This window comes from Chitinophaga sp. NPDC101104, assembly GCF_050277495.1.
Classification (GTDB): Bacteria; Bacteroidota; Bacteroidia; order Chitinophagales; family Chitinophagaceae; genus Chitinophaga.
The window spans coordinates 1,419,605-1,477,275 of record NZ_JBNNSF010000001.1 but is presented as its reverse complement, the minus strand read 5'-3'; the positions used below and the strand labels follow the sequence as shown (position 1 = coordinate 1,477,275).

Below are 57,671 nucleotides of genomic sequence, written 5' to 3'. Positions count from 1 at the left end.
GGGTTCGACATCGAACCGGGAAGCCTGCTCTTCGTCAATGATTATTCCGGCGAGGGAACGGGACCACTGCTTGCCGAAAAAGCCGTTTTCCTTCACCACGAATCGTTCAAAAGCCCCATGGCCGGAAACTTCCCCGCTTTCGCGGACGAAGCCGCGGCCACCGCGCTCAAAGACAGCCTCGGGCTCGATTTCCTCACCTGGGAAAAATTGCCATGACCATTTTCCGTACCATATTGATTTTTCTCCTCCTCCCGATGGGGCTTTCCGCCACGGTGATCCGCACCGGGCCTGACAGCCTTCTCCAGCACGCGCTCGACAGGACCCGGCCGGGCGATACGGTGATCGTGGCGCCGGGGCATTACCTGCAGCACGAGATCGTTATCCGTACACCCATCACCCTCATCGGGGAAAACTTCCCCGTGTTCGACGGTGAAAACAAATACCAGCTTTTCGTAATTGCCGCCAGCGGCGTCAGCATGCAGGGCATTACCGTGCAGAACACCGGCCGCAGCAGCATGGTAGACATGGCCGGCATCCGCCTCCAGAACGCGGCGCGCGTGAGGGTCAGTAATTGCAAAGTCCTCAACACCACCTACGGCATTTACCTCCAGAACAGTAAATACTGCGTCATCGAAAACAACGAGATCCGCTCTTCCGCTACCGACGAGCTGCAGGCCGGCAACGGCGTGCACGCCTGGAAGTCGGATTCCCTCCTCATCCGTGACAACAACATCTCCGGTCACCGCGACGGTATTTACTTCGAATTCGTCACCGGCTCCGCCATCATCGGCAACGTTTCCACCAACAACGTGCGCTACGGCCTGCATTTCATGTTTTCGCACAACGACGGTTACAGCCGCAATACTTTCCGCCACAACGGCGCGGGCGTTGCGGTCATGTATTCGAAAAAAGTGATCATGACGGGCAATACCTTCAGCGAACATTGGGGAGACGCGTCGTACGGCATACTCCTGAAAGATATTTCAGACAGCAGGATAGAACATAACACCTTCGAACGGAACACGATGGGCGTGTACATGGAAGGGAGCAGCCGCATCCACATCGCGCGGAACACTTTTTCCGCCAACGGCTGGGCCATGCGCGTGCAGGCCAGTTGCGAAGGGAACACCATCGAAACGAACAATTTCCTCGACAACTCCTTCGATGTGGCCACCAACGGCACGCTCATGCTCAACGCCTGGCGGAACAATTACTGGGACAAATACGAAGGGTACGACCTCAACCGCGATGGCACCGGCGATGTGCCCTACCATCCCGTGAGCGTCTATTCCATCCTTTCGGAAAGGATCCCTTCCACCATGATCCTTTACAGGAGCTTTCTTACCAACATCGTGGACCAGGCGGAAAAAATCATGCCGTCCATCATCCCCGACCAGCTGCGGGACGATTCACCTCAAACGAAAAAATGGAAGCTATGATCCGGATAGAAAAACTGACGAAGTCTTTCGGCAAATTCAAAGCCCTCGACGGGATCGACCTTTCCCTGGAAAAAGGACAGGCCGTTTCGCTGCTCGGGCCCAACGGTTCCGGTAAAACGACCCTCATCAAATCCATCCTGGGCCTCGTCATCCCCGAAAAAGGGAACATCATCATCAACGGCCAGCCCATTCGCAACAATCCCGCCTACCGCGCCCACATCGGCTACATGCCGCAAATCGGGCGGTATCCGGACAATATGACCATCGAACAGGTGCTGCATATGATCAAGGATATCCGGAATGGCCAATCGGTGCTGGACGAAGAACTGTACGATAGTTTCGGGCTGGACAAGATCAAACATAAAAAGATGCGCACGCTTTCCGGCGGAACGCGCCAGAAAGTGAGCGCATGCATCGCCTTCCTCTTCTCGCCCGATGTTTACATCCTCGACGAGCCTACCGCCGGGCTCGACCCCGTGGCCAACGAGATCCTGAAAGACAAGATCGCCGCCGAATGCGCGCGGGGAAAGCTCGTGCTCATCACGTCGCACGTCCTCAGCGATCTCGACGGCCTCACGAGCCACATCATTTACCTGCAAGACGGAAAGCTGATGTTCCACCGGTCCATCGAACAACTGCAGGAACAAACCGGCGAAACGAAACTCAATACAATCATCGCAAAAATTCTCACGCATGCGGACCGTAAGCAAATATGTATTCCTTGACCTGCTGAAGAACCGGTCGATCCTCGTATACACCGCCGTGCTGGCCGTTCTGAGCTTCACCTTGCTGGGGCTCGACGGCGGCAGCGCCAAAGGGTTGCTGAGCCTGCTGAACATCACCTTGCTTTTTGTGCCGGTGATCACCACCCTCTTTTCCGCGATCTATTTTTTCAATTCACTGGAATTCATCGAGTTGTTGCTATCCCAACCCGTGAAGCGGACAAGGATCCTGTTGTCCGAATACGGCGGGATGGCGCTGTCGCTTTCCGCGGCGTTCGTAGTGGGCGTGGGTTTCCCGCTGACGGTGCTGTTGCCGGTTACGGCATCTTTCGTGCTGATCATGACGGGGGTATTGCTCACGTTCATTTTTACATCGCTGGGGCTGTTGATTTTCGTGCTCTCGCGCGACAAGACCCGCGGCATCGGGGCGGCCATTATCGTATCGCTGTTTTTTACGTTGCTGTTCGACGGGTTGATGATGGCTTTCATTTTCACCTTCAGCGATTACCCGATAGACAGGGCCGTGGTGGCGATGGTGGGGCTGAACCCGGTAGACCTGGCGCGGATCCTCATGTTGTTGCAGCTGGACGTGGCGGTGCTGATGGGCTATTCGGGCGCCCTGTTCAAGGAGTTCCTCGGTTCGTCTACCGGCAGTTTGTACGCGGTAGGCTGCCTGGGGCTGTGGACGGTGGTGCCGTTGTGGCTGGCGTTGCGGATATTCCGGAAAAAAGATCTTTGATCAGGCTTTCTTTTTGGGCGGCCGGTTGTTGATGACGATTTTGCCTTTGGCGGATTCTTCGGCCAGCGCCTGGATGGTGGTTTTTTCGAACATCTGTCGGAGTTGCGCCTTGATGGCGCGGTATTGGTCGTGCATGGGGCAAGGGCGGGATTCGGAGCATTCCTTGAGGCCGAGCACGCATTTGGTGATGATGCCATCTTCCCCTACGGCTTCGAGCACGGCGCGCACGGGGAGCTTGCGGGCGGCATCGGTGAGGTAGAAGCCGCCGTTGGGCCCGCGGACGGAGCTGACGACGCGGTTGTTTTTGGTCAGCAGCTGGAGGATCTTGGCGGTGAAATATTGCGGAGAATCGATCGCCTTGGCGATTTCGTCTATTCCGAGCTTATTGTCTTCCGAGCCTTTCAACGCGATGTAGATAGTGGCCCGGAGCGCATATTCCGCAGATTTGGACAGCATAGTGGCGTTCGATTTGCCTGCAAAATAATCATAAAACCCATTCCGCAAACGAATCCGCTGTTTCGTAGAGGCGAAGGGAAGACAGGGTGACGCCTTTGGGGAGATACGGGCGGATGGAATTGCGGATGAAAAGGAGGAGGTTCTCGGCTGATGGCTCGGCGTCTATCACCAGGAGGTTTTCTTCCGCGGAAATGTCGGGATTGGCGCGGAGGTAGGCGGTTGATACTACCAGCGCATGATCTAAGCGGTCTACGGCTTTTTCGTTGACCGTGCGCTTGAGGTCCTTGAAATCGATGAGGATCCCCGGCGCGGGGAAGTATCCTTCCGGCTCTTCGGCCCTCACCGTAACGTGCAGCTGGTACGAATGGCCGTGCACATGCCGGCAGGCGCCGTTGTAACCATGTAATGCGTGGGCCGTCTCGAACCGGAAAATTTTAGTTACCTGGATCATCCATTTTTATTTCCCGCAAAGATACTAATAAAAGATATTTTCATCCTTATTTTAAATACCTTTACACCGCCAACCGAAGGCAATCATTTTGCAGCAGCATCCGCCCTATCACGGCGCCCGCTGTTCTACCTACATCAATCCGAATTTATGGTGCATGAATTTCACATCCCCGTCATGGGGCTGGCTTACACGATCGACAGTCCGGTTAAAGTGGCCCGCTTCGGCATCAGTTCCGTTATTTCCATCATTGAAGACCGCCTGATCGAGATGATGCGCAAACATTACTACACGGAGCGCCACGAGCCTTACCTCCCGATCTCCTCCAAAGAAGTAGATTACCGCGCCCGGCGCATCACCGATTACCTTAACCTCGTGAACCGGATGGTCCAGGAGCAGGTCGAAAAACTGCGGACGGCCGCGTTCGAGACCGGGTCGGACATTGTCAAATATTTCGAGATGCTGCCGGAGAAGAGCCCTGTCAAACAATTGTACCTCCAGTTCAGATCGGCCACCAGCGCAGCATCGAGGACAGCCATGGAAGCGAAGCTGCGCTCCCTCATCGTCCCTGGCGCCATCGACGTCAACATCATGACCAAAACCGACAAGAACAATTACGGGAAAGACGGACAGCCGATCGAAGACGGGTCGGACGCCGTGGCGGCGCTTCGCGGCTATGCCAACAGCGAACTGCGCGGCTCCTCCATCGTGTTTTCCGCCGGCATGAACCCCAGGCTCTATGGCTACCTTGAAAAATGCCGGCAGTTCGATGCGGACGAGGACGGCGTCATGCATAAAAAAGTGGTGGTGAAGGTGAGCGATTACCGCTCCGCCCTCATCCAGGGGAAATTTTTGGCGAAGAAAGGCATCTGGGTGAGCGAGTTCCGCATCGAATCCGGACTGAACTGCGGCGGCCACGCTTTCGCGACAGACGGCATGCTCATGGGCCCCATCCTCGAAGATTTCCGCACCGGCAAAACCGAGCTCTGCAACACTCTTTTCCAGCTCTACACCGACGCGCTCCGCAAACGCGAAGCGCACGTTCCCCCTGCACCACCGCCCATGGTCATCACGGCGCAGGGCGGCATCGGGAGCCACGCCGAGCACAACATGCTCCGCGAATATTACCAACTTGGCACTACCGGCTGGGGAACCCCGTTCCTCCTCGTGCCCGAAGCCACTACCGTAGATGCCCACACCCGCCTCCAGCTCGGCAAGGCGAAATCGGAAGACGTGGTCTTAAGCCACCACTCCCCCATGGGCGTGCGCTTCCATTACCTCAAAGGCCTGAGCGGGGAAGCCGAGCGCCTGAGCCGCATCCGTGACGGAAAACCCGGAAGCCCCTGCACGGAAAAACACCTGTCGTTCAACACCGAATTCACCGAAAGGCCCATCTGCACCGCATCCATCCAATATCAACGCCTGAAAATCGACCAGTTGCAAAAAGCCCGGCTCCCGGAAAAGGAATACCAGGCGCAACTCGCGGAAGTCCTCGGCAAGGAATGCCTCTGCACCGGCCTCAGCAACTCCGCCGCGGCAACGTACAACACCACGCTCGTAAAGAACCAGGAAAGCATTACCATCTGCCCGGGCCCCAACATCGCATTTTTCAACCGCGAAGCGTCGTTGCAGGAAATGTGCGATCATATTTACGGCCGCGCGGATATTCTGCAAGGGGTGGACCGGCCTCATATGTTCATCAATGAGCTTCGCCTTTACATCGCTTACCTGCAGGAGCAATTACAGCAATGTACCGGCGACAAAATGGCGAAACAGCTCGATGCTTTCCGGGAGAACCTGCTGAAAGGGATCGCCTATTACCGCCAGCTCCATCATTCGGAAGTAATCACCGGCGAAGCGTTCGGGCGAATGCTGGACGAAGCCGAAACACAAATCGGAGAGATAAGACACACAGCCTGCGTTACTACCCTGTGACTACCGTCCTATGATCCCATACCCGAAGCAAAAGACCTTGCCGCATCTGCAGCAAGGTCTTTGATCTTAAATGAACGGCTTCGGCGACTGAAAATGATGCTTCGGGCCCGCACGCCGGCGTTCGTGCGGGATTTTTCGGTAATTTGGAAATGGTTTTCCGTACAAATCGCATCAACCCCGAATTCCTGCTATGACGAATTCCGAAAACATAACCATAAGGACCGCCCTTCCCGGTGAAGCCCCTGCTGCCGGACAACTAATGGTACAAGTGTATTCCTCGCTGGAGGGATTCCCTGGAGTAGCAGAGCAACCTGCCTATTACGCCCTGTTGGCCAACGTCGGCGAACTGGCATCGAAGCCGGGTGCAGGACTGATCGTAGCGGCGGGCGCGGACGGCCGCATTGCCGGGGCGGTGGTTTATTTTGGGGATATGCAGTATTATGGCTCCGGCGGCATCGCCACGCAGGAAAAAGACGCGGCAGGCTTCCGGCTGCTGGCGGTGGACCCGGCATTCAGGGGCGCGGGTATCGGAAAAAAACTGGTGAACGCCTGCATAACGCGCGCCGGGAAAGCCGGCGTAAAACAAATGATCATCCACTCCACCCATTCCATGCAGACGGCCCGGGAAATGTACCTGCGAATGGGCTTCTTCCGGGCCCCCGAGCTCGATTTCCTCCAGGGCGAACTGCAGGTGTTCGGGTTCAGGTACCTCCTGTAATCTCCCAAAAAATCCCGCCCCCCCCTGCAACACGGCCGCATTGCGGCACACGTGCCACAGCCTGTGGCGCCTAATGTGGAGGTTCGCACCAAAGCTGTTCGTTTCAGCCGTTCCCAATATTGGTACAGGAATTGCAAATGGAGTATCAGAACAATCTTTATTGACTAAAACCGATGTTTATGAAACTCATGTTGAAGAGCATTGCTGTATTGCTGTTGGCTGCATTTGCATTTACTTCCTGCAGCAAAGACACCGACCCCGCAGACGTTGACGTATTTGCCGGCACTTTTAGAGGAAGTATCTCATACAAAGACAGTGAAAAAGATATCAAACAAGCCAATGGTAGCGTTTTCGTTACGAAAGTCGGCACCCGGTACGATTTCCGGTTCTCCGACGGCATACCCGACCTCACCGGCGTCCAGTTCGAAAAGAAAGACGCCAATACGATGGTCAGCGTCGGCAGCGACGGTACCGGCATTATCACCATCACCAAAGACAGGCTGAACATAGGTTTTACCCGTGCCGGCCGCGCCTGGACCGCAGATTGCGGACGATAGCGATATTGTAAGGATAAGAATAGATCCACAAAGCCCGCGCGATACGCGCGGGCTTTGTGGTGTTGAGAGCCTCCCTCATTTCAAAAACTCCCGCATCAGCGGCAGCACTTCATCGAAATGCGTTTCGAGGAGCATGTGGCTGCCGTCGAGGATATGCACTTCCGCGCCCGGGATGTCGCGCCGGTAGCAGTGGGCTTCTTCCACGTTGAAATACGGATCGTACCGGCCCCAGATGATCAGCGCCGGCGGCTGGAACGTACGGAAATACAGCTGGAAGATGGGGAACATCAGCATATTGTCGAGATAATCGCAATTGAGGATATATTGCATTTCCAGGTTGCCGGGGCGCTGCATCAGCTGCCAATCGAGCATCCAGGTTTCGGGCGCGACCCGCGGCAGAAGATTGTCCGGCAAACCAGCGGCATATTGCGCTTTTGTGCCTTCTTCACTCAAAAAGGCATACACCTTCGCCTTCTTTTCCGGCGTGGGATTTTTCCAGTAATCCAGCATTTCGTCCCACTGCGGCCCGGCTCCTTCTTCGTACGCATTGCCGTTCATGACGATCAGGCGCCCGATCTTTTCAGGATGTTCGACGCAAATCCGCAGTCCGATGGGGCAACCATAATCATTCAAAAAAATCGTGAACCGCTCCAGGCCGATCGCTTCGGTGAAAGCATGCATACACGCCGCGATGTTCCGGAACGAGTATTCGAATTCGTCTTTGGAAGGGAATCCGCTGAATCCGAACCCCGGATAATCGGGCGCCACAAGGTAAAAATCGTCGGACAGGACGGTCATGAGCGTTTTGAACATGACCGACGATGTAGGGAAGCCATGCAACAACAGTACAGCGGGCTTGCGCCGGTCTCCCGCTTCGCGGTAGAAAATTTCCACCCCGTTTACTTTTATTTTCCTGTTGAAGAGTTGTGCCATGACTTCGGGTTTTATGGTCCCAGCGGGCCTTTGCTCACTTCGCGCCCTGCTTTGAAGACCCGGCAAATGCTTTGTGTGCCTTCGATGTGGAGCGCCGGATTTTCGTTCAGCACCAGCAGGTCCGCCTTTTTACCCACTTCGATGGTGCCATAATCCGCGTCTACCCGCAGGGCTTTTGCTGCATTTTTAGTGCCAACCGTGATCGCTTCCAGTGGCGTGAGACCCGCCTCCACCAGCAATACCAGTTCCAGATGTTCCGAAAAACCCTGTGCACGCGCCGGACTGGCGCCCGAATCGGTCCCCAATGCCACGAGCACGCCTGCTTGGTGGAGTTTATACGCATTTTTCAAGGCTGTTTCCAGCGCGCGGATTTTTTCGGCGTAATTGGGGTTGTTGCGGATATTGTTTTTGTATTGGGGAGATGTGATGAATGCGAAGGCACCTGGCTCGAGGGATTTCCGGAAAAACGGATCGTTGCTCCAGGCGGTCGTATCGCCGTACGCTATCGCAAATTTATCCAGTGCAAGCGTCGGGATGTATACGACTCCCTTTTCCTTCATTTCCGCCGCCAATGTATCGTCCACTTCGCGGTCGCGGATGCTGTGCGCGACGATGTCGATCCCATCTTTGACGAGTTGCTTCGCGTCCGCGAAGTAATACAGATGGGCGGCGGCTTTCATCCCGTTTTTATGTGCCGCGCCGATCAACGCATGATAAACGGAAGGATCCATTTTCGGTTTCCCCGGTCCCGCGTTATCCACCCACATTTTGATCGTTTTGACCGGAAGCCGGGCCATTGCAGCCACTTGCTCTGCCGCTTCGGCCGGTGTGGCGGGCCGCTGAACGAGGTCCATCCCGAAAGCTGCGGGAGGCGCGCCTCCCGAAACGCCGAAACCATATCCGGCGGAGTGCAGCCTGGCACCTGGTGTGAGCCCCTTCAACGAGGAATCCGCCAGTCCGCTTTCGAAAAGCAGCTGCCTGTCTGTCCCCATCACGAGCACCTGCAGCACCCCGAAATCCTCGTACTTTTTGAGATGCCGGAGCACATTTTCGCGGGTATAAAACCGGCCGTCGTTCGCTGAATCCTTCAGCGTGCCCACGTGCACATGCGCACTGATAAGGGCCGGCATCACCGTTTTCCCGGATAGCCGCAACACGGAAACCCCGTTCGTATCGAGGCCGGTGCCGATCCGGGCGATATTTCCATCCTGTATCAGCAGATCGATATGCTCCCGTGGCGCACCACCGTTTCCGTCTATAAGCGTAACATCCCGGAGCAGCAGCGGTTGCGATTGAGCGGAGGTGACCTCCCCGCAGGCGGCCAATATCGCCATGCCTGCGATCCAGGCATATTTTCGGATAGTCTTCATCGTGAATCGGATTTGAAGGGAAAAAGCGGCGGTCTTTAAAGATAACGAAAACGGGCCGCACATCGGCGGCCCGTTGGATGAATAATCAGTTCTTTCAATCAGTTCAGCACTTTCCCGGCCACTTTACCCACGCTCAAACCCTGCACCATGATAGAAAACACTACCACGAAGTAAGTCATCTCCAGCAGGATTTCCTTATAAGGCCCGCTGGCCAGCGAAAGCACCAGCGCAATGGAAACGCCGCCCCGCAGGCCGCCCCACACCAAAATGGTCAGCGAGCCCCGCGACAGTGGCGGATTGAACGGCACCACGAGCGATGGGAGATAGATCGACAGGAACCGGGCAAACAGCACCACGAGGATCGTGACCGTGGAAATGAGCCAATAACTTTCGAGGTCTTTGATCATGAGCAGCTCGAACCCGATGAAAAGGAACAGGATCGCGTTGAGGATCTCGTCGATCAGCTCCCAGAACTTGGCGAGGTAATCGCGCGTCTGGTTCGACATGGCAACCCTCCGGCCGAAGTTCCCGATGATCAATCCGGCGGCCACCATGGTCAGCGGACCGGAAATATGCATCGTATGCGCGATCATGTAGCCGCCCATTACGACAGACATGGTGATGAGCGCGGAAATGATGTAATCGTCGATGGATTTGATGGCTTTGGACGCGGAGAAACCGAGGATGGCGCCGAGTGCCAGTCCACCAAGGGCTTCCTTCGCCAGCAGCCAGCTGACATGTGCGAGGGAAACGTCCATGGTGGCGGATTCCGCAAGCTGGAGGATCACGGCGAAGAGCACAACGGCCACGCCGTCATTGAACAGCGATTCTCCGGCGATCTTGGTTTCGAGGGATTTGGGAACGTCCGCTTTCTTGAGGATGCCCAGTACGGCGATAGGGTCTGTCGGCGAGATGAGCGCACCAAACAGCAGGCAGTAAATAAAAGGCAGTTCGATCCCGAACCAGGGAACAATGAAATGCAGCACGAAGCCGATAACGAAGGTGGAAAGGATCACGCTGAGCGTGGAAAACGTCAGCACCGGGAGGCGCTGTTTTCTCAGATCGGCAAAATTGACATGGATGGCACCAGCGAACAGCAGGAAGTTCAACATGGCGCCCATCAATACTTCCGTGAAGTCGAACTCACTCAACAATTTCATCAGCTTCCCTGTCATACCCGGGAAAATCGAGTTTCCCGCGAAGCGGATCCCGATCGAAACCAGTATCGCCATCAGCATAATTCCGATGGTGGAAGGCAGTTTCATGAACCGGTGATTGATGTACGCGAACAACGACGCCAAACAGATAAGGATCGAAAACGAATAGTATAACTCCATCCCGCAATATAGGTTTTTTAGAAAGAACGGGTTTGGACGCACGACTTAAAATCCGATTAAAACCGCTGCTGTAGCGGCAAACATCGTTTTTCTCCACAACGCCGGACGGCAACAGGGAATGCGGTTGGCATGTAGATGGAAAGCCAAATCTTATATTTCAAATCTGCGATGGCACTATCGCCCGGCGGGGCTATCTTTGTGAAAATGAGCCGATATGGACCACTATTACGAAACGCTTTTCCGGTATATTCAACAATTCATTGAAATGCCCGGATCGGATAAGGATAGTTGCCGGAACACCTTCAAGGTTTTGCAGGTGAAAAAAGATACGATGCTGGAAACCGCGGGAAAAATCCCCCAGCATCACAATTTCATCGTTTCGGGGTTCATGCGTAAGTTTTACGTGAACGACAACGGTGAAGAAGTGACGGTCGACCTGAACAACGGCCCGCGTTTCTTCACCTCCTGGTTCCATTTCGCCAATCAAACGCCATCCGGCGAAAACCTGCATTGCATCACCGACTGCGAGCTGTTGCGGATTTCGAAACAGGATGCGGACCGGACGGTGAAAACCAGTATCACGCAGAAGGATTTCACGATAAAATTGTTTAACCAGGTGATGGACGAAGACAAGCAAAGGATGAACGACCTGGCTACGCTGACCGCTGAACAGCGATATTTAAAATTCATGAAGAGCAGTCCGGAAATTATCAAGAACGTGCCATTGAAATTTATCGCTTCCTATCTGGGGATCAAGCCGGAAAGTTTGAGCCGGATCAGGCGGGAGATCATTTCCTAACAATTGTTAAGTGCCGGTCATGATATAGCCGTTATTTTCATATCATGAACAAAAAAGCGGCTCATCCCTTACATTATGCGGTCCGGCTATGGTTTATCGTTATCTGCCTGGGCCAATCCATCTTTGCCTATTACATCCTTATGCAGTATTACCGGAACACGGCGCTGGGGCAAATGGAAAAGTGGAATAACGTCAATCCTCATTTTTACGACAAAAGCGACCTTACGGGCAACCTCATTTTCGGCCTGCATGTGGCGCTGGCGGCTATCATCACGATTTTAGGGCCTTTGCAGCTCGTGCCACAGCTGCGCGCACGGGTGCCGCGGTTCCACCGTATCAGCGGGCGGATTTATATCGCCTCCGCGTTCCTGGTGAGCATGGCGGGGATTTACCTTACCTGGGTGCGGGGGGCGGTGGGAGGCCCGGTGATGCAGGTGATGATTACCGCCAATGCCGCGATCATACTCATTTGCGCATATTTCGCGATCAGGAGCGCCATGGAGCGGAGGATCAAGGCGCATCAGCAATGGGCGGTGCATCTTTTCCTGGGAATGAGCGGGGTTTGGATGTTCCGGGTTTTCCTCATGCTTTGGCTGCTGATCCACCGCGCGCCCGTGGGCTTTGACCCTAAAACTTTCACGGGGCCCTTTCTGACGGTGCTGGCGGTGGCAGTATATATTATGCCCCAGGCGATAGCAGCGTGGTACTTTGGCGTGAGGGGCTCCGGTCCCGCTTACCAGCGGACGGTTTTCGCCACCTTCCTGACGTTGGTTTCGCTTGGGATGGCGGCTGGGTCGTTTGCGGCAACGATGGGGATGTGGATGCCGAGGGTGATGGAGTAAGGAGAGCCCCTGGCTACTGGCTGGCATAGCCATATTCCATTTTTTTTAGGATTTTGTTGTTATGGTCACGCACCGATACCAATCTCCCGAAGGAATCATATTCGTAGAAAGTAGTAAAATTGTTGGCATCCGTCTGGCTGGTCATGCCTATTAATGGCGCATAAGTATAGGTCGATACATTTACCTGGCCGTTACTCGCAAACCAGGTGCGGATTTTATTCAGCTCAGCCCTGATCTGCACATCCGTATATGCACCCGCATTATCCAACATACTTTGATTGATAAGGCCCGATACTGTTGCATAATCACTTCCTACTACTTTAGCGACGGGGTAAGTACCGTTGTATCCCCATAAGTATACTTCCTTGACATCGTTTGCCTTTTGCTTTTCCGTCGGGTTCCCGTATGCGTCATAGTTATTAAACAATTCGCGGGCCTTGTAGCGGGCATCTGCTGCAAATTGGGTAGCATTCATGGATGCAGGCAATTGTCCGGCGGGTGCATTGGAGAACTTGAATAATGGCCCTGGTATAGCCTGATTCGTTTCCAATTTACTTATAGATTGGACTTTCCCCCATCCCGTGGGATAATAATTCGTAAGGCTACCTCCGGTAATCGAAAGGGTACCCAATGGCTGCTCTTTTAGTTTCACCGTTTCTATCGGCACCGACACGATATTCTTCCTGATCAAATTATCAATGGCAGCATTCCCGGGTGCATATTCCTTTGGGTAGGTGTAATATTCCTTTGACAGGGAGCCATCGCTTTGGACAATGGATTTACAGACAGGCAGAAAACTCTTGCCACTATTTTCTATCGTAGTGGTTGTTGTAAACACTCCGTTTTCCTGATAAAGCGTTTCTGCTGTTTTCTCAAGCAATATCGTTCCGGAGTGATGGCTATAGTATGTAAACAAAAGGGAATGCCGGCCATTCACGAGATCCCGGCTGTTTATATTCACTTGTAAACCCTTGCTGACCGGCTCCAGCGTCTTTTTATAAATATTTTCAATTTTACGGACTGGACTATAGGATTGATTCACCGTATCATATTTATAGTCCACCTGCTGCGTCAAATATCCGCGCAACCAGTCCCGGCGATCTGCAGGAGGATTGGGAGCATCGTAATAAGTAAATCCTGCTGCGCTGGTATTACCTTTATACAATACGTCCGGCGATTCCAAAGGCCCCATGAACGAGTACCCTGTTTTCCCTAAAGGGATTCCGGCTTCTGACACCGCTTTCTCTTCAACATACCGGTATCCTACGAAGGAATTGTGTGTTGTGCTTAACGGGTTCACGGCATTGTAAGAGATGCCCAGGTATCTGCAAGGACCACCATTTTTATCATATACATCAAATGAAAACTGATACAGCGGTGTAGCCAGTAATTGCCCCGAACTTCCGTCTTGCTCGTACTTATATTCCTTATATAACGATTGCCGGGTCACCGGATCGTACTGTTTACACTTTCTTACCCTTATCCCTCCTACTTTTGGCGGCTGTCCTTGCGAGCCCTGCTCGCTCGTTATCGTATACAATCCTGATATCACGGCGCTATGTAGCTTTTGATGGTCAGGATTTTGGGGGTTATTTAACAATGCATAGGAAGGGCAATGGTAAAGGCGGTAGGCCCCGGGTTCAAGGTAAACACTGAAATTCCCGTCGTGATTCCCACTCCAGATAACCCTGCCGGTCGAAACATTCATAATGTAGAACCTCAAACCACCGGCGGGATAATAAGGAACATCAGTTAGCAGTACCTGTGCCCTGCCCGTACTTCCATTTAATATTTTAAACTCAACATAGTAATTCCTGACCATATTGCCATTGCCGTCTGGCCGAATCTCATAATTCAAACCTTCGTACCAGCCATCCACGTTATACCTATAGTGGCTAAGGGAGATAGAATACACCTCGGCTTTTTTGGTAACTTTTGGAGGTATGTAAGGACTTGGGGCTGCATCATTTGATTCGAATTCGTACTCCGTAAAGCCGCCTGCGGCATGGTGTATTCTGTACAAGCTTCCCTGTTTGGCATATTGAACATCGGGGCTTTTCCCGCCTACATATACCGTAGGGGTAGGACTACCGGCTTGCAGCGGGTCTATCAATATATACGGAACCTCCGCAAGGGGATTATCTGCCTTATTCGCGAATCCCCAGTGATCGGTCAATGGAGAAGCCCTATGCGGCAACCCGTATTCCGTATGGTAATCAAAGCGCTGGCCATTATTCAGCGGAACCCCGTTCGCATCCTGTTCCGTCCATTTCATTAACATTAATCGCCGGCCAAAAGACGCAGGAGGCGTAATCGTCGAAGAAACGAAGAAATTGCTGCTGCCTGCAGGATCGATACTGGCATAATCTACCAGGCTGTTCCCGACCAAATATTTATAATCCAGCTTAAATTGTCTTATAATTTGGCCCAGTTTGTCTTCGACAATGATCCTATCCAGTGCATGGTCGCCCACAAGGTCCGCCCGCCCCAGTGTCGCAGGAATGAACCTGATTTTCCCGCCCGGGAATTCAATCGAAGACAATCTTTTGGTATTCACATACTGTCTGGGTACGGAGGTGGCAGACGGATAATTTTCGCATTGGCCGTTTAACTTCACATGACTTGTCTTTGTGGGTGCAAGGTCATATGCCAGATTAACGGTTAGGTAATTGAACTTTATCTTTTCTCCGGAGGGAGACTCCATTTCCGTTAAATACCAGCTGTTAATGCATCGTCCGGTGGTAGTGAACCCGCTTCCGGGGAGCTCATTGTTCCTGGAAGCTGAAAGCGTTTTTTCATAATCCCTGAAGCGGTAAATAATTCCTTTATCATCAATAATCTGCCATTCCGAAATGCATGAAGCAGTACCGTCTGAAAACTGGAAGATGGAAATATTCCCCTTTGTAATCTTGCAATTACTTTTGGGAATCAGCCGGGGCGTTCCGGATGTATCAAAGACGAATCTGCCAGCACCACCTGGAAGGCTATAGAAAAATAAATCCTGCTGAGCATCGATCGTGCCCTCTGCCATTCCCAGAAAGGCTGAACTATAAGGTGTTTGCAGAGGTAGGGTATAATCAATATAGCCAAAGGTCGGTGTTTCATCCGGCAACCCCAATACCGACCTCGTGATAACTCCGCCTGCATTGAGATTCCATCCCAGTCCGCACCACGAGGCCATGTCGGCAACCTTGACGCCGCCGGAAGTATAACTCAGCGAGACAGGGAGTTGCAAAACGCCGGCATTCACTGTCCAGACAGGAATATTTATCTGTGGTGTACCTGTATACAGCCCCATCTGCGTTTCGGTATTAAATACCAGGTTGGCCGCATTTGGAGCGGGAGGAATAATTACCTTTTCCTGGGCAAACGAAAGCTTCGCCCATGTGATTACCAAACAAATAAGTGCGTGTCTTAACATAGCGCTAAACATTGACAATTGTAATTTTTACGTCTTGTACTGTTTAAACGGGGGAGGGCGAGCTTGAACTTTGAGGATGTGCGTCAGTTCGTTAAGGGAGTAATGTAAACATGCTGTTCACGTCAGCGCTGGTTACAAAAAAAGGGATAACAACCTGCGAAAATATAGTCACGCCAATGATTGGATGCGCGACTTATGTGAAAGTAAAGATACGGGACAAGATGACAAAATATTTTTTTGTAGTATCGGCGTTTGTTTTATGAAATGCCTGCATGTAGATGTGAAGGAAAACTCGCGCAGTATGCGGGGCCCTGAAAAATCATGCGGGCCATGAGGGCCGTTACCGGTACTTAAAATGATAGAGTGACTGTAAAGGACGATCCTCGAATGCTACTTTCACAGGCTCCTTAAACTTTCCTAGAAACGATTTTATGTAACCTTTCCTTTTTTAGCCGTATCTAATACTAATAAAATAGCGAGCATGCCAATTACATTAACTATTCTTTTAATAAGCCTGGGGATATTCGTTTTTTTCACCTGGTACTTTTCGCATAAAGCCAGGCATACGGAACGGCTTAGATTGATCGAGAAGGGAATAGATCCGGATACGACGAAAAATAATGATAATTCGGGTGTCTGGAAGAATCTTGGCGTAGTGGCTATTGGCCTGGGAGTGGGACTGCTCGTCATTTCGATACTGGCGCTCGTCAACCCGCAACTAATAAACGTGAATTCAATGCCCCTGGGCATACTGGTCCTCTGCTGCGGAATTTCTTTGGTGATCGCCAACAAATATAGCAAGTGACAGAGGAATCGATTGACTTTGAATATATTACTAAAGTACGTGAAGGTGATACGGCATCTTTCAGATTCTTCATTGTCAAATACAAAGACGTGCTGTTTACCTACGCAATCACCATTCTTGCAGATAGGGGACTGGCTGAAGAAGCAGTGCAGGACGCATTTGTGAACGCTTTCAGATATCTGCATACATTTCGAAAAAAATCGAGTGTCAAAACCTGGCTCATCAGGATCGTCATCAATGAGGCCAACAAGAAAAAAAGGCAAATCGATCCCAATGTGGTGTTGTCGGGAGCGTTCAGCGACAACCTTACCTGTATGGAACCGTTACAGGAAGCTGATGATAAGATTCAACTGGTCAGGTATGCATTAACCAGACTGGATACGGATTGGAGCCTGGCATTGAGATTATTTTATCTCGAAGAATATTCCATCCGGGAAATAGCGAGCATCATGAACTGGGGCGAATCCAAAACGAAAGTTACCTTACACCGCGCCAGGAAAGCGTTGCAGAAAATAGTAAACAATTTACAACCTCCCAAAGGCAAGTAATATGGAGCCGATAGACAATGATATACGACAACTTATCTCGTCTTCCAGAATCGGAATGAACAATCCCGCATTCGAAGATCAATGCATGCAGGCCATTCTGGAGCAACACGCAGCAGACAAAGCCGGTCTCGCTTTCAGAAGGAAATCGTTCCGGTTTGGCATGATGGCCATCGTTATTTGTCTTGCCCTCATCATCTTCAGTATTGTAGCCTGCCGGGACGATAGCATGTTTGCCATCATTCTACAGGCATTTTCCGTCGGTATTGCCACTTTTATTATTGCATACATGAAAAGAAAACCGGCCATTTCTCTATAACCTTAAATCAAAAAAACATTTTTAAAATGAAAAAGACATTTTTCATAACGGCATGCTATTGCCTGTTGAGTTTTACTTTTGCCATTGCCCAGCAATTTCATTTTTCGGGCAAGATCAGCAGCCAGGACTCCCTGGTGATATTATTCGGAACAGAGCGTAAGATCGATACGCTCATCAGCCCGAATGGCGAATTACGGTTTTCCCGGGAGTTGGAGCATCCTGAGCTCCTGGTAATTGCAGCATGCGATGTCAAAAGCTATAGCACGATCGGCCTTTGCAGATTTTTCGCGGCGCCGGGAACCGGAAGCCTCCAGACTACGGTCGAGCGCCTGGGTACCAGCGAAGTTCAATTGTCTGATCCGACCAGTAATATAATTTACAATGATTTCAGGAGCCGGTTCAATCCACTCGTGAGCATCGCCAGAAAAATCATCGACACGTCCTATTCAAAGCAACTGACAACCGAGGGCACAGGGCTTTGCAATAAATTATACGAATACGTAAATTCCATAGAAGATCAGGTGATCGAGGCGTTTATCAGGAATAATTCAAACAACTTCGTAGGTGCCTACATCCTGGGGACGTATTTCAAAAAAGAGAAAGACATCCAAAAGACCAGCATTTTATACAACGCCTTCCCTGCATCCATACAGGCATCTGCTTATCTGAAAGGTATTCCGGCGATATTGGAAAATGCAGAAAAAAACGCCGTCGGATCGCATGCTCCTTTCGCAAAGGCAACTTCCATAAACGGCGAAGCAGTCAGTTTTGGGCCGGCGTTGCATAAATATACCGTAATCGATTTTTGGGGCAGTTGGTGCGGCCCATGTATACGAGGGATCGGAAAAATGAAAACATACTATGAAAAGTATAAGAACGACGTGGTTTTCGTAGGGATAGCCTATAATGATAACAAAAGTGCCGTTCAAAAAGTGATAACTGAAAACGGAATCCCATGGACGCAGATCATCAATGAAGATCAGCAAACTAACTGGGTAAAGCAATTCAATATTTATGCAGCTCCCACTAAAATCGTCATCGGCCGAGACGGGACGATACTGCGGTATTTTGTCGGGGAAAGCGAGGAGTTTTATTCCTATCTGGACGGACTTGGTTTGAAATAGATCGATGCAGGTACTTTATGGACGCTGGTTTTGAAGCGCTGTATCAACCTTCTTTTATATTATTAGGTACTGGAATAAATGAGCCACTTTCTACATTCATGTAATCGTCCCTTAACTAATTAACGAACTGAGCAAAACATTTACGGCGGTTTCATTATATTTAATTATGCGATTTACGACTACCCCGAAAAATATTGTAAAAACATTGATTTTCATCTGCCTTTCCGCATGTAACTGTGTTCAAGCGCAAGTTATAATATCAGGCAAACTAACGGGATTCGAAAAAAATGAAATTGTCCAGCTATTTGATATCGAAAACGACCGATTGATAAATTCATCCCAATTTGTGGATAACGTCTTCAAAATGGAGCTACCGAAACTTGTCGCTAAAAAATACTTATTGACATTTAAAAAAGCGCAAATAGGAAAAATTATCTGGCTCGAAAATGGTAAAACGAGCATTTATGGAGGAAAAGAAAATGTTGTAAATGACCCTTTGAAGGATTCTAAATTATTCCTTCATGGAATAAGGTTTTCAGGTGCCCCAACCCAGCTGGAAGAAGACAACTTTTACCAGCGTATCTCGACGGACCTTCATAGGTTAGACACCCTACAACATCCATTTGAGTATATATATTCAATACAACCAAAATTTACTGATTTTGAGTCGATTCCGCGGAAAACAGATAGTCTTCGTGACATAATAAAACAAAAGAAAATAGCATATGTAAAAACGCACCCACGATCTACATTCGCAACGTATTTATTTCTTGAGTTGCTGAAGGATAATGTTTTAAGTGGATCTGAAGCTTCGGCAATGTATTCCAAAGTTAAGCCAGCCTCATTTTATGGAAATATTCTTCAGGATATTTTTAAGCATGAATATTATCCGCTGGTTAATGGTTCACGATGTGCGGACTTCTCCTTACCTGATGAATCAAATGTCCCTACACGATTTTCTGCTCATTTGAATAATGTAACATTGCTCACATTTTGGGCAACAAGCTGCCCCGCAGCAGTAGAGGAACTAAAAGTACTGCGTTCAATTTACCAGGAATATAACAAGCAAGGACTATCAGTTTTTGCAGTTTCTATTGATGGCAACAAAGATAAGTGGAAACAAAAAATTCGAGATGAAGGTCATCCCTGGATCAACACGAATGCCCGCAATGATTTCCTATCAACTGTTTCTCTCAGATATGGCGTAAAGTCTTTGCCGAGAACCTTTCTGATCGACAAAAAAGGTAATATTATAGACGCAGATGTTAAATTAGATTTTCCTGAAACAATTGAGAAGATCAAAGCTTTATTATCGGAGGCCGCTGAATAACCTTCTCCAATTGATGGTATAGAACGATATCACTGCAGCCATTCCTCATTCTCAATTAAGGAAGAGAAGCTGTAAAAACCCATCTTCCCGACCGGAATTTTCTACGACCGCAAAAAACCGGGTTTATCGAACCGAAAACATCAATCCATTATTCGTCCGGATCGCCCAACTACAGCGGGATTTGACTAAAAACGAAAAAGGGGACAATCATTTTTTACATGATTTGTCCCCTTCTGCGGGCTGGGAGGGACGATTATCGAACTTTCACTTAAAGTTTCCCTGATTAGTTGCCGTGCCAATGCCTAAATCTAATGTACCGACATTCGGAAGCGCAATTTCTTCTTAGGCAACAATGTTACAAATCGCTCCTCAATTATCCTTAACCAGTGTAATAAACTCGAATCCAGCATTATCATACTGTTTATCTGCCAGAAACTTAATGAACTGATCATAAAAAGCGAATTGTCGGCGGATGGATGAAATAGCTTTCCCCGGTTCAAGTATTTCATTTGCATCACCAAGCCATTTATCTTGTTCAACAATTGCGATAGTGCGGTATCCGCCAGTCCAGCTCTGCTTGACTGGTTTCTTAATTTCAGCATAACCACTACCTATTGCAAAATCGATCAATTGTTCATGAATATATTTCTGGATAACATTGACATCCATTTTGGAATTATCTCCATTTGTTTCTTCAGAATGAACAGCTATTTTATAACATAGTTTTCCTTGTTCAATTTGCATATAAATTGGAAATGCATGCCAATATCCCCAATTAAGGCACATGTTCCAGAATCCACCACTGGGATTATTTACGAAGTGCCACATATTGATTTCAATTTGAGACTCAACATATAGGTAAAAACCGACCCATGCATTATCATCCCATTTACCAATTGGGAGGGTTAAATACCTTTGGTGCAGATCCTCAATATGTTGCAAGAAAGATCTGTAGTCATTAAAGATTTGATTGGCTGTTGCAGGAAGCACATTTAAGCCCGCTAGCATCATATTTCTGTCTATAACCCTAAATCCTTTCTGCTGAATACTTTTGGTTATTTTTCCTGCCTGGCTTCCTATTTTCACATAAACACATTCAAGTCGAAAACCGTTTTCTTTCGCATATAATTCTGCCAATTCCTTATAGCGCTCCAACTGATTGTTATGTTCATTTGCGAAAACCTTATTTTCGATGATGAGCAAAATCTTTGAATTATCCTCGAGGATAATTTCTGTCCATATATCAATTCTGCTTCGTTGGCGGCTTGCTGTAACTTCTATAATCTTTTCTGTTAAAAGATGTGGAATGAATGTTTTCAGCAGCGAGAGACCACATTGATGTAGTTCATGATCTTCATTCTTATAGGTCGGATTGGCCCACTGTAATAACCAGGTTATCACAGCGTCATGTGAAAGTTCTTTAGTGGCAATTGCAAAGAGATTGGGAGTCATGGGCTTAGGGTACTATAATGTTATAGATTTCAATAATTCGCATTTGGGCGAACCATACGTCGACTAAATACTCGACTAAAAAAGAAAACCCGCGCCTAGCGCGGGTCTCTGAGATGATTTGCGGGCTGGGAGGGACAATTATCGAACTTACTTATTACCTGAAAACAATATGGATACCCAATCCAGTTAATTTTTACAAAATTACGTCACGCGTTAATTAGCCCTTTTTGGGAAATAACCTATCTTAATTTAAGCAATTGCGCTAAACTACATCTTATACAATATCAATATATGATAGAAGTGAACGAACAATTCGGCTTTTCTTCAAATCAAGAGCTAACTGCAACCGTATCAAAATTAGCTTTTGAAAAGTATTCCAAAGAATTTGAACAAGCCCTTAAGCTAGGGGGAAATCTCCCAATATTTCTAGACACTAGTATTCTTTTAGGTTATTATGGCATGTCGCAAGTAGAAAAGGGTAAATTGATTAATGCATTAAAAGGCCTTAAGGAGAGAATAAAGATCACAAAACAGATAGAAAGGGAATATCTAAAAAACAGGGTTTCGGTAATAAAAAAAGACTTTTTTGAACCGTTAACAAAAGTTAAAGCTGATTATGAAGCGTTCAAATCAGATGTCATTAAACAATTAAGAAAGTACAAAGAAGAAAAGAAGAGAATACTCTCAAACGATTATAATTCGCTGTGGGTCAAATTGGGGGAAATAGAAGCCACTATATCAAAAACGCTAAATGACGAAGTCATTTCTTCAGAAATGAATGAAAGTATAGCATCATTCAATCAAAAGAACAAAGGAATACTACTACAAGATGAAATGTTAAATATTATTTCGAGTTTTGAAACTATTTCTAATTTGAATCAAGTAGAATTATCCTTTGTGGAATCAGAATTTGACAAATTGTTACTTACTTATCATGATGCAAAAGAAAATAGCAAATGGAAATTCACATTTCCTGGGTGTGGCGAGAAAAAAGAATACCCTTATGGCGATTTCATAATCTATCACGAGATACTAAAGTTCATGAAGGAAAATGACACTTCAGCTATTTTTCTTACAAACGATGTGTCCAAGGGGGACTGGTTACAAAAAGATAAGAGTATTCATATCCATTACCTTGAAAATGCGTTCTTGCACACAAGAAATGTCCTTTTTATTGTAGATGGAGAGAGGACATTACCATCTATATCATTTGAGAATATTCATGAGGGGCCATTAGAAATTCTCCATGCAACATACGGAACTTCGGAAACAGATAAGCAAATTGATGTAACCTCTAAACTTAAGGACTTAATCTCAAATAATAAACTCACTATTAAATCAAGTAATGAAATTGCTGGTGACCCTCATTATGGTGTATTAAAGGATTTATCTATTACTTATCGAATAGGTGATCAAGAATTCCATATTTCGATACCGGAGGGGGCAACCGAAACTATACCACTCTAATTATTATTTTACCAATTAAAGCACATTCACTAGATATCAACAAATATCAAAAGTTATAACCCACACGAAACTTCACCGGATCAGTTCGCGGCACTTGCGCATTATGAAGAAAATCATACAGCAATGTCATATTCCCTTTAAGCTTGTTGTTGATCTTGTACTTTTTTGCGATCCCAAGTAAAGCACTTCGCGTCCAAGCTTGGGCATTGGCCAACTGTCCCGGATTTGAAAATGCAGCGTTATAGTTGTATTCAAATCCGCCATTCACAAAAAAAAGTGCCTTTGAGCTTGTAGTCGCCAAACGACCGAATCCCCATACCCTGGTGTGAAAAGCGGATGTTCGAAAATCCACTTCCAAGACCAAGTTTATATGATGCGCCTACTCCAATTATCCCATTCTTACTGAATTTGTATCCAATTTGTCCTGCGAAATACCGGTGGACGGGAAAAACTGGTTCGAACGTTGGAATTGAACATTACAACCAAATTCCAACCGTTGCATAAAGCTTTTCGTCTTCATTTCATTCGGCTGAAAATCTGGCATTTCTGCGGCATTGTCGAGGTCCGGAAAGCGATTCCTTAGCTCATTCATCTGTGAACGCGCAGCATCCATCTGCTGACGGATGGCTTGTGAGGCGTTTGGCCCGCCGCTACTAAGTTGTTGTTGTATTAATTGCTCTACCTGAACGCGGGTCTGTAGTCCCTCTAATAGTTGTTCCGGATTAACGCCGCCATTTCCTCTCAGCTGGCTAAAAAGTCGTGCAATTTGGGAATTTCGGGAAATAAAATCTTTATAGGCAGGTACTTTCTGGAGCAGCTCCATCGCTTTGGCCTCCGCTTTCTTCCTGTCGCTAAAAACATACTTGTACTCCTGGAGCTGTTGATTGTAATAATAATCTCCTTGTTGATCTTTTGCAAGTCTTTGCTCATATTACCATATTGCCCCAATTGTGATTGAAGTAGCTCGCGACGAGAACGGATGAATTTAACAACGTCTCCCGCCTGTTGCAATTTGCCTTGCAATTCCTTCACCTGTGCAAGCGGCTTCCCTACTTTTGCGTGCAGGTGTTTTACATTGCCAGACAAGTCCTTTACGTCTTTCAGAAAACCGAGTGTATTCGCTAAAGTATCGAGATAGCTATTGGAATCTGCTAGTTTTTCTGCCTCCGCCATTGTTTTAGCCGAAATTCCCTTTTTAAGGGTAATCATCTTGTCCAGGGAATTTTCAAAAATGCTTTTAGCAGCTACGGAATTGACTTTCACCAGCTTAGCCTGAAGCTTCCGCTCCTGCCGCATCATCCGGTTCAGTGCTTTTTGGGTACGCTTCTCTATATGGCGCTCGTATTGAAAGCTTTTCTTTGTGACCTGTTGAAAATATTTAGCGGGAATGGTCTGTACTTTTACTGACAGACTATCCTGCGCAATCACAGATGCTGGTAGCATCAATAAACTAACAACAAATTTCCAACACATAGGAATTCCCATTTTATACCTTCTCAATTCTGCTGAGTCAAAACAGCTGGATAATTCACCTTACTGCCCGGCATAGCGATATTCAAATTTCTTGAGAATCTTATTGTTTTGGTCTCGCACCAATATCAATCTTCCAAAGCTATCATATTCGTAGAAAGTGGTAACATTATTGGCATCTGTCTGGCTTGTCATCCCTATTAATGGCGCGTAAGTATAGGTCGATACACTTACGAGGTTGTTACTGGCAAACGCGGTACGAATCTTGTTTAACTCGGTCCTGATCTGCGCATCCGTATAAGTATGTGCATTATCTAACATTGTTTGATTGATCAGAGCTGATACCGTGGCATAATCACTTCCTACGACTTTTGCAACCGGGTAGGCGCCGTTATATCCCCATAGGTATACTTCCTTAACATCGTTCACCTTTTGTTGTTCTGTCGGATTCCCATCGGGGTCGTAGCTATTAAATAACACGCGGGTTTTGTATCGGGTATCTGCGGCAAATACGGCAGCATTCAGCGCTGTAGGCACTTGTCCAGCGGGCGCATTAGAAAACTTGAATGCTGAAACCGGAATAGGCAGGTTGGTTTCCAAAACACTAACGGATTGAACTTTTCCCCATCCGGTAGGGTAATAATTTGTAAGGCTCCCTCCGGTAATTGAAAAGGTCCCTGTTGGGTATTCCTTAACTTTCACCGTCTCAATTGGCACCGATACGATATTCTTGCTTATCAGATTGTCGATAGCGGCATTTCCTGTCAGATATTCCTTGGGATATGTATAATACTCCTTGGAAACGGAACCATCGCTTTGAGCAATAGTTTTACTGACCGGCAAAAAACTCTTGCCGCTATTGTCTATCGTAGTGGTAGTTTTTTGCTCTCCATTTCCTTGATAAAGCGTCTCTTCGGTTTTCTCAAGGAAAATAGTTCCGGAATGATGGCTATAATATGTAAACGAAACCAAATGCTGGCCATTCACGAGATTCCGGTTGGTTATATTCACTTGCAAACCATTGCTGACTGGTTCGAGGGTCTTTTTGTAAGTATTATCAACTTTACGAACCTGGCTATATATCTGAGTGGCGGAGTCATACTTGTATTCTACTTGCTGCGTTAATAAACCCCGCAACCAGTCTCTGCGATCGGCCGGCGGATTCGGGGCATCGTAGTAAATAAATCCATCTGCGCTGGCATTACCTTTATACAACAAGTCCGGCGATTCCAATGGGCCCAAATACGAGTATGATGTTTTCCCAAGCGGCGCCCCGGTTGCAGAAACAATCTTTTCTTCGACATACCGGTATCCTACAAATGAGTTGTGTGTTGTACTTAATGGATTGACGGAGTTATATGAAATGCCTATATGCCTACATGGCCCCCCATTATTATCATTCACTTCAAATGAAAACTGATATAATGGTGCGGCCAGCAATTGACCCGAGCTCCCATCTTGTTCATACTTATATTCCTTGTATAATGTTTTTTGCGAAACTGAATCATACTGTTTACTTTTCCTTACCCTTATTCCCCCAACTTTGGGAGGTTGGCCTTGTGAACCTTGCTCGCTCGTTACAGTATATAATCCTGATATCACGGCGCTATGTAATTTTTGATGATCAGGATTTTGAGGACTATTTAGTAATGCATAGGAAGGGCAATGGTAAAGGCGGTAAGTCCCTGGTTGAAGATTAACATTGAAATTCCCGTCATGATTCTCACTCCAGATTGTACTGCCGGTCGCAACATTCATGATGTAGAACCTCAAACCACCGGCAGGATAGTAAGGAACATCAGTTAGCAGTACCTGTGCCGTACCCGTGCTTCCATTAAATACATTAAACTCAACATAATAGTTTCTGAGCATATTACCATTGCCGTCTGGCCGTATTTCGTAACTTAATCCTTCATACCACCCATCCACGTTATACTTATAGTGAGCAACGGAGATCGAATACATTTCATTGATTTTGGTAACTTTAGGCGGTATAAAAGGACTTGGGCCTGCATCATTTGATTCAAACTCGTACTCCGTATTGCCTCCGGCGGCATGGTTTATTTTGTACAAGCTTCCTTGTTTGGCATACTGAACATCTGGGCTTTTACCTCCTACATATACCGTCGGGGTAGGGCTACCTGATGTAACAGGGTCTATCAATACATAAGGAATCTCTGCCGAGGGAATGTCCGCTTTATTGGCATACCCCCAATGGTCTGTTAGCGGTGAAGCCCTATGCGGCAACCCAATATCGGTGTGATATTCGAATCGCTGGCCATTATTTAACGCAACACCGGTGGCATCATGTTCTGTCCATTTCATCAACATTAACCGCCGGCTAAAAGATACGGTGGGAGTTATAGTTGAAGAAACGAAAAAATTATTCGTCCCGGCAGGGTTGAGGCTTGTGTAATCTACCAGGCTGTTCCCGACTAGATATTTATAATCCAGCTTAAATTGCCTTTTTATATTGCCCAGTTTGTCTTCGACAATAATTTTATCGAGCGCATTGTCGCCCACAAGATCCGCCCGTCCCAGTGTTGTTGGTATAAACCTGATCTTCCCTTCCGGAAAGTCGATTGAGGACAATCTTTTTGTATTAACATACTGTCTCGGAACGGATGTAGAAGACGGATAACTATTACATTGGCCATTTAGTTGCAAATTACTTGTCTTTGTTGGCGCAAGATCATAAGCCAGATCGACTGATGTATAATTAAACACGATTTTTTCTCCGGTGGGCGATTCCATTTCGGTCAAATACCAACTATTAATGCTGCGACCATTAGTAGCGAACCCGCTCCCGGGAAGCTCGTTATTCCTGGAAGCTGATAACGTTTTTTCATAATCCTTAAAGCGATAGATGATACCTTTATCATCAATGATCTGCCAATCCGAAATACAAGAAGCATTGCCGTCTGAAAACTGAAAAATGGCAATATTCCCCTTTGTAATCTTATAGTTGCTTTTGGGTATTAACCGGGGTATTCCGGCTGTATCAAAAACAAATCTGCCTGAGCCACCGGGAAGGCTATAGAAAAATAAATCCTGCTGAGAATCAATGGTCCCTTCCGCCATGCTAATAAAGGCTGGATTATAGGGAGTTGAGGGAGGTATGGTGTAATCTATATAACCAAATGTCGGTGTTTCATCCGGCATCCCCACTACCGACCGCGTTATAACTCCGCCGGCATTGAGATTCCATCCCAATCCACACCACGATGCCATATCGGCTACCTTGACCCCACCGGAGGTATAACTAAGTGTAATGGGAACTTGCATTACACCAGCATTCACTGTCCAAATAGGAACAGATATTTGTGGCGTTCCTGTATACAAACCCATCTGCGTTTCGGTATTAAATACCAGGTTAGCAGCATTAGGCGCTGGAGGAATAATTGTCTTTTCCTGGGCTAACGAAAGATTCGCCCAAATGATTGGCAAACAAGTAAGTACTTTTCTAAACATGGCGTTAACTATTATCATTGTTCATTTTTAGGGCTGGTGCTATCAAAGCGGTCGGGTGTACTTCGTCTTTGAAATCTTGCGTCATTCATTAAAGAAGTTGCGTAGATCGTGTTTGAAGTTCCGGTGGTAAGACTGCTGGGTTATTGCTCTTCTGGAGGAAGCTCATTCCAATTGGATAGGGCGATATCATTAATTGTAACTCGTGAACTATTGTAACCAAATCTCTCGGAAATGCAACTGTAGCACTGGTTACAAACAGGAGTGGGTAACAACATATGAAGAAAATTACTTCTATTCATAAGGTAGGGGGTTTACGTGAAAGTAAAGATATGGGTGTAAGTTCTAAACACCCGATTTGTTAAATTAATGTTAATTTCAAATTAACGCAAATGGTTGTTTGCCAGTAATAAGAAATTACTTATTTTAATATGGAAATTAGAATCGTTGTTTAATCGATTACCCCGTTTGCAGTGAACCGCCTCAAGTTTTTGCCCCTTTCCTGCTGACTGTAATCCCGTTCAAAATTAATACCCTAACCGCATTTTGATGAAACGAATTCTCGTACTCGCATCCATTTTTGCCGCCCTCGCTTATACCGGCGCTTCCTTTGCCCAACAACCGGATAATAGTGTTCCCGCCACCAAAACAGCACGAGCCATACCTACCGCCATGCCTGCCGGAACAAAGGTGAACTATGTTCGGACCTGGTCGCCCAATCAACCGCTAACAGACCCTGCCGCCATAACGGCCGCAACTGACGCGGGAAACGCTCCCATGTCCACCGCATATTTCGATGGATTGGGACGTCCGTTACAAACCGTCGTAAAAGGCGCTTCCCCTGTAACGAAAAAAGATCTCGTAACACCCGTTGAATACGACGCCTATGGCCGCACTCCTTTTAATTACCTGCCTTACGTCAGCACAAGCGGGGATGGTATATTAAAGCTTGCCCCTTTTGCCGAACAAAAAGCGTTCTATGATGGCCAGCTTACTACAGCCAACAATACCAAAGAAGAAATCTATTACGCCGAAACGCAATTCGAATCCTCCCCGCTCAACCGGGTACTGAAATCCATGCCGGCCGGCAATAACTGGACGGGATCGGCTAGAGGCACTTCCCAGCAGTACCTCGTAAACGCAACTACGGATGAAGTGCGCAAATGGCAGGTGGGTACCTTAATGACCGGCAACGTCCCCTACTCAGTGGTTGCCTCCAATGGCGCCTATGCCGCCGGCGAGCTGCTCAAAAATGTTACGACGGACGAAGCCGGCAGGCAACTGGTGGCATATGTGGATAAGGAAGGTCATACCATTCTTAAAAAAGTACAAATTGCGGCAACTCCCGGGGCCAACCATACCGGGTGGCTTTGCACTTATTACATATATGACCTGATGGGCAACCTCCGTTTCGTGTTGCCCCCAAAAGTGGTAGAAGGCCTCCCCGCGGCCGGCTGGGTACTTAGCGCTGCCGCCAGCAAATCGCTTTGTTTCCGGTATGAATACGATGTCCGTAACCGAATGGTAATTAAAAAAGTACCGGGCGCGGATTCCGTTGAAATGGTCTATGATCAGCGGGACCGGCTCGTACTCACCAGGGACGGCAATCTGCGTGCCGTTGGCGGCAAATGGCTGGCCACGTTATACGACAACCTCAACCGGCCGACAATGACCGGTATCTATACCAGCACCCGAACGCACAGCGAACTGATCGGCGACCAAAGTACGTCACCCGGAGCCAATACCATCCTTCCCGCCAGCCTCGACCCGTTGACGTATACGTACTACGACAACTATACTTACGCCGGTGCCAAGGCAGCCCAATCTGCTTATTATACCAGTCCACAGGCCGGCAGTAACCCATGGCCAGAAACCATTGCCGCGAGTACACAAACCCGTGGCCTGGTCACCGGAACGAAAATCAGGGTACTGGAAACAGCTCAATACCTTACTACCACCACATATTACGATGCTAAAAACCGTCCAATCCAGATATTAAGCGACAATATCAATGCGGGCGTAGATGTAACCACCAACCTGTATGATTTTGCAGGAAAGTTGCTCAGCACCTATGAATATTACAACAACCCGGCCGCCGGCGCGGCAGGTGTTACGCGATTACTGACGAATTTCAGCTATGATCATGCGGGTCGCGTGCTGAAAGTCACCAAGAAGCTCAACGACAATACCGCATATGCCCGCGACATTGCCACCAACACTTATGATCAGTTAGGGCAATTACAGAAAAAAGAATTCAAGAATGCTGCCGGCACCGTGATAGAAAGCATGACGTACACCTATAACATCCGGGGCTGGCTGAAAGGTATTAACCGCAACTATGTGAAGGGAACGGAAACCCGGTATTTCGGGCAGGAGCTGCATTACGATGCAGGGTTCACCAACAAGGAATACAACGGGAACATTGCCGGTGTTACCTGGAAAGGCACCAAAACAACGACGCCCAATGCTTACGGCTATGTGTACGACGCCGCCAACAGGTTGCTGAAAGCCAACTTCACCCAATCCACTGGCGCCACCACCTGGGGAGAAACCGCCGTAAACTATGACTCCTGGATGGGAGACGGCATCAACTACACGTCTGCCTACGATGCCAACGGGAATATTCTCCGCATGCAGCAATGGGGCGCAAAAGGTGCTTCCACCAATGCCAAAATCGACAGCCTTGCCTATACCTATTACGACTCCACGGGCCTTTTCGCTTCCAACAAACTTTATAAGGTTGTAGATGGAGCAAATGATCCTGCAACGACGTTGGGGGATTTTTCCGACCAAAATGCGGTATCGACTTTCGACTATGCGTACGATAGAAACGGAAATCTCACCAAAGACGAGAACAAGAAAATAACATCCATTCAGTATAACCTGCTGAATTTGCCCAAAAGCATCACCCTGACGGGGAAAGGCACCATCAGTTATGTTTACGATGCAACCGGGCGCAAATTGACAAAAACGGTGCTGGATCAGACTGTGACCCCGAATAAAACCACGCGTACCGACTACCTTGGCCCTACGATTTATGAAAACAACGTACTGCAAATGATTACCCATGAAGAAGGTCGTATCCGCCCAATCGCTGGAGGCAGTTTCACGTTCGATTACTTCATGAAAGATCATCTCGGCAATGTCCGGATCGTACTTGCCGAAACCAACCCGCCCCAGCAACTCTACATGGCCAGCATGGAGCCGGAACAAGCCGCGGCGGAAAATGCGCTTTTCAGCAACATCGATGCATCACGGACGGAAAAGCCCGTAGGATACCCGGACGACCCTCAAACGAATCAAAACACTTCCGTAGCCAAGCTCAACGGCAACGACCCCGACCGGCGCATAGGCCCCAGCCTTGTGTTAAAGGTAAAAACCGGGGATACGGTGCGCCTTGGCGCCAGGGCCTTCTATAAAACGCAGGCCTTCCAAAAACAGCAAAATCCCGGCGCGCCTGCCACCGATATGGCCGCCGCATTGATCCGGGCATTCGGCAATCCGGGAAGCGGCGCCAGGGAGCTGCACGGCGCGGATGAAAACGCCAATGGCACACCGTTCGGCAACAATTTCATAAATGATGGCTGGCAACGCCTGGTGAACAGGGAATCCAAAGATCAGAGCAATCCGGAGAGACCCAAAGCATACTTGAATTTTGTCCTATTCGACGAACAATTTAACTTAGTAGAAGGTTCCAGCGGCGTAAAACAAGTTGCCGCCCAGCCCGATGAGCTGCAGACCCTTGCTGCAGATAATGTGGTAATGGAGCAATCAGGCTTCCTGTATGTTTATACCAGTAACGAAACACAGCAGGACGTGTTCTTTGACAATGTAACAGTGGTATTGGCGGGGACGCCAGTGCTGGAGGAGACGCATTATTATCCGTTTGGACTTGTAATGAATGGTTTGAGTGACAAGCAGGCAATAGGCGCCGAAAATCGCATGAAGTACAATGGTAAAGAACTTCAAACTAAAGAATTCACCACTGGTACAGGATTGGAATGGTACGATTATGGAGCAAGGATGTATGATCAACAGTTAGGCAGGTGGCATGTAATAGATGCATTAAGCGAAGAATACAAATCTTGGTCACCGTATAATTACACGCTCAATAATCCATTGAAATTCATCGACCCAGATGGAAATGGTGTTTATGGCGATTATTACAAAAAAGACGGCACTTATCTCGGAAATGATGGAAAGAATGATAACAAAGTGTACGTTGTCGAAAATGATGGGGTTATTAGCTCTACTACAAAAAAAGGCCTCACTACCCGTCTAATCGCTAAAAGTAAAATAACTGACATTACAACAGCCGAAGGTATTAACCACGAGCAATTTGTTCAGTTCGCTGCTAACGTGTTTAACGAAGCTTCTGGGATGGAGCAGGATGAAAAGAATAAAGTTGCTAGCGCAATGCTAAATCGAAAAAGTAACGTTAGGTACGAAGATAAGGACTGGACTTACATGCTGGATCGCATTATGTTTAACAACGATACGCACGCTAAGAAAATGGAAGAAACAGACCGAAAACCAGGAAATAAAACCAAATATGGAAAAAATGACTTCACAAATCAGGATGTATCTGCAGAGAAATATCGTGAATATTATAGCACTTCCAAATTCTCACGCAGTACGAACACCTTAATGAAAGAGGCTACAAGTGCAACAGCAACTCTTCTTGCAGCCCCATCTGATTTGGTTAACGGTGCGAATAGTTGGAGAGGCAATGGTAAAACTCACAAATTCTTTACGGTAAAAAAATTGTAATAGTGAAAACAATTATTCTGTCAATCATTGTTTTTTGTACGGCATGCGGTATAAGTTCCCAAAAACATACAAAGGAAATACCGATAGAAAGGAACCCGGTACTTGACTCGCTATACAAAGATGCTAAATTATATGGCGTCGAATTTATTTCAACTTTTAACTGTACAAACGAATTCAAAAAAGCAACAAATCAAATCACAACGAATTGCGTTAGTACTATTCGCGGCAATACATTCGGGTATTCTATCAAAATGACGGATACGACCAACAATTTTGATACTGCCGATTACACGCCTACTGATCAGTTTAAGTTTGATAGTGCCTATATCCACTTTAATTCAAAAGTTGCTAATATTACACTTCTGCCATATTTTAATTCTGAGGAACAATCTGCTCCAGTCATCGTATGGTATGAACCTTCATTTGGTCCCTGTGCACAATATTATCAATTATCCGACAGAAAAGTATTGCTCGTCCGAGGGCTAAATTTCTATTGTAATGGATCTAATTGTACTAACTTCAAAATCATTTTGATTCAAGAAACAAAAGGAATGGAAACCTCGGCTGCAATTCTGGATTTCCCTGGAATATACCCATTTGATTTCGAGAACATTCGTCTTTTTAGCCATAAATCAAACGAATCGCCGTCAATATACATTGTAAAAAGTGGAATGAACGGTACTCAAACAAGCGATTTTGAAATTATAAAACTTGATGATTTATTTGCCAATTCGAGAAAAACCTTGAAACTATACGAGTAAGTTAATGTTAAAATACCTAGCAACCCGTAATTAGGACTGGCAAGGAGAGTGCTGTCGGAAGTTATTATTAAATCTTTATTGCTCACATGTCTATTTACTGTCACGACCTGTACACAATCTACTCATGATCTAATTATCCAAAGTGAAAGTCGATTGTAGATACATATGGAATAGGCTATTAAAGCTATTCAACCCATAAACTAACGAAATTTTCCTGCGAACCATTGTCGGTAAATCATTCATTTCTCAAAGGTCTGGTTGTACCAATGGACATTTTATTACTTAATTAGATTGCTTGCCCTTATTTATGATTGCATCAATCCGGCCAAAAATGGCACGCTCATAATTATCAAATTTTCTTCTGATTGTTGCACTTCTACCATTTTCGTAGTAATCGACGACCTTTGAAGGCACACCGTAATCACTCGCTATCCGGCCTTCATCAGTTAGCGCGTTATACTCCAATTTAGTTAAAAGCCTATCGATACCTGTAACTTCTTCAAAATCTTCGAGTTGGTCTAAGCTTATAAAATATTTATACATAATGTTAAATACGCCTAGATATTTCACTACTTGGTATTTCAACAGATTATATACAAAATCTGCAGTCGTTCTTATTGCCTCATCAACTGATATGCCCTGTTCCATCCGATAGTGAAACGCTCTTGTAAAACCACCAGCTAGGTAAAAATGAATTAAATGAGTGAGAATAGAATATTTTCCGTTTTTATCCTTCCTATCAATCAAAGCTTTCAGATTCTCATTCTTAATTACAGGGTAAATAACTTTTAATACTGCCTCGAAGCCATCATTGTCTATATTCATAACACCATTAATCCGTTGAATTAACAGTCTAATTGATTTAAACTCAGAAGGAGTCAGTTTCGAAATTTCATCATAAACTATCATCTTATCAACGCGGCTTACCACTTTATACAAAGCGAATAGAAAATCTGGCAGTCCTCTTTCTGTTTGCATAATTGCAACATTTACGCTACGTCTGCGGTCTTCTTCATTTAAGTATTCATCATCAGTGTAAAATAGATCAATTTCATCCTTGGGTGATGATGAATCGTAGTTTTTATGCTTTATACCTTGGCTTTCATCCACAATAATATCCATAAACAACTTATCCAATACCAACACACGCCCACTATAATGGTGCATAAAGCGTCCTGCCCGGCCAGCAATATTCTTTGCATCAAATTTCCTCAGTTGCTTTCTTCCCTTCTTACTGTGCAATACAACTAAGTTTCTGGCAGAAGTATTTACGCCTTCTGTAATGGTTGTAGTAGAAACAAGTATCTTCAATTGGCCCCTATTAAAAAGAGAAATTGTCTCCTTTTGAATGTATTTAGGCACAAGACCATGATGGATTCCGATGCCATTTTTCAAGGCTTTAACTACAATCCAGTCGGGGCTAAAAACAGTTTCAATATGCCGAATGAATTCGCTGTATATTTGAAAATCGTGCTTTTGGAAAAGAGTTGAACTTATCAATTTTTTTGCATATGACTCTACTTTCGCACGTGCCGAACAATACATTATTACATTCTCGTTTAACTCAACTATCTTTTCTGCGATTTTAATGATTCGGTGTTCCTTACTTGTTTCTAAAAATTCTAATGAAAAATGCTCGTCTATCTCCTGTTTTTTTGCTGAGTTAATTAGCTTATATGTCTTATTTACAATCTCGTATTTGTTAAGATCTATAAGCTCAACTTTGTTTTTTCGCAAAAAATTATTGAAAGATGGATTATACTTGGGATCCGATTCTAATTGAAAATCGATATAAGGGCCTGCGAGAAGGTTGTCACTTTTACTATTCAACAGGTAAAAGACAGCAAGCCTATAAGCTACGTCTCGTTCATTTTCTTTAAGCTGTTCGTCAATTAGATAGTCATTATCAATTTTATATGCTTCATCAACAAATGCAAAGTCAAAACTATAGTCAGGATTTTTTTCTATAAAAGATAGGAAGCGCTCAGGAGTATAAATAAATATATTCTGGTTGGAAAAAATCGATACCTCACTTAATGTATGCAGTGAATATTGTTCATTGACATCTGCATAAAGTGCATCTGAAGACATCCTTTCCAAATTTTCAGACAGTAGCGCCACTGTTGGAAATATCAATATGATATTTTGATATTTCATCTTGCGCAAAATCTCATATACCAGATGAGTTTTACCAAAGGATGTGCTTGCCGAAACAAAGTAACGGTTCAGCGTTCCTGGTTTAAACTGATCAAGAATATATTTTTGGTATCGGTGTACCTTCCTATGGTCATCAGTATGTAGCGAAGATTCGTGAAATATTGCACCAATGGTATTCAGATCAAAACTCGAAATATCAACCTCCTGATTGTATTTTTCCAACTGATCATAGTAATGTGGAATTCCAACCAAATTTGATATATACTTCATAAACTTCCTGTCGGCCTCGTTAAGATTTTGGTCTTTAACTGCATCAAAGAAACCGCAAACTATTTTTATCATTTGATGGTCTTCTATTTGTTGCCTGCGCCATTTTCCAAGGCTAGCTACGACAGTGGTTGCTTCTTTGAACTTATCCATTTCATTACTTGGGTTTTGATCGTTTTTACGGTATGTACGGGAATTAAAATAAAAAATATACTATATGGAACGGTCAGTGAAAAAGTTCCTGCCGGATAGTTCTTTTGAATATGGTCAATAACAGATTTGATACTATTATCATATTCATTTTTGGCGTTTGCGTCATACAATAACAATATTGGATAAATCAATCTCATTCGATATTTCTTAATTTCATCGGAGATTTTGATATTAGGATCACTTTCCCATACGGCCAAAATTTTATCTATCGGGCTGCCTTGAATGTTGAATGACTGACGATGATTAGAAAAGGCAAGTATGTTAGTATTTAGATAATCATCACTCAACGCCTTGGTAATATTTGCCATAATATCTTTGAGCGCCTGTGAATAACTTTGGTGAAATTTCACTTCTCCGAACCATAGTTCCGTCTGCCAGCCGTTTTGCACCAGATGATAGGAATCATAACCCTTGGTCTCCGACTTTTCTAATGGGTTGTAAAATATTCCACGGGCGATTAAAGGCTTGCTGCTATATCGACTGTATAATATAGCGTGCAGCGCTACTTCGCCATAAAAGCCATATTTAAGCTTTGCGGCGTCTGTACTTCTTTCATTGTATCTGATGCGCGTTAATAGCGCTCTGAGGTGCAGCTTGTCCAAGTCTACCTTTCCGATCTCGAATTCATTGAACGAATACTCAATAATCGCATTGTAGATAATTTCTGCAAAGTCATTTGTATTGACGACTCTATAGCAGTGATCATTCTCAGAAGAATGTGCTGTTTTCTGAAAATTTTTGGCTGCGTTTGGTAAATGGTACTCTAAAAGTACAGTCTTATCAATAAGGTCGGAAAGTGATTTTCTCATTTTGCAATTACTGATCTACTGAAGTTGTTTGGGTGTTAGCATACAAACTATGCTTTCTTTTAGCCTTTTGGTCGAATTATGAACAAGTAACAATTTTTTATTTGCATTACAAACAATTACTTACCTTATTTAGTTCACATGTAATATTTTTTTCAGGGTGTTTAGAAAGAAAACATTATATTACTTTATTAAAAAAAAAGATATTTTATTTAGTTTTATCATGCAGACAATTTTTTAATTGAAAATCGTACAACATTTCCGGTAGCCGTTTTTGATATTTTAAATTTCATTCGAAGGATATGCATTTTTTACTAGTACTCATCTAACTCCATGTTATAACGTCTAGCAACTTGCAGGATAACAACCAACTTAATTCAAGCTACAATAAAGTTAAATAGGCCATTCAGGAAGAAAATCCCTCGGAGAACATTTGAACACCTTCGCCAATTCATTCAAATGCCGTATGTTATATTTGTGCCTTTGTTTTTCACTCTCTACATTAGACACGAAGCTATCAGCTAAACCAAGATGTTGGGATAAATCAGTTTGCCGCATTCCAGCCTTTTCTCTGAGTTCTCTCACTTTATTTATTACATATAAGTCAATGACTGATGTATGTTGCTTACTTTCCATTTGTTTTTGGAGGTAAAGCAAACTTAATAGCCAGAAATTAACAACCACAATATTGTGGTTATGTGAATAATTTCACTTATTTTCGATGAAACTTTAAGTCAATGAATACTTCCTAGTTAATTACATTTGCAATTCAATAATATAAAAAGCGAATTTGCTTTACTCTCTAGCTGAAAACTACGACCTTTCAAACGTACGAGAGATTAGGTAAATCGCCTGCATCATACTGGTGTGGGCGTTCTTATCTCGTACGGGGTGTCGTAGCCCTTCAGCTTGGTAGGAACTAACCCACGCCATTTTTTGTTCGTTAGTTCCCAGGCACCCCATTTTCTCACCCGTCATTTCCATTATTTATGAAAGTCAAGTTGACCGACCAACTAGGCTATTGCCTTTCCAAGCACTATTTTTTCTTCTATGCCCACACCCAGCTTGCCCGCAGATTCAAGGAGGAAGTCTGTAAGGAACTCGGCTGGAGCGACCAGACCTTTACACGTAGCCTCGCCTATTCAAGGTTAATTCGAAAACCGGAAGAGGATGTCATTTTTAAAATCGCGTTCTCCTTAATGCATGAAATGCAGGTATTTACAGAACAAATCATCAAAGAACGAAAAGACGAAAACACAGCCATCAACACCCTAATCCTTGGTTATGACAAACTTAATCATTAAAAATCGCGAGGAATTGGAGCTGGTGATGACCGAAATGTTCAAACTGCTCCTGGAAGTCAACCCCTCCATCAAAGGTGCATTCCTTACCCTCCATTTTGAAGCTACTAGTCCCTTTGTCTTTCCCGGAATCCCCATCAGCTACGAATCTGTTACCCTGGCTTCGCCTTTATGGAACTCGGTGACATATGCCATTTCTCCCCCGAAAGACGCAACCAAGAGGGCAAATTGATTCGGTTTTCCATTTGCGCACGATTTGCGCACCAGTTGAAAATGATTGGAAATGTTTGCCGATGTTTAAAAATCATTTGAAAACCCTGTCAGCGGTGGTTGGTTGTTTCGTGAAATATCGAGGAAAAACGAAAAAAAGCCGGAAAATCCCGGTAAATCCCGGAACTGACTATTTGAGAAGTGGCATATTGCTTGAAAAAATGCCATGAGCCCAAAAATTCCACATTCCAACTGGACTGAATCCCTCCGCCAAAATCCCTCCTTCGGTCATTTGACAGATGATCAGAAGGAGGGACTAATTGATAGTATAAAACTCTTAGCCAAAATCCTATTGGCTTTACCCGAAAAGAATACGGTGGTAAATCTCCCTAAGGAATCCGTCAAAACCGCCGCATAATAGGTTTTACTTAAAACTGAAAGAACATGTCATCTCTAAACTCCTTCTCAAAGTTTGCAAAGCCCTCCAGAAGCAGCGCCCCCGCCGTCCTAGTGAACAATAGCATCGCTTACACGCGGGTTTCTTCCAAAGAGCAATACGAACACAACATGAGCCTATCCACGCAAAAGGCGCTGATAGACCGGGAGGCCGCCAATCTGAAAATCCCCATCGTAGAATACTTCGGCGGCACCTACGAAAGCGCCAAGACCGACGGCCGAAAGGAGTTCCAGCGGATGCTGGATTATATCGCGGTCAATAAAGGGCGGATCAAATACCTATTTGTCTACTCTTTCGATCGGTTCTCCCGGACGGGCGGCGCGGCGATCAAGCTGAAGGACGATCTTTTGGAGCAATATGGGATTCATGTTATTTCAGTCACCCAGCCAATCGATACCTCCAACCCCAATGGTTCCTTCCAGCAGGACATCCACCTGATCTTCAGTAAGCACGATAACGTAGTACGACGGCAGCGCACTATTATCAACATGCGGCAGAAATTCGAAGCTGGCATTTGGGTAACACTGCCGCCCCAGGGCTACGAGATAGTGCGGTCGGGTGGAGAGAGGAAAATCCGTGTGAATGATATCGGCAGGAAGATCCGCAAGGCTTTCGTGTGGAAAGCCGAAGGAATGAAGAACGAGGAGATCGTCACCCGACTGCGGGCGATGGGCGTAAAGATGTACAAACAGCAACTCACGAAAATCCTGCAAAACCCTTTCTACTGCGGTATCATCAATCACAGCCTGCTGGACGGAAAGGTGGTGGAAGGAAAACACGAAAAGCTGATTTCCCAGGAGCTGTTCTTAAAAATCAACGGGATCAATGAAAAGGCTCAAGGCTACGGAGTGCCCCACAAAAAAGAAGAAGCAGCCTTGCCTTTGAAGAACTTCATCCGCTGCGGGGAATGTGGAATCCCCTTCACCGGGTACATTGTAAAGGCTAAAAACCTATGGTACTACAAATGCAACCGCATCGGCTGCCGTTGTAACCGTAGCGCCAAACTGATGCACGATGACTTCGTGAAACTATTGGAAGAACTTTCCGTAGATGAAAACTGCATCCCATATGTCGAACAGGCGCTAATCGAGGCGTACTACGAATCAACCGCCGGGAACAGGGAACAAGAGAAAATCTACAACGAACGCCTGAAAGAAGTGGATAAGAAGATCGACGCTATTGAAGAGAAATATTACGCCCTGAATGAAATGACCAAAGAATCATTTCAGAAACTCGCCTTCCGATACGCAAAAGAAAGGGATGAAATCAACCTCGAACTGGGAAAATGCCAGGTAACAATATCGAACCTGGAAGAGAAGGTAAAATCAGTCGTTGAATTTTGCTCCAGATTACCTACCACGTGGACTTCCAGCGAAATCAACGAACAAGAAAAACTACAAAAACTCATCTTCCCGACCGGAATTTTCTATGACCGTAAAAAAGGTGGTTATCGAACCGAAAACATCAATCCCCTATTCGTCCGAATCGCCCAACTACAGCGGGATTTGACTAAAAACGAAAAAGGGGACAATCATTTTTTAGATGATTTGTCCCCTTCTGCGGACCGGACGGGACTCGAACCCGCGACCTCCGCCGTGACAGGGCGGCATTCTAACCGACTGAACTACCGATCCATTTCCCCTTTCGGGGCAGCAAAGAAAAGATTTAATTTTTAATTGACCAATTTTTTTTCCGGAAAATTATGCTCAATCGAAAAGCCGGGCGAAATGATTCTCCAGGTGATTGCGCATCGCGTTTCGGAAAAGCTCCGGGGAACCGTTTTGCAGAATATCCACCAACCCCTTGTGGCTGACGAAATTCCGGACGGTAGACTGCTTACCGAGCAAGCCGCTGTGATGCACGTAGTCGAACACCGGCAACAGCATTTTCTGGAACTTCTTCAGCGTGGCATTCCCCGTGATCTCGTACAATTTTCCGTGGAACGCGATCTCGTGGCTGATGTTGAATATATGGTTCTCCCCCACGTTCGCGGGCTCGTTGTTGACGATGTTGTTGAGGTCTTCGATATCCTGTGGACGAAGGTTCTGAAACAGCAAATCCGCCATTCCGATCTCCAGCACCAAACGTATCTCGAAAATATCCTTGAGCGTTTCTTCGCTCAGGATGTAGGGATTCATGCTTTTGCCCATGATGTCCAGGATATCGGGGCTCGTGATCACCGCGCCCTTCTTCTTTTTAGACTCGATCAGCCCCATCATGCGCAGGCGCAGCAAGGCCTCGCGCACCACCGTACGGCTCACGCCCAGCGCCTCCGCCAGTTCCAGCTCCTTGGGGATCGAATCCCCCACTTTCAGCTTCCGGTCCTGCAACAACGCCACCAGGTTAGCCTCCACCTTGTCTACCAGCGAACTGGTATCCACCGTCTTTAAACTGTCTTTTAGATCGACCAGGTTCATAATATGTATTACTTATAAGGCAAATATAGGAATTGTCATTGTAAATCTTCGCTAAACAATCGATTCCAAAATTTTAAATAATCTAGCTGTATATCAACACCTTATCATGTAAACTTCTTGATTTTTTGTTAACGCAACCCAAAATCCCGATTTAAAATTGGCTTCTTCCTGGATTTGTTTACTTTTGTTATGTTATACATAATACAACCAAAATTCCTCTCCATTATGAAATTCGCGTGCTTACGGGGCCTCGTCTTCCTGACCAGCCTCCTCCTTTCCATCTCCGCCCGGTCGCAATCCGGGCCCCTCACCGGGAAAGTCACCTCCGGAGACGATAACACCCCGCTCATCGGGGTCACCATCGTCATCAAAGCCAAAAAGAAAGCCGTTCAATCCGACACGAAAGGCGAATTCTCAATCGATGCGCAACCCGGAGACGTACTCTCCGTTTCCTACATCGGATTCTCCCCGCAGGAAATCCCCGTCGGCCAGAACCGCCGCATCAACATCGTCCTCGCCTCCGCCGCCTCCAAAATGGATGAAGTAGTCGTAACCGGCTACGGCAGCGCCAAAAGGTCAAAACTCACTTCCAGCATCGCCAAACTCGACAACAAAATCCTCGAGACCGGCCTCCGCTCCAACCCCGCCCAGGCCCTCGCCGGCACCATCCCCGGCGTTCGCGTGGCCACCGGCTCCGGAAGGCCCGGCGCCCTGCCCAGCATCGTGCTCCGCGGCGGCACCAACTTCGACGGGTCAGGCAGTCCTTTGATTATTATCGACGGTCAGGTCCGCGGCTCCATGAGCGACATCAACCCGGACGACATCGCTTCCGTAGAAGTCCTCAAAGACGCATCCGCCACCGCTATTTACGGCGCCCGCGCCTCCAATGGCGTGGTGCTCATCACCTCCAAACGTGGCAAGGCCGGCACCTCCTCCATCAGCCTCAACGCCAAACACGGTTACAGCTACCTCAATTCGCCTTACGAATTCCTGAATGCGGAAGATTATATCCGCTGGACGCGCCTCGGTGTGGTGGAAGCCATCAAAAACGGCACCCTGGCCCCCACTGCCCTCGCGGGCGTTGGCCCCCGCGGCACCGGGAACCTCTATAAAGACGCCCAGGGAAACATCCTCGACGGTAATTACGACTCCCGCGCCATATGGTCCACCATGCGCCTCACAGACGCCAACCGCGAACTGCTCAATGCCAACGACGGCTGGAAAGTGATGACCGACGCCGTGAAAACGAACGCCGCCGGCGAATACGATCCCAACGGCACCAACGCCCAACTGCTGTACAAGAACTTCAATTACGGCGACTACGCCTTCCAATCGCCCGCCAAAACACAGGATTACAACGTGGGCATGAGCGGAGGCAACGACCGCGGGAAATACTACGCCAACATCGGCTACTACGACGAAGAAGGCCTGCCCATCAACGTTTTCTACAAACGCATTTCCTTTACGGGCAACGGCGATTACAAAATCCGCGACTGGCTGACCTCCGAAACGGGCCTCCAGTACACCATGGCTAACTGGCGCGATCAGAGCCTGAACAATGGCGAATCCAACTACTGGGGCCGCATGCTCTCCGCCCCGCCCACCATGCGCGGCACCAACGCCAAAGGCGAACTTATCCTCGGCAGGGACGCCAGCGACGGCAACCCCATCGTCAATGCCGACAAATACATCCGCAAGTTCCAAACCGATAAATTCACCCTCAGCCAGGCACTGAAAATCGATTTCACCAAACAACTCTACGGCCGCGTGCGCGCCATCCTCATGTACGACGAAGGCTTCGACGAATCCTTCAACAAGGATTTCCGCACCGGCCTCCTGAGCCTCACCAATCCAAACACCGGCTGGAACCGCGACCGCTCCAGCTCCGCCGGCTTCGACCGCACCATCCGCCAGACGTACAACGCCACGCTCAACTACAAAGGATCGCTCGGCAAGCATAACCTCGACGCCATGGCCGGTTTCGAATATTACGATGCGTATAACAAAGGCGTGTCCGCCAGCGGAAGACTTGCGCCCACAGACGATTTCATGGACCTGGGCCTCACCCTCAACAACAACCTGACCCAAACCCGCGGCACCGATTCCTGGCACAACCGCGAAAGGATCATGTCGGGCATCGGCAACCTGATGTACGACTATGACGGGAAATACCTCGCCACGTTCACCGTGCGCCGCGACGGGTATTCCCGCCTCATCGGCGACAACCAGTACGGTACCTTCCCCGCGTTTTCCGTGGGCTGGCTCGCACATGAAGAAGATTTCATGAGCAGCGTGAAAGATTGGCTCTCTTTCCTAAAACTCCGCGCCAGCTGGGGCATGAACGGCAACATCGGCATCGGCACGGCCAACGCCATCGGGATTTATGAGCTCCAGGGCTCGTACGGCACACAAACGCCCTACAACGGCGTTACCGGCTACCTGCAGACCGGTATCGCCAATCCGAAGCTGAAATGGGAAAAATCGAAAACAGTGGAAGTGGGAACGGAGCTCGGGTTCCTCAACAACCGCATCACAGCGTCTTTCGCATATTACAACAGGCTAACCACCGACAAAATCGCCAACATCCTGCTGCCCACATCCTCCGGTATCTCATCCATCCGCACCAATAACGGCAGCATGCGCAACCGCGGGTTCGAGATGGAAGTGAGCGGAAAAGTGATCCAGAAAAAAGACCTGAGCTGGACCGTGGCCGCCAATGCCAGCTGGAACAAAAACACCATCGTGAAGCTCCCCTACAATGGCAACGACAAAAACCGCCAGGGTGGCCAGCAAGTGTACGACCCCGCTACCGGCGGGCTCGTTTGGGTGGGCGGATTGCAGGAAGGAATGGAATGGGGCGATGTGTATGGGTTCGTGAGCGACGGGATCATCCGTAACGACAAAGACCTCGCATCCTACAACAAGATCGACATCGCGGCAGGCGAAACGCAATACGGCGCCGCCGCCGGGAAGCGCGTGGCCAGCCAGCAGCTCATCACCGAAAAAGGGCTCACCAACCACATCAGCACCAAACTGGGCGATATGATGTGGCACGATTTCGATAAAAACGATACGATCGATTACCGTGATATGCGCAGGCTCGGGCGCTCCGTTCCCCGCTGGACCGGCGGTATAAATACCACGGTGAACTGGAAGAACTTCCGCCTGTTTGCCCGTGTCGACTTCGCGTTGGGGCATATCCAGCAGGATTTTATGCAGATGTGGTCGCTCGGAAGCTTCCAGGGAGAATTTAACGCCTCCACGGCGGTGAAAGACACCTGGACGCCGGAGAACCCCGACGCTAAGTATCCCCGCTACACCTGGGCCGACCAACTGAACACCAAGAACTACGACCGGCCCAGCAGCATGTTCTGGGTAAATTCCAGCTACCTCTGCTTCCGCGACGTATCCCTCAGCTACAGCCTGCCTGCCAGCCTGCTGAAGCCCGCGCGGATCACGGGGCTCACCCTCACGGTAACCGGCCAGAACCTCGGCTACATCACCAACAGCCAGCTGAAACTGCCCGAGCGCACCGGTTCGCAGAACAGCGCCTACACCATCCCTACCCAACTCGTATTCGGCGCCAACCTTACTTTCTAATCCATCCAAAAAAATTTCCGAAATGAAAAAACTTACATATTTCGCGAAGGCGCTGATCGTCACGGTACTGTTCGCCTCCTGTCAAAAAACGCTGGAACTGTCGCCCGAAGACTATTTCGGTGACGGCAACTTCTGGAAGAACGAGACGCAGGTCGTCAATTTCATGGTGGGGCTGCACAAACAGTTCCGCGATAACCAGTTCATGTTTTACCGTTTGGGCGAAATGCGCGGCGGCGGCATGAGCAACGTGGACGTGCAGAACACTTCCCTCAACGAGCTCCAGGTCATCGAACAGCGGATCGAGGAGAATTCTGCGGGCGTTTCGGGATGGGCCGGATTTTACGCACCGATCCTCCAGATCAACCTCTTTATCCAAAAAGCCAACGCGTCTGGTTTCCTTTCCACGGAAAAGAAAAATTACCTCCTCGGACAGGCCTATGCCATGCGGGCGTGGTATTATTTCCAGCTACTGCGCACTTACGGCGGCGTGCCCATCCGTACCGAACCGGAAGTCCTCAACGGCACCACCGACGTTGTGCAGCTGCGCAAGGCAAGAGCTTCCGAAGCGGAGGTGCTCGCCCTCGTGAAAAGCGACATCAACCAGGCGATGCAATTCTTCGGCACTTCGGCTTCCGCAGATAAAACGCAGTTCACGCCCGATGCGGCCAGGATGCTGAAAGGCGAAATCTTTCTCTGGTCTGCCAAAGTATACGGCAACACCGCCGATCTGAACGAAGCGAAAACCGCGCTCACTGCCATCGGTGGCTATCAGCTGCTGCCTTCGTTCGCCAGCGTGTTCGCCTACAACAACAAGGGAAATGCGGAAATCATCTTCGCCATCCGTTACCGTGTGGCCGAATCGGAAATGAACGTAGCGGCTCACCTGTATTCGACGTTCAACTTCAACGGGCTGCATTATAAAGATTCGCTCGTGAGTGAAGGAGTGGGCAATTTCCTTGTTGATCCGCTGAAGATCGCAGATGTGAACTCCCTTCAGGTGATACAGCGGTACCGGTATACGTTCGAGCTTTTCCAGTCGTACGATGTGGCAGATACCCGCCGCAATGCCACCTTCTATGATTACTACAAAGTGACCACCAGCACCACGCCCTACGTGGTGACCGTCCGCAACACCGCCCTGGTGAAGTTCCTCGGCACCATCGATGCCAACAAGCGCTATTTCGCCGACGACTGGCCGGTATACCGCGAAGCCGACCGGCAGCTCATGCTCGCCGAGATCGCCAATGCCCAGGGCCAGGACCCCACGGTTTACATCAAAGCCATCCGCGACAGGGCTTACGGGCCGGGCAACGACCCCACGCCTTTCGTGAACGGCAGCAAAGACGCCAATGAACTGGCGATTTTCCGGGAGCGGAGCAAGGAGTTCGTGTTCGAAGGCAAACGCTGGTACGATCTGCGCCGCATGCAGGTGGCAGGCCAGCCCATGGTATTCAAATCCGCCGCGCATCCTTTCGGCGTGCTCGATAAAGCCACCCAGGGATACAAGGTCCTCTGGCCCGTGGAGCCCGCCATCTGGACGAACGATCCGCTCGTGAACCAGACACCCGGATACATGACCGCCAAACCACAATAACCCAATATCCATCATCAACGATTCTGAAGCGCATGAAACATTTGCAAGGACTGATTGCCGCTCCCTTCACGCCCATGAACGAGGCCGGAGCACTGAACACGAAACTGATCCCGGAGTATTACCGCCTGTTGAAAGCCAACGGCGTTAAAGGCGCTTTCATCTGCGGCTCCACCGGCGAGGGCGTCTCCATGACCGTCGCCGAAAAGAAAACCGTGACCACGGCCTGGGCCGAATGTTCCCGGGGCGACGACGATTTCAAAGTAATGCTCCTGCTCGGCGGCACCTGCCTGGCCGACTGTAAAGAGCTGGCGCTGCACGCGAGAGACGCGGGTATTTACGCCGTTTCGTTCACCGCGCCGTTCTACTTCAAGCCCGCCAGCGTGGAAGCCCTGGCCCGGTGCTGCGCAGAACTGGCCGCCGTAGTGCCCGGCATGCCGTTTTACTACTACCATATTCCCGTGCTGAACGGTGTGGGCTTCGCGATGTACGATCTGCTCCAGGCCGTAGACGGGAAGATCCCCAACTTCGCCGGGGTGAAATACACGCACGAGGATTTCATGGACTTCCTTTCGTGCCGGAATTTCAAAGCCGGTAAGTACGACATGCTCTGGGGCCGCGACGAAAACATGCTGCCGGCGCTCGCCATCGGCGCCAAAGGGGCCGTGGGCAGCACGTTCAACTATGCGGCGCCGCTGTATCACCTGTTGACAGCAGCTTTCGAAAACGGTGAGCTTGAAAAGGCCGCGCAGTTGCAACAGCAGTCGATCGATATGATCCGCCTGCTCGGCAAATACGGCGGCATCGCTACCGGAAAAGCATATATGAAACTGATCGGGCTGGATTGCGGGGAATTCCGTCTTCCGGTCTCCAACATGAGCGGCGCACAGTTCGAGCTGTTTAAAGAAGACGTTGCCGCGTTGGGGTTCGATCAATTTAAATCCCGGCCCGCGGCCAAGACCCATTCCTGAATAACATGCGATTCATCCGAGACATCAGATTCATGCTGACAGCAAGCCTGTTTTTTTCCTGGATCAATAAAGGCAGCGCGCAACAACCGAACCATATCCGATGGGATGTTGCCGCCAAACTGCCCGAACTGCCCGATGGCGCCCCGCAACCTGGTGTTGCGGGGGCCTTCACGGGCGTACACAACAATGTGCTGCTCCTGGCCGGCGGCGCCAATTTCCCCGACGCCAAACCCTGGGCCGGCGGTACCAAAACCTACCGCAACGAAGTCTATGTACTCCGCGGCGATACGGTTTCCACGTTCCCGCTCGGCCGGTCTGTCGCTTATGGCGCCAGTGCCACCGTGCCAGGGGGCGTAGTGTGCATAGGCGGCGAAAATGCCGGCGGTCCCCTCGCGCAAGTGTTCCTCCTTCAATGGCAGGGGCATGTAGCCGTGAAAGACCTGCCATCCCTGCCTTTCCCGCTGACCAACGCTTCGGCCACCGCCATCGGCTCCACCGTTTTCGTGGCCGGCGGTGAAAACAACGAACGCGTTTCCGACGCTTTCCTTTCCATCGATCTCTCCTCCCCCGCTCCCGAATGGAAGCAACTTTCGCCCATTCCCAAACCGCTTTCCCACAGCGTGCTGGTGGCACAATCCAACGGTTCCAGAACACAACTATTCCTTATCGGCGGCCGCGCGCGTACCGATTCCGGTATCAGCGAACTGAGCTCCGCCGCCTGGCGGTACGACCCTGGAGGCGACCGCTGGTCGGCCATCGCGCCCATCCAAGACGAAAAAGGCATCACCCATCTTTCCGCCGCCACCGCAGTGGCTACGGGCGCCAGTTACATCCTGGTGGCCGGCGGCGACAAGGGCAACATCTTCCACCGGATCGAAACCCTCAACGCGCAAATCTCCCGGGCAACCGGCGAAGCCAAAACGGAACTGACGGAAGAAAAATTACGCATACTCAACAACCATCCCGGTTTTAATACCGACGTTCTTTTATACAATACTATTACCGACACCTGGACCGTTGCAGGCCAGCTCCCTTACTCCGCGCCGGTCACCGCTACCGCCATGAAATGGAACGGCGACATTTACATCCCCAGCGGCGAGGTGCGCCCCGGCACGCGGACCATCGACGTGCTGCGGGGCTCCATCAGCAAACCGTCTTTCTTCTCCACCACCGACTACATCGTATTGGCGCTGTATTTCATCGGGATGGTGATCATCGGGCTGTGGACGTCGCGGCACCAGCATTCCACCGCCGACTATTTCAAAGGCGGCGAAAAAATCCCCGGGTGGGCAACGGGCCTCAGCATCTTCGGCGCCAAACTGAGCGCCATCACGTTCATCGGCATTCCGGCGAAAACCTATGCCACCGACTGGACGTACTTCTTCCTCCTCATGACCATCATTTGCTGCATGCCGTTCGTGGTGCGCTTTTTCATACCCTATTACCGCAGGCTGGGGGTTACATCGTCTTACGAATACCTGGAAAAACGGTTCAGCTACGCCGTGCGCTCCGTTTCCGCGGGCATGTACATTTTATTGCAGCTCGGGCGGATGGGCATCGTGATCCTGCTGCCGGCCATCGCCCTGTCTGTCGTAACCGGTATCGACGTTAAACTGAGCATTCTCCTCATGGGCGCCGTGAGCCTGTTTTACACCGTGCTCGGCGGCATCGAGGCGGTGATCTGGACGGAAGTTGTTCAGGTGATCATTTTGCTGGCGGGCGCGCTGCTGGCGCTGGTACTCATCCCGATGTCGCTCACCAGCGACGGGGCGGCGGTTTCGCGGACGCTCGCACAATACGACAAACTGAAGCTGTTCGATTTCCGTTTCGATTTTTCGTCTGCCACATTCTGGGTGGTGATCATCGGCGGGTTCACGCTCAATCTCATCCAGTACGGCTGCGATCAGACCGTGGTGCAACGCTACCTGACCACGCCCGACGAGAAAACGGCCGTTCGCAGCCTCAAGCTCGGCGCCTGGCTTACCCTTCCGTCTACCATCATATTTTTTGCCATCGGCACGCTACTCTTTTTGTTTTACCGCGATCATCCCGGGCAGGTCAACATGGCGCTGGATGCACAGGACACCATTTTCCCCTGGTACATCGTGACGCAATTGCCCACCGGCGTGGCGGGACTGGTGATCACCGCCATTTTCGCCGCGGCCATGGGCAGCCTCAACGGCAGTCTGAACGGGGTTTCCACGGTTTTCGTGAATGATTTCCTCCGGCGCCTGCAACCCGGGAAGGGCGACAAATTCTATCTCCGTTCCGCGAAGCTCACCACGCTGATCGTGGGGCTCGCGGGAACGGGGATCGCCTGGTCGATGGCGGAACATGGCGCCACGTCGCTGTGGGACCAGTTCAACCTCATCCTCGGCCTGTTTACCGGCGGGGTCGGCGGGCTCTTCGTGCTGGGGATCTTCACCCGCCGCGCCACGGACGCCGGCGCCGTTGCGGGGTTCGTGGCCAGCGCGGCGATACAGGTCCTGCTGCTGCAATTCACCGACATGCACCTGCTCATGTACGCCTTCACAGGGCTCGCTTCCTGCGTGATAGCCGGATACGGCTGGAGCGTGCTTTTCCCGAAAACACAAAACATTTCCGGTTTAACCATCTATCGATAAAAAAATAACGACTTATGCAATATTCCTTTTCCGAACTCGAAGCGCTGCGCGACTTTTACACCGGCCAACTGCTGAACGACACCGTTCCGTTCTGGTTCCCGCGGTCGTACGACCACGAGCATGGCGGTTTCCTCCTCATGCGCGATGCCGGCGGCCAGCTCATAGACGACGACAAGGCTGTCTGGATACAGGGACGGGCTACCTGGCTGCTGTCTACCCTATACAATTCCGTGGTGCAGAGCCCGGAGTGGCTGGAAGGCGCGAAGCTGGGATATGATTTCCTCAACCGGCATTGCTTCGATACCGACGGGCGGATGTTTTTCCACGTGGCGCGCAACGGCGCTCCCATCCGCAAGCGCCGTTATTTCTTCTCCGAAACCTTTGCCGTGATCGCCATGGCGGGCTATGCGAGGGCCACCGGAAGCGAAGAAGCAGCCACCCGCGCGCGGGAGCTGTTCGGCAAATGCGTGGAATACGCCACCACACCCGGCCTGCTCGATCCGAAATTCGAACCTACGCGCCCGGCCAAAGGGATCGGCGTTCCCATGATCATGCTCAACACCGCCCAGCAACTCCGCGACACCATCGGCGATCCGCGCTGCGATGCGCTGATCAGCCAATGGATCGGTGAAATAGAAAAATACTTCGTGAAAGACGATATCCGCTGCGTGATGGAACAGGTGGCGCCGGACGGGAGCATCATCGATCATATCGACGGCCGCACCCTCAACCCGGGGCACGCCATCGAAGGCGCGTGGTTCATCCTGCACGAAGCGGTGCATCGCGGCAACGATCCCCGGCTCATCGACCTCGGCTGCCGCATGCTCGATTATATGTGGGAACGCGGATGGGACCACCAGCACGGCGGTATCCTCTATTTCCGCGACGTCTACAACAAACCCGTGCAGGAATACTGGCAGGACATGAAGTTCTGGTGGCCGCACAACGAAGCCATCATCGCCACGCTCCTCGCCTACCTGGTAACGGGCAATCCCAAATATGCCGAATGGCACCGGATGGTGCACGACTATTCCTACACCCGCTTCCACGACAAGGAAAACGGCGAATGGTACGGCTACCTCCACCGCGACGGCAGCATCGCGCAAACGGCCAAGGGCAACCTGTTCAAAGGCCCGTTCCATTTGCCGCGGCAGGAATGGTATTGCATGCAAATCCTCAACAATCACCTGCAAAAGAACGCCGTATGGTCAGGAGCATCGCATGGCTGATAATCTTGCCTGCAACGGCTTTCGGACAGATAAAGATCAGTCCGCAATGGATGGACCATATGGTGGTCCAGCGCGGGAAACCCGTTTCCATCAGCGGCAAAGCCCCGCCCGGCGCAACCGTGCAGCTTACCTTCTCCGGAAAATCCGCCGCCGTGCGTGCCGGGAAAGACAGCAGCTGGCAAATCCGCATCGGGCCGTTGGAAGCGAACGCACGGCCGGCGGATATGCGCATCACGGCGGCAAAGGACACCCTGGTCCTGAAAGACCTCCTCGTCGGCGACGTCTGGCTTTGCCTGGGGCAGTCGAACATGGAATTCCCAATGCGCAACGAAGCGCATTATGCCGAAGCGCGCCGGAATATCACCCACGGGCCGGTACGCTGGTATAATCCGACGTACGTGGGGAAAGGGATTTACAACCAACTTTTCCCCGACAGCCTGCTGCAGCGCATCGACAACGGCGAATTTTACACCGGCGCCTGGCAACGCTGCGATTCCGCCTCCCTGGCGGATATGAGCGCGGTGGCGTATTTTTTCGCGGAGAAAGTGACGGCATCGGCAGGCGTGCCGGTGGGCCTGGTGCACCTTGCCATCGGCGGCGCTCCGCTGGAAACGTTCGTGCCGGAAGAAGCCCTGCTGGCCGACAGCGCATTTGCGCGCAAGGCACGGGGCAACTGGCTCCGCAATCCCTCGTTGCCGGATTGGTCGAGGGAGCGCGGGCGGCAGAACCGTGGCGACGATACAAGCGCCGGAGGCCCTGCGCATGGTTATAAACCCGGGTTCGCGTTCGATAAGGGATTGCGGGGACTGACGGGCAACCCCGTGGCAGGGGTGCTCTTCTACCAGGGAGAGACCAATGCACAGGAAACCGCACGGGTGGCGGAATACGGCAGGTTGTTCGATGTGATGGTGCAGGCGTACAGGGCCTTCTGGCCCGGCGTGCCCTGTTACTTCGTGCAGCTTTCCTCGATAGACAGTTCCGGTTACAGATCGCAGCTATGGCCGCAATTCCGCGACGAACAGCGCCGGATACTGCAACGGACGCCCAACACCGGCATGGCCGTTTCCAGCGACGTGGGCGCCCGCAACGACGTGCACCCTACCGACAAACGCACCGTAGGCTACCGCCTCGCCGCCTGGGCGCTCCACGATTTTTATAAACTCGGGAACGTGGTACCATCGGGCCCGCTGGTGGAAAAGGCGGTGTACCGGCAGGGAAAAATCATTCTTCATTTCAAATGGGCGGAGGGACTGGCGGTGGCCGGGGGAACCTTGCTGAAGGGGTTTTCGCTGGACGGAATGCATCCCGCCCGGGCTTCCGTTCATGGAAATACCGTGGAAATCCCGTCAACCGGAAAGCCTGCTTTCGTATATTACGGATGGCAGCCCTTTACGGACGCAAACCTCGTGAACGCCGCCGGATTGCCGGCATCCACGTTCCGCCTCCGTATCGAACCTTAAAAACAGATCATGATCAAAGCATATTTTCTATTTATCGTATTGGCGCTCGCTGGCTGGGAAACGCAGGCGCAATCTTTCACGCCCGTATTTACCGGCGGGCAGGAAGGGCATAAAAGTTACCGGATTCCCGCTATCATATCCGCCGGCGGTAAGCTGCTGGCCTTTTGCGAAGGGCGGGTAGACCATGCCGGCGACTTCGGCGATATCAATATCGTATTGAAGGAAAGCAAAGACGGCGGAAAAACCTGGGGGCCGCTCCGCACGGTGGTCGACTACAACAACCTGCAAGCCGGCAATCCCGCGCCGGTGGTGGACCTTACCGACCCGGCGTACCCGCAGGGCCGGATTTTCCTTTTTTACAATACCGGGGATAACCACGAAGGAGAAGTGCGCAAAGGCAAAGGGCTCCGCGAAGTCTGGTACAAAACCTCCACCGATGGTGGTGCCACCTGGTCGGACGCGGTGAACATCACCACGCAGACCCACCGCCCCAACATGCCCGGCAAAAATCCGGCGTACAACTTCCCGGAAGACTGGCGCAGCTATGCCAACACGCCCGGCCACGCCCTTCAGTTCGCCGACGGTACCTTCAAAGGCCGTATTTACGTTGCCGCGAACCATTCCGCCGGTAAACCGCAACCCGATTTTGGGGATTACAAAGCCCATGGTTTCTATTCGGACGACCATGGCAAAACCTTCCACCTCAGCGAAACGGTGACTTTCCCCGGCGGCAACGAAGCCATGGCCGCGCAACTGCAAGGCAACCGGATGGTCATGAACATCCGCAACCAGAAAGGCAACGAACGGTATCGCATCATCGCCGAAAGCAGCGATGGCGGCCAGTCGTGGGACAGCACTTATTTCGACCGGCAACTGCCCGACCCCGTATGCCAGGGCTCCGTGCTGAGCGTCGGGAGTACCCGCAACCGCCGACTGATCGTTTGCAACAATGCCGACACCGCACAGCGGAACAACCTCGTGCTGCGCGTGAGCCGCAACGATGGGAAGTCTTATTACAAAAACATCCCGATCGCCAACCGTCCCGGCAATCCGCGCCGCAACTCCCATTCCGCCTATTCCGACCTCGTGGAAAACGGGCGTCGGAAAGTGGGCGTGCTGTTCGAATATGACGACTACAAGCAAATCGTATTTACCACAATTGCCTATTGATCCATGAAGACCCGACCGATCCGTTTCTTCGCCGTATGGCTCCTGGCTTGCCTTTTGGGCCCGGGCGCCGTGGCACTGGCCGTCCCGCCGCACATCACGAACGGCGAAAACGCGAAACCCTCGCTCCTGCCGGAACCCGCCGAATTGCAGTGGCGCAACGAACATTTCGACCTGCGGAAATGCCGCGCGATCCTTTACACCGACCGTGCGATACTCCGGTATGCCAACATGTTGCAGACAGCGATCTTCAACGCAGGTGCTGGCACAGTGAGGGTGAGATTAGAGCAACCCAAACAAGGGCCGTACATCGAGCTGGTAAAAAACCAGGTGAAAGCGCCTGTTCATGAAGACGAAGCCTATTCGGTGGAGGTGAACGAAAAGAAGATCACGCTGACCGCCGGTACCGAAAAAGGCATGTACTATGCCATCCAGACGCTCCGGCAACTGATGGCCGGTAAATCCGTCCAGGGTTGCTCGATCCGCGACTGGCCGGCATTTTCCTGGCGGGCGTACATGGTGGACGTAGGCCGCAACTATCAGCCCATGGCGTTGCTCAAGCAACAGATCGACATCATGAGCCAGTACAAAATGAACGTGTTCCATTTCCATTTCACGGAAGACGTGGCGTGGCGGTTGTACTTCAAACGGTACCCGCAACTCACCGACGCGAAAAATATGGTCCGGCAAAAGGGGAAATTTTACTCCGAAAAGGATTTGCATGAACTGATCGAATACTGCAAACTGCGCCACATCGAACTGGTACCGGAGATCGATATGCCGGGCCACAGCGCCGCATTCCGCCGCGCGATGGGCCACGATATGCAAAGCGATTCGGGAATGGCGATCATACAAAACATCGTCCGGGATTTCTGTGAAGCATACAAATTGCCGTACCTGCATATCGGGGCGGATGAAGTGAAGATCACGAACAAGAACTTTTTGCCGGACATGACGAAGCTGGTGGAAAGTTACGGCACGAAAGTGATCGGCTGGATGCCCGGCGGCAATTTCCCGGAAAGCGTGATCCGGCAATTGTGGTCGGAAGGAAAAATCGAATCGGGCGATGGCTCTGTTAAATACATCGATTCCCGCCAGCTGTACATCAATCACATGGACCCGCTGGAAAGCGTGACCAGCATCTTCCAGCGGCAGCTTTGCAATACCGCCGTGGGAAATGCCTCGGCACTGGGCGCCACGCTGTGCCTCTGGCACGACAGGAACGTGGCCAAAGAAGAAGACGTTATGATCATGAACCCCGTCTACCCTGCGCTGCTGACTTTCGCCGAGCGCACCTGGAAGGGCGGCGGCACGCCGGGCATCAAAGTCGCCATAGGCCCGGAGATCGCCGCGGATTTCGCTGGGTTCGAAATCCGGCTCATGGACCACAAACAGAAATATTTCAAAGGCCTGCCGTTCGGGTATTTCCCGCAAAGCGCCCAGCAGTGGCAGCTGTACGGCCCATTCCCCAATAACGGCGACCCCGGCCGGGAATTCGATACCACCGGCGTGAAGCCATCCCAAACGGCGACCGGCGGCACGATCATCCTCCGACATTGGTGGTGGCCCGAGCTGCAGGGCGTCCTGCCGTCCCCCGCCGAAAATTCCACTTACTACGCCTCCACCCGCATCTGGAGCGATCGTAACGGCGAAACCGACTGCTGGATAGGGTTCCACGACTTTTCCCGCTCGCATGCGTCTTTACCGCCCACGGCCGGTAAGTGGGACAACCGGGGCAGCAGCATCCGCGTAAACGGCGAGCTCATCCCGCCACCCTTATGGGAAAGCGCCGGCAAAACCATCACCCTGGAAACGCCCTATACCAACGAAGGCTACGCGTACCGGTCGCCCACGAAAGTGCGACTGAAGAAGGGCTGGAACATCGTGGAAGTGAAAGCGCCCGTCACCACGTTCAAAGGCCGCGACTGGCAAAACCCGGTAAAATGGATGTTCACGTTCGTTCCCTGCCGCGATTAACGCACTCCGATTTCGATCGATAAATAGGCGCGCCTCCGGAAACGGGGGCGCTGCCGTTTAAAGCGGTGCCTTTCCCCTGAATTCATTATCATTGCAGCATGTTCAAAAGTTGGTTCATTATCGCCTTATTGCTGCCCGGTGCGCTGGCGGCGCAGGAGCGCAAACGCGCGCGGGAATTCGGTATCCGTATCGGCGTCATGCAGCCCGGCGCGCTCAACGCCATCACCGACGTTCGCGGCGTGAAAGTGGGGCACACCACTTTGATCAAAGGCGATTCCATCCGTACCGGCGTAACGGCCATCGTTCCGGCGGAAGGGAACCTCTTCCAGCAGAAAATTCCCGCTGCGATCTATGTGGGCAACGGTTTCGGGAAACTGGCCGGCATTACGCAGGTAAACGAGCTCGGCAATATCGAAACGCCCATCGTGCTCACCAACACCCTTAGCGTACCGGTCGCCATGCAAGCCGTTGCGGGCCTGGCCATGGCGGAAAAAGGGAACGAAAACCTCCGCTCCGTCAATGCAGTGGTAGGCGAAACGAACGATGGTTACCTGAATGATATCCGCGGCCGGCATGTGTCAGTCACCGATGTGGAAGCGGCCGTAAAAACCGCTGCTCCCGGAAAGGTGAAAGAAGGCAACGTGGGCGCGGGAACGGGAACGGTCTGCTTCGGGTTCAAGGGCGGCATCGGCACCGCTTCGCGCAAGCTGCCGGCCAGTTTGGGCGGATACACGGTGGGCGTGATCGTACAGACCAATTTCGGCGGTGTACTGGAAATCGACGGGGCGCCGGTTGGCAAGGTGCTCGGGAAGTTCGATTTCAGCGACCGGTTATTGAATAACGTAGACGGATCGTGCATGATCGTAGTGGCTACGGATGCACCCATCGATCACCGCAACCTCATGAGGCTGGCCAAAAGGGCCATGCTGGGCCTCGGAAAAACGGGCGGCATCGCTTCCAACGGGAGCGGCGATTATGTGATCGCGTTCTCCACGGCCGAAGGGCTCCGCATCCCCCACAGCGGCAATTCCGCCACGCAAACGGTGACGCTGCTGCAAAACGACAGCATGTCGCCCCTGTTCATGGCCGCGATAGAAGCCACCGAAGAAGCGATCATCAATTCCCTGTTCATGGCCGGCGGCATGAAAGGCCGGAACGGCAATTCGGTGGAAGCATTACCTTTGACCCAGGTTTTACCCATTCTCCAAAAATTTAACCGCCTGCAGCCATGAGCTATGCCATCATCAACGGCGCCATTGTGCCGGAAAGCGAAGCGAAAGTCCTGATTTCAGACCTCTCCATCCAGCGCGGGTACGGCATTTTCGATTACTTCCGCACCAGGGCCGGGCAACCGGTGTTCCTCGAAGACCATCTCGACCGGTTTTATCATTCCGCATCGGTGATGCGGCTTTCGCCGGAAGTGGACCGCGAACGGCTGAAACACTTGCTGGCAGAGCTGATCGAGATCAACGGCGCGCCGAATGCAGGGATACGCATCACTTTGACGGGCGGCTATTCTGAAAACGGGTATACGCCGGCTGCTCCGAACCTGCTCATTACGCTGGCCCCCTATCACTATGACCCCGCCAGTTTCGACAAAGGCATCCGGCTCGTGACGCACGACTTCCAGCGCCAGCTCCCCGAAGTCAAAACCATCGATTACCTCCAGGCGATCTACCTGCAACCCTTCATCCGCGAGCATGCAGCCGACGATGTGCTGTACCATCAAAACGGCGCCGTCCGCGAATGCCCCCGCGCCAATTTCTGGGCCGTCACCGAAAACGGGACGCTCATCACACCAGCAGACCGTATCCTCAAAGGCGTAACCCGGAAAATGATACTGGCGATGGAAGACCTCCGTCCACAGGCCGCCCATCTCCCCCTTTCCGCCCTTTCCACCGCCCGCGAAGCGTTCATCACCAGCACCACCAAAATCGTGACGCCGGTCACCCATATCGACGGCCGCCCCGTCGGGAACGGCCGGCCCGGCCCCGTCG

At 49.7% G+C, this 57,671-nt stretch carries 44 protein-coding genes, 1 tRNA gene and 1 pseudogene (2 of these 46 running past the window's edge); 30 read left to right on the top strand and 16 right to left on the bottom strand.

The genetic code is table 11. The features are described from left to right. The 4 genes in view from ACQKLP_RS06070 to ACQKLP_RS06055 are tightly spaced (each overlapping or abutting the next) and all read left to right on the top strand, a layout consistent with a single transcriptional unit that may run on beyond the window. Positions 1–216, top strand: the 3' portion of a protein-coding gene (locus tag ACQKLP_RS06070; RefSeq protein ID WP_427321031.1) for a nitrous oxide reductase accessory protein NosL. The gene continues 195 nt to the left of window position 1, outside the view; 216 of the gene's 411 nt are visible here — the last part of the coding sequence; its start codon lies off the left edge, out of view; the stop codon is at positions 214–216. Next, entirely contained in the window at positions 213–1,439 is a 1,227-nt protein-coding gene (locus ACQKLP_RS06065; protein WP_427321029.1) for a nitrous oxide reductase family maturation protein NosD, read from the top strand. The genes ACQKLP_RS06070 and ACQKLP_RS06065 overlap by 4 nt, the downstream gene beginning before the upstream one ends. Further along, entirely contained in the window at positions 1,436–2,164 is a 729-nt protein-coding gene (locus ACQKLP_RS06060) for an ABC transporter ATP-binding protein (RefSeq protein ID WP_427321027.1), read from the top strand. The genes ACQKLP_RS06065 and ACQKLP_RS06060 overlap by 4 nt, the downstream gene beginning before the upstream one ends. Then, positions 2,133–2,900 (top strand): ABC transporter permease subunit, encoded by a 768-nt coding sequence (locus tag ACQKLP_RS06055; protein ID WP_341843149.1) that lies wholly within the window; start codon positions 2,133–2,135, stop codon positions 2,898–2,900. Before ACQKLP_RS06060 ends, ACQKLP_RS06055 begins: the two co-directional genes overlap by 32 nt. Here the strand turns inward: ACQKLP_RS06055 and ACQKLP_RS06050 are convergent, their stop codons facing one another. Together ACQKLP_RS06050 and ACQKLP_RS06045 are read right to left on the bottom strand one after the other, a co-directional pair. Next, positions 2,901–3,356: an RrF2 family transcriptional regulator gene (locus ACQKLP_RS06050; protein WP_427321025.1), complete on the bottom strand. Its 456-nt coding sequence runs from the start codon at positions 3,354–3,356 to the stop codon at positions 2,901–2,903. A 28-nt stretch (positions 3,357–3,384) separates the two neighbouring features. Continuing rightward, a complete protein-coding gene (locus tag ACQKLP_RS06045; protein ID WP_427321023.1) occupies positions 3,385–3,807 on the bottom strand; it encodes a 6-pyruvoyl trahydropterin synthase family protein in 423 nt (140 codons plus the stop codon). Positions 3,808–3,954: 147 nt separating this feature from the next. Between ACQKLP_RS06045 and ACQKLP_RS06040 the strand changes: the two genes are divergently transcribed. The 3 genes from ACQKLP_RS06040 (at position 3,955) to ACQKLP_RS06030 (ending at position 7,014) form a co-directional block, all read left to right on the top strand. After that, a complete protein-coding gene (locus ACQKLP_RS06040; protein WP_427321021.1) occupies positions 3,955–5,739 on the top strand; it encodes a hypothetical protein in 1,785 nt (594 codons plus the stop codon). A gap of 190 nt (positions 5,740–5,929) precedes the next feature. Continuing rightward, entirely contained in the window at positions 5,930–6,457 is a 528-nt protein-coding gene (locus ACQKLP_RS06035; RefSeq protein ID WP_427321019.1) for a GNAT family N-acetyltransferase, read from the top strand. A gap of 179 nt (positions 6,458–6,636) precedes the next feature. Beyond that, positions 6,637–7,014, top strand: a complete 378-nt coding sequence (locus ACQKLP_RS06030) for a hypothetical protein (RefSeq protein ID WP_427321017.1) — start codon at positions 6,637–6,639, stop codon at positions 7,012–7,014. Between the two features lie 75 nt (positions 7,015–7,089). On the opposite strand, the gene ACQKLP_RS06025 is transcribed toward ACQKLP_RS06030, so the two are convergent. The 3 genes from ACQKLP_RS06025 to ACQKLP_RS06015 form a co-directional block, all read right to left on the bottom strand. Beyond that, entirely contained in the window at positions 7,090–7,947 is an 858-nt protein-coding gene (locus tag ACQKLP_RS06025) for an alpha/beta fold hydrolase (RefSeq protein WP_427321015.1), read from the bottom strand. Positions 7,948–7,958: 11 nt separating this feature from the next. Next, positions 7,959–9,317, bottom strand: coding sequence for an amidohydrolase family protein (locus tag ACQKLP_RS06020; protein WP_427321013.1), 1,359 nt, complete (start codon positions 9,315–9,317; stop codon positions 7,959–7,961). Positions 9,318–9,415: 98 nt separating this feature from the next. After that, complete coding sequence (locus ACQKLP_RS06015; RefSeq protein WP_427321011.1) at positions 9,416–10,654, bottom strand: cation:proton antiporter; 1,239 nt, start codon at positions 10,652–10,654, stop codon at positions 9,416–9,418. A gap of 214 nt (positions 10,655–10,868) precedes the next feature. Here ACQKLP_RS06015 and ACQKLP_RS06010 point away from each other — a divergent pair, with 214 nt between their 5' ends. After that, positions 10,869–11,453 carry a Crp/Fnr family transcriptional regulator gene (locus tag ACQKLP_RS06010; RefSeq protein ID WP_427321009.1) on the top strand — a complete coding sequence of 195 codons (585 nt, stop codon included), beginning with the start codon at positions 10,869–10,871 and terminating at the stop codon, positions 11,451–11,453. 44 nt (positions 11,454–11,497) lie between these two features. After that, the gene (locus ACQKLP_RS06005) at positions 11,498–12,295 is read left to right on the top strand and encodes a DUF2306 domain-containing protein (protein WP_427321007.1); all 798 of its coding nucleotides are present in this window, start codon (positions 11,498–11,500) and stop codon (positions 12,293–12,295) included. Positions 12,296–12,308: 13 nt separating this feature from the next. On the opposite strand, the gene ACQKLP_RS06000 is transcribed toward ACQKLP_RS06005, so the two are convergent. Beyond that, the gene (locus tag ACQKLP_RS06000; RefSeq protein ID WP_427321005.1) at positions 12,309–15,716 is read right to left on the bottom strand and encodes an RHS repeat domain-containing protein; all 3,408 of its coding nucleotides are present in this window, start codon (positions 15,714–15,716) and stop codon (positions 12,309–12,311) included. Between the two features lie 481 nt (positions 15,717–16,197). Between ACQKLP_RS06000 and ACQKLP_RS05995 the strand changes: the two genes are divergently transcribed. The 5 genes from ACQKLP_RS05995 (at position 16,198) to ACQKLP_RS05975 (ending at position 19,839) form a co-directional block, all read left to right on the top strand. Continuing rightward, on the top strand, positions 16,198–16,521 hold the full coding sequence (locus ACQKLP_RS05995) for a DUF6249 domain-containing protein (protein ID WP_427321003.1): 324 nt from the start codon (positions 16,198–16,200) through the stop codon (positions 16,519–16,521). Beyond that, positions 16,518–17,069: an RNA polymerase sigma factor gene (locus ACQKLP_RS05990; protein WP_427321001.1), complete on the top strand. Its 552-nt coding sequence runs from the start codon at positions 16,518–16,520 to the stop codon at positions 17,067–17,069. Before ACQKLP_RS05995 ends, ACQKLP_RS05990 begins: the two co-directional genes overlap by 4 nt. Position 17,070: 1 nt before the next feature. Further along, positions 17,071–17,385 carry a hypothetical protein gene (locus ACQKLP_RS05985; RefSeq protein WP_427320999.1) on the top strand — a complete coding sequence of 105 codons (315 nt, stop codon included), beginning with the start codon at positions 17,071–17,073 and terminating at the stop codon, positions 17,383–17,385. A 26-nt stretch (positions 17,386–17,411) separates the two neighbouring features. Continuing rightward, a complete protein-coding gene (locus ACQKLP_RS05980; RefSeq protein WP_427320997.1) occupies positions 17,412–18,509 on the top strand; it encodes a TlpA family protein disulfide reductase in 1,098 nt (365 codons plus the stop codon). Between the two features lie 166 nt (positions 18,510–18,675). After that, entirely contained in the window at positions 18,676–19,839 is a 1,164-nt protein-coding gene (locus ACQKLP_RS05975; protein ID WP_427320995.1) for a TlpA family protein disulfide reductase, read from the top strand. Positions 19,840–20,208: 369 nt separating this feature from the next. On the opposite strand, the gene ACQKLP_RS05970 is transcribed toward ACQKLP_RS05975, so the two are convergent. After that, entirely contained in the window at positions 20,209–21,291 is a 1,083-nt protein-coding gene (locus ACQKLP_RS05970) for a PD-(D/E)XK nuclease family protein (protein ID WP_427320993.1), read from the bottom strand. 291 nt (positions 21,292–21,582) lie between these two features. Here ACQKLP_RS05970 and ACQKLP_RS05965 point away from each other — a divergent pair, with 291 nt between their 5' ends. Next, a complete protein-coding gene (locus tag ACQKLP_RS05965; RefSeq protein ID WP_427320991.1) occupies positions 21,583–22,758 on the top strand; it encodes a PIN-like domain-containing protein in 1,176 nt (391 codons plus the stop codon). Between the two features lie 46 nt (positions 22,759–22,804). Here the strand turns inward: ACQKLP_RS05965 and ACQKLP_RS05960 are convergent, their stop codons facing one another. The 4 genes from ACQKLP_RS05960 to ACQKLP_RS05945 are packed head-to-tail and all read right to left on the bottom strand — an operon-like array spanning position 22,805 to position 27,699. Then, complete coding sequence (locus tag ACQKLP_RS05960) at positions 22,805–23,116, bottom strand: hypothetical protein (protein ID WP_427320989.1); 312 nt, start codon at positions 23,114–23,116, stop codon at positions 22,805–22,807. Positions 23,117–23,146: 30 nt separating this feature from the next. Beyond that, entirely contained in the window at positions 23,147–23,581 is a 435-nt protein-coding gene (locus ACQKLP_RS05955) for a hypothetical protein (protein WP_427320987.1), read from the bottom strand. After that, positions 23,500–24,231: a hypothetical protein gene (locus ACQKLP_RS05950; protein ID WP_427320985.1), complete on the bottom strand. Its 732-nt coding sequence runs from the start codon at positions 24,229–24,231 to the stop codon at positions 23,500–23,502. The genes ACQKLP_RS05955 and ACQKLP_RS05950 overlap by 82 nt, the downstream gene beginning before the upstream one ends. Before the next feature lie 60 nt (positions 24,232–24,291). After that, a complete protein-coding gene (locus ACQKLP_RS05945) occupies positions 24,292–27,699 on the bottom strand; it encodes a hypothetical protein (protein WP_427320983.1) in 3,408 nt (1,135 codons plus the stop codon). Positions 27,700–28,245: 546 nt separating this feature from the next. Between ACQKLP_RS05945 and ACQKLP_RS05940 the strand changes: the two genes are divergently transcribed. Together ACQKLP_RS05940 and ACQKLP_RS05935 are read left to right on the top strand one after the other, a co-directional pair. After that, the gene (locus ACQKLP_RS05940; protein ID WP_427320981.1) at positions 28,246–32,466 is read left to right on the top strand and encodes a DUF6443 domain-containing protein; all 4,221 of its coding nucleotides are present in this window, start codon (positions 28,246–28,248) and stop codon (positions 32,464–32,466) included. A gap of 2 nt (positions 32,467–32,468) precedes the next feature. Then, complete coding sequence (locus ACQKLP_RS05935) at positions 32,469–33,227, top strand: hypothetical protein (protein ID WP_427320979.1); 759 nt, start codon at positions 32,469–32,471, stop codon at positions 33,225–33,227. Between the two features lie 282 nt (positions 33,228–33,509). Here ACQKLP_RS05935 and ACQKLP_RS05930 read toward each other — a convergent pair whose 3' ends face one another. From ACQKLP_RS05930 to ACQKLP_RS05920, 3 genes are all read right to left on the bottom strand, one after another. Next, complete coding sequence (locus ACQKLP_RS05930; RefSeq protein WP_427320977.1) at positions 33,510–35,804, bottom strand: DEAD/DEAH box helicase; 2,295 nt, start codon at positions 35,802–35,804, stop codon at positions 33,510–33,512. Then, a complete protein-coding gene (locus ACQKLP_RS05925; RefSeq protein ID WP_427320975.1) occupies positions 35,771–36,673 on the bottom strand; it encodes a HamA C-terminal domain-containing protein in 903 nt (300 codons plus the stop codon). The genes ACQKLP_RS05930 and ACQKLP_RS05925 overlap by 34 nt, the downstream gene beginning before the upstream one ends. Before the next feature lie 390 nt (positions 36,674–37,063). Further along, on the bottom strand, positions 37,064–37,306 hold the full coding sequence (locus ACQKLP_RS05920; protein ID WP_427320973.1) for a helix-turn-helix domain-containing protein: 243 nt from the start codon (positions 37,304–37,306) through the stop codon (positions 37,064–37,066). A 353-nt stretch (positions 37,307–37,659) separates the two neighbouring features. Here ACQKLP_RS05920 and ACQKLP_RS05915 point away from each other — a divergent pair, with 353 nt between their 5' ends. The 3 genes and pseudogenes from ACQKLP_RS05915 to ACQKLP_RS05905 form a co-directional block, all read left to right on the top strand. Next, positions 37,660–37,974, top strand: coding sequence for a hypothetical protein (locus tag ACQKLP_RS05915; protein ID WP_427320971.1), 315 nt, complete (start codon positions 37,660–37,662; stop codon positions 37,972–37,974). Then, the gene (locus tag ACQKLP_RS05910) at positions 37,955–38,203 is read left to right on the top strand and encodes a hypothetical protein (protein WP_427320969.1); all 249 of its coding nucleotides are present in this window, start codon (positions 37,955–37,957) and stop codon (positions 38,201–38,203) included. The genes ACQKLP_RS05915 and ACQKLP_RS05910 overlap by 20 nt, the downstream gene beginning before the upstream one ends. Before the next feature lie 422 nt (positions 38,204–38,625). Continuing rightward, positions 38,626–39,408 (top strand): annotated as a pseudogene (locus tag ACQKLP_RS05905) (recombinase family protein); the annotation flags it as partial. Positions 39,409–40,198: 790 nt separating this feature from the next. Here ACQKLP_RS05905 and ACQKLP_RS05900 read toward each other — a convergent pair. Then, positions 40,199–40,272 (bottom strand) — tRNA-Asp (locus ACQKLP_RS05900). A 72-nt stretch (positions 40,273–40,344) separates the two neighbouring features. Beyond that, positions 40,345–41,055 (bottom strand): FadR/GntR family transcriptional regulator, encoded by a 711-nt coding sequence (locus ACQKLP_RS05895; protein WP_341843132.1) that lies wholly within the window; start codon positions 41,053–41,055, stop codon positions 40,345–40,347. A gap of 225 nt (positions 41,056–41,280) precedes the next feature. Between ACQKLP_RS05895 and ACQKLP_RS05890 the strand changes: the two genes are divergently transcribed. From ACQKLP_RS05890 to ACQKLP_RS05845, 10 genes are all read left to right on the top strand, one after another. Further along, positions 41,281–44,655: a SusC/RagA family TonB-linked outer membrane protein gene (locus ACQKLP_RS05890; protein ID WP_427320967.1), complete on the top strand. Its 3,375-nt coding sequence runs from the start codon at positions 41,281–41,283 to the stop codon at positions 44,653–44,655. Between the two features lie 22 nt (positions 44,656–44,677). Next, on the top strand, positions 44,678–46,249 hold the full coding sequence (locus ACQKLP_RS05885; protein ID WP_427320965.1) for a RagB/SusD family nutrient uptake outer membrane protein: 1,572 nt from the start codon (positions 44,678–44,680) through the stop codon (positions 46,247–46,249). A gap of 32 nt (positions 46,250–46,281) precedes the next feature. Then, positions 46,282–47,217 carry a dihydrodipicolinate synthase family protein gene (locus ACQKLP_RS05880; RefSeq protein ID WP_427320963.1) on the top strand — a complete coding sequence of 312 codons (936 nt, stop codon included), beginning with the start codon at positions 46,282–46,284 and terminating at the stop codon, positions 47,215–47,217. 5 nt (positions 47,218–47,222) lie between these two features. Then, positions 47,223–49,841 (top strand): sodium:solute symporter family transporter, encoded by a 2,619-nt coding sequence (locus ACQKLP_RS05875; RefSeq protein ID WP_427320961.1) that lies wholly within the window; start codon positions 47,223–47,225, stop codon positions 49,839–49,841. A gap of 14 nt (positions 49,842–49,855) precedes the next feature. Beyond that, positions 49,856–51,070, top strand: coding sequence for an AGE family epimerase/isomerase (locus tag ACQKLP_RS05870; RefSeq protein ID WP_427320959.1), 1,215 nt, complete (start codon positions 49,856–49,858; stop codon positions 51,068–51,070). Continuing rightward, complete coding sequence (locus tag ACQKLP_RS05865) at positions 51,046–52,530, top strand: sialate O-acetylesterase (RefSeq protein WP_427320957.1); 1,485 nt, start codon at positions 51,046–51,048, stop codon at positions 52,528–52,530. Before ACQKLP_RS05870 ends, ACQKLP_RS05865 begins: the two co-directional genes overlap by 25 nt. A 9-nt stretch (positions 52,531–52,539) precedes the next feature. Then, positions 52,540–53,700 (top strand): sialidase family protein, encoded by a 1,161-nt coding sequence (locus ACQKLP_RS05860; protein WP_427320955.1) that lies wholly within the window; start codon positions 52,540–52,542, stop codon positions 53,698–53,700. 3 nt (positions 53,701–53,703) lie between these two features. Then, the gene (locus ACQKLP_RS05855; protein ID WP_427320953.1) at positions 53,704–55,674 is read left to right on the top strand and encodes a family 20 glycosylhydrolase; all 1,971 of its coding nucleotides are present in this window, start codon (positions 53,704–53,706) and stop codon (positions 55,672–55,674) included. Positions 55,675–55,772: 98 nt separating this feature from the next. Beyond that, positions 55,773–56,906, top strand: coding sequence for a P1 family peptidase (locus ACQKLP_RS05850; protein WP_427320951.1), 1,134 nt, complete (start codon positions 55,773–55,775; stop codon positions 56,904–56,906). Next, positions 56,903–57,671, top strand: the 5' portion of a protein-coding gene (locus ACQKLP_RS05845) for an aminotransferase class IV (RefSeq protein ID WP_427320949.1). Its footprint extends 50 nt past the window's final position; 769 of the gene's 819 nt are visible here — the first part of the coding sequence; it begins with the start codon at positions 56,903–56,905; the stop codon falls past the right edge of the window. Before ACQKLP_RS05850 ends, ACQKLP_RS05845 begins: the two co-directional genes overlap by 4 nt.

Excerpts from the sequence above, each read along its gene's own strand:
- ACQKLP_RS05870 (WP_427320959.1), top strand. The coding sequence starts at position 49,856 with ATGCAATATTCCTTTTCCGAACTCGAAGCGCTGCGCGACTTTTACACC.
- ACQKLP_RS06030 (WP_427321017.1), top strand. The coding sequence starts at position 6,637 with ATGAAACTCATGTTGAAGAGCATTGCTGTATTGCTGTTGGCTGCATTT.
- ACQKLP_RS06050 (WP_427321025.1), bottom strand. The coding sequence starts at position 3,356 with ATGCTGTCCAAATCTGCGGAATATGCGCTCCGGGCCACTATCTACATC.
- ACQKLP_RS05865 (WP_427320957.1), top strand. The coding sequence starts at position 51,046 with ATGGTCAGGAGCATCGCATGGCTGATAATCTTGCCTGCAACGGCTTTC.
- ACQKLP_RS06060 (WP_427321027.1), top strand. The coding sequence starts at position 1,436 with ATGATCCGGATAGAAAAACTGACGAAGTCTTTCGGCAAATTCAAAGCC.
- ACQKLP_RS05925 (WP_427320975.1), bottom strand. The coding sequence starts at position 36,673 with ATGAGAAAATCACTTTCCGACCTTATTGATAAGACTGTACTTTTAGAG.
- ACQKLP_RS06005 (WP_427321007.1), top strand. The coding sequence starts at position 11,498 with ATGAACAAAAAAGCGGCTCATCCCTTACATTATGCGGTCCGGCTATGG.
- ACQKLP_RS06010 (WP_427321009.1), top strand. The coding sequence starts at position 10,869 with ATGGACCACTATTACGAAACGCTTTTCCGGTATATTCAACAATTCATT.
- ACQKLP_RS05930 (WP_427320977.1), bottom strand. The coding sequence starts at position 35,804 with ATGGATAAGTTCAAAGAAGCAACCACTGTCGTAGCTAGCCTTGGAAAA.
- ACQKLP_RS05855 (WP_427320953.1), top strand. The coding sequence starts at position 53,704 with ATGAAGACCCGACCGATCCGTTTCTTCGCCGTATGGCTCCTGGCTTGC.
- ACQKLP_RS05940 (WP_427320981.1), top strand. The coding sequence starts at position 28,246 with ATGAAACGAATTCTCGTACTCGCATCCATTTTTGCCGCCCTCGCTTAT.
- ACQKLP_RS05910 (WP_427320969.1), top strand. The coding sequence starts at position 37,955 with ATGACAAACTTAATCATTAAAAATCGCGAGGAATTGGAGCTGGTGATG.
- ACQKLP_RS05975 (WP_427320995.1), top strand. The coding sequence starts at position 18,676 with ATGCGATTTACGACTACCCCGAAAAATATTGTAAAAACATTGATTTTC.
- ACQKLP_RS05890 (WP_427320967.1), top strand. The coding sequence starts at position 41,281 with ATGAAATTCGCGTGCTTACGGGGCCTCGTCTTCCTGACCAGCCTCCTC.
- ACQKLP_RS05895 (WP_341843132.1), bottom strand. The coding sequence starts at position 41,055 with ATGAACCTGGTCGATCTAAAAGACAGTTTAAAGACGGTGGATACCAGT.
- ACQKLP_RS06035 (WP_427321019.1), top strand. The coding sequence starts at position 5,930 with ATGACGAATTCCGAAAACATAACCATAAGGACCGCCCTTCCCGGTGAA.
- ACQKLP_RS06065 (WP_427321029.1), top strand. The coding sequence starts at position 213 with ATGACCATTTTCCGTACCATATTGATTTTTCTCCTCCTCCCGATGGGG.
- ACQKLP_RS05860 (WP_427320955.1), top strand. The coding sequence starts at position 52,540 with ATGATCAAAGCATATTTTCTATTTATCGTATTGGCGCTCGCTGGCTGG.
- ACQKLP_RS05950 (WP_427320985.1), bottom strand. The coding sequence starts at position 24,231 with ATGTGTTGGAAATTTGTTGTTAGTTTATTGATGCTACCAGCATCTGTG.
- ACQKLP_RS05875 (WP_427320961.1), top strand. The coding sequence starts at position 47,223 with ATGCGATTCATCCGAGACATCAGATTCATGCTGACAGCAAGCCTGTTT.
- ACQKLP_RS05965 (WP_427320991.1), top strand. The coding sequence starts at position 21,583 with ATGATAGAAGTGAACGAACAATTCGGCTTTTCTTCAAATCAAGAGCTA.
- ACQKLP_RS05995 (WP_427321003.1), top strand. The coding sequence starts at position 16,198 with ATGCCAATTACATTAACTATTCTTTTAATAAGCCTGGGGATATTCGTT.
- ACQKLP_RS05985 (WP_427320999.1), top strand. The coding sequence starts at position 17,071 with ATGGAGCCGATAGACAATGATATACGACAACTTATCTCGTCTTCCAGA.
- ACQKLP_RS06025 (WP_427321015.1), bottom strand. The coding sequence starts at position 7,947 with ATGGCACAACTCTTCAACAGGAAAATAAAAGTAAACGGGGTGGAAATT.
- ACQKLP_RS06045 (WP_427321023.1), bottom strand. The coding sequence starts at position 3,807 with ATGATCCAGGTAACTAAAATTTTCCGGTTCGAGACGGCCCACGCATTA.
- ACQKLP_RS05955 (WP_427320987.1), bottom strand. The coding sequence starts at position 23,581 with ATGGAGCTGCTCCAGAAAGTACCTGCCTATAAAGATTTTATTTCCCGA.
- ACQKLP_RS06000 (WP_427321005.1), bottom strand. The coding sequence starts at position 15,716 with ATGTTAAGACACGCACTTATTTGTTTGGTAATCACATGGGCGAAGCTT.
- ACQKLP_RS06015 (WP_427321011.1), bottom strand. The coding sequence starts at position 10,654 with ATGGAGTTATACTATTCGTTTTCGATCCTTATCTGTTTGGCGTCGTTG.
- ACQKLP_RS05980 (WP_427320997.1), top strand. The coding sequence starts at position 17,412 with ATGAAAAAGACATTTTTCATAACGGCATGCTATTGCCTGTTGAGTTTT.
- ACQKLP_RS05885 (WP_427320965.1), top strand. The coding sequence starts at position 44,678 with ATGAAAAAACTTACATATTTCGCGAAGGCGCTGATCGTCACGGTACTG.
- ACQKLP_RS06040 (WP_427321021.1), top strand. The coding sequence starts at position 3,955 with ATGGTGCATGAATTTCACATCCCCGTCATGGGGCTGGCTTACACGATC.
- ACQKLP_RS06020 (WP_427321013.1), bottom strand. The coding sequence starts at position 9,317 with ATGAAGACTATCCGAAAATATGCCTGGATCGCAGGCATGGCGATATTG.
- ACQKLP_RS06055 (WP_341843149.1), top strand. The coding sequence starts at position 2,133 with ATGCGGACCGTAAGCAAATATGTATTCCTTGACCTGCTGAAGAACCGG.
- ACQKLP_RS05880 (WP_427320963.1), top strand. The coding sequence starts at position 46,282 with ATGAAACATTTGCAAGGACTGATTGCCGCTCCCTTCACGCCCATGAAC.
- ACQKLP_RS05970 (WP_427320993.1), bottom strand. The coding sequence starts at position 21,291 with ATGACTCCCAATCTCTTTGCAATTGCCACTAAAGAACTTTCACATGAC.
- ACQKLP_RS05945 (WP_427320983.1), bottom strand. The coding sequence starts at position 27,699 with ATGTTTAGAAAAGTACTTACTTGTTTGCCAATCATTTGGGCGAATCTT.
- ACQKLP_RS05920 (WP_427320973.1), bottom strand. The coding sequence starts at position 37,306 with ATGGAAAGTAAGCAACATACATCAGTCATTGACTTATATGTAATAAAT.
- ACQKLP_RS05850 (WP_427320951.1), top strand. The coding sequence starts at position 55,773 with ATGTTCAAAAGTTGGTTCATTATCGCCTTATTGCTGCCCGGTGCGCTG.
- ACQKLP_RS05915 (WP_427320971.1), top strand. The coding sequence starts at position 37,660 with ATGAAAGTCAAGTTGACCGACCAACTAGGCTATTGCCTTTCCAAGCAC.